This is a genomic window from Streptosporangium sp. NPDC000239, assembly GCF_040300765.1.
Classification (GTDB): domain Bacteria; phylum Actinomycetota; class Actinomycetes; order Streptosporangiales; family Streptosporangiaceae; genus Streptosporangium.
Map to the genome: position 1 here is coordinate 111,088 of NZ_JBEPEI010000014.1, position 44,984 is coordinate 156,071.

At 70.0% G+C, this 44,984-nt stretch carries 47 protein-coding genes (1 of these 47 running past the window's edge); 20 read left to right on the top strand and 27 right to left on the bottom strand.

What is annotated here, in order from left to right:
• The 9 genes from ABT340_RS29170 to ABT340_RS29210 form a co-directional block, all read right to left on the bottom strand.
• A protein-coding gene (locus ABT340_RS29170) for an ABC transporter ATP-binding protein (protein ID WP_352014047.1) crosses the window boundary here: on the bottom strand, positions 1–1,279 show its 5' portion. Its footprint begins 494 nt before the window's first position; 1,279 of the gene's 1,773 nt are visible here — the first part of the coding sequence; it begins with the start codon at positions 1,277–1,279; the stop codon falls past the left edge of the window.
• Positions 1,276–4,032 (bottom strand): ABC transporter ATP-binding protein/permease, encoded by a 2,757-nt coding sequence (locus ABT340_RS29175; protein ID WP_352014048.1) that lies wholly within the window; start codon positions 4,030–4,032, stop codon positions 1,276–1,278. The genes ABT340_RS29170 and ABT340_RS29175 overlap by 4 nt, the downstream gene beginning before the upstream one ends.
• A 458-nt stretch (positions 4,033–4,490) precedes the next feature.
• The gene (locus ABT340_RS29180) at positions 4,491–4,955 is read right to left on the bottom strand and encodes a tetratricopeptide repeat protein (RefSeq protein ID WP_352014049.1); all 465 of its coding nucleotides are present in this window, start codon (positions 4,953–4,955) and stop codon (positions 4,491–4,493) included.
• An 89-nt stretch (positions 4,956–5,044) separates the two neighbouring features.
• Entirely contained in the window at positions 5,045–5,392 is a 348-nt protein-coding gene (locus ABT340_RS29185; RefSeq protein ID WP_352014050.1) for a DoxX family protein, read from the bottom strand.
• Positions 5,393–5,730: 338 nt separating this feature from the next.
• Positions 5,731–6,294 (bottom strand): GNAT family N-acetyltransferase, encoded by a 564-nt coding sequence (locus tag ABT340_RS29190; protein ID WP_352014051.1) that lies wholly within the window; start codon positions 6,292–6,294, stop codon positions 5,731–5,733.
• 249 nt (positions 6,295–6,543) lie between these two features.
• Positions 6,544–7,221, bottom strand: a complete 678-nt coding sequence (locus tag ABT340_RS29195; RefSeq protein ID WP_352014052.1) for a GntR family transcriptional regulator — start codon at positions 7,219–7,221, stop codon at positions 6,544–6,546.
• 61 nt (positions 7,222–7,282) lie between these two features.
• The gene (locus tag ABT340_RS29200) at positions 7,283–8,026 is read right to left on the bottom strand and encodes an alpha/beta fold hydrolase (protein ID WP_352014053.1); all 744 of its coding nucleotides are present in this window, start codon (positions 8,024–8,026) and stop codon (positions 7,283–7,285) included.
• A 94-nt stretch (positions 8,027–8,120) separates the two neighbouring features.
• Positions 8,121–8,978 carry a 3,4-dihydroxyphenylacetate 2,3-dioxygenase gene (gene hpaD, locus ABT340_RS29205; protein ID WP_352014054.1) on the bottom strand — a complete coding sequence of 286 codons (858 nt, stop codon included), beginning with the start codon at positions 8,976–8,978 and terminating at the stop codon, positions 8,121–8,123.
• Positions 8,978–9,385 carry a hypothetical protein gene (locus ABT340_RS29210; protein WP_352014055.1) on the bottom strand — a complete coding sequence of 136 codons (408 nt, stop codon included), beginning with the start codon at positions 9,383–9,385 and terminating at the stop codon, positions 8,978–8,980. Before ABT340_RS29210 ends, hpaD begins: the two co-directional genes overlap by 1 nt.
• Before the next feature lie 170 nt (positions 9,386–9,555).
• On the opposite strand from ABT340_RS29210, the gene ABT340_RS29215 reads away from it, so the two are divergent.
• From ABT340_RS29215 to hpaE, 3 genes are read left to right on the top strand one after another with little or no spacing between them, the layout of a single operon-like run.
• Positions 9,556–10,977 carry a fumarylacetoacetate hydrolase family protein gene (locus tag ABT340_RS29215; protein ID WP_352014056.1) on the top strand — a complete coding sequence of 474 codons (1,422 nt, stop codon included), beginning with the start codon at positions 9,556–9,558 and terminating at the stop codon, positions 10,975–10,977.
• Between the two features lie 48 nt (positions 10,978–11,025).
• Positions 11,026–11,937 carry a 4-hydroxy-tetrahydrodipicolinate synthase gene (dapA, locus tag ABT340_RS29220; protein WP_352014057.1) on the top strand — a complete coding sequence of 304 codons (912 nt, stop codon included), beginning with the start codon at positions 11,026–11,028 and terminating at the stop codon, positions 11,935–11,937.
• On the top strand, positions 11,937–13,403 hold the full coding sequence (gene hpaE, locus ABT340_RS29225) for a 5-carboxymethyl-2-hydroxymuconate semialdehyde dehydrogenase (RefSeq protein ID WP_352014058.1): 1,467 nt from the start codon (positions 11,937–11,939) through the stop codon (positions 13,401–13,403). The genes dapA and hpaE overlap by 1 nt, the downstream gene beginning before the upstream one ends.
• Before the next feature lie 120 nt (positions 13,404–13,523).
• On the opposite strand, the gene ABT340_RS29230 is transcribed toward hpaE, so the two are convergent.
• Positions 13,524–14,381 carry a helix-turn-helix transcriptional regulator gene (locus ABT340_RS29230; protein ID WP_352014059.1) on the bottom strand — a complete coding sequence of 286 codons (858 nt, stop codon included), beginning with the start codon at positions 14,379–14,381 and terminating at the stop codon, positions 13,524–13,526.
• Positions 14,382–14,546: 165 nt separating this feature from the next.
• On the opposite strand from ABT340_RS29230, the gene ABT340_RS29235 reads away from it, so the two are divergent.
• Positions 14,547–15,968, top strand: a complete 1,422-nt coding sequence (locus ABT340_RS29235; protein WP_352014060.1) for an MFS transporter — start codon at positions 14,547–14,549, stop codon at positions 15,966–15,968.
• Between the two features lie 50 nt (positions 15,969–16,018).
• Here the strand turns inward: ABT340_RS29235 and ABT340_RS29240 are convergent, their stop codons facing one another.
• Entirely contained in the window at positions 16,019–16,807 is a 789-nt protein-coding gene (locus tag ABT340_RS29240; protein WP_352014061.1) for an SDR family NAD(P)-dependent oxidoreductase, read from the bottom strand.
• Positions 16,808–16,874: 67 nt separating this feature from the next.
• On the opposite strand from ABT340_RS29240, the gene ABT340_RS29245 reads away from it, so the two are divergent.
• The gene (locus ABT340_RS29245; RefSeq protein ID WP_352014062.1) at positions 16,875–17,654 is read left to right on the top strand and encodes a MoaF C-terminal domain-containing protein; all 780 of its coding nucleotides are present in this window, start codon (positions 16,875–16,877) and stop codon (positions 17,652–17,654) included.
• Positions 17,655–17,698: 44 nt separating this feature from the next.
• Positions 17,699–18,091, top strand: coding sequence for a nuclear transport factor 2 family protein (locus ABT340_RS29250; RefSeq protein ID WP_352014063.1), 393 nt, complete (start codon positions 17,699–17,701; stop codon positions 18,089–18,091).
• A gap of 189 nt (positions 18,092–18,280) precedes the next feature.
• Here ABT340_RS29250 and ABT340_RS29255 read toward each other — a convergent pair whose 3' ends face one another.
• Positions 18,281–18,985, bottom strand: a complete 705-nt coding sequence (locus ABT340_RS29255; protein ID WP_352014064.1) for an SIR2 family NAD-dependent protein deacylase — start codon at positions 18,983–18,985, stop codon at positions 18,281–18,283.
• 88 nt (positions 18,986–19,073) lie between these two features.
• Here ABT340_RS29255 and ABT340_RS29260 point away from each other — a divergent pair, with 88 nt between their 5' ends.
• From ABT340_RS29260 to ABT340_RS29270, 3 genes are read left to right on the top strand one after another with little or no spacing between them, the layout of a single operon-like run.
• Entirely contained in the window at positions 19,074–20,807 is a 1,734-nt protein-coding gene (locus ABT340_RS29260) for a pyruvate dehydrogenase (RefSeq protein ID WP_352014065.1), read from the top strand.
• A gap of 23 nt (positions 20,808–20,830) precedes the next feature.
• Positions 20,831–21,910 carry a DUF2293 domain-containing protein gene (locus ABT340_RS29265; protein WP_352014066.1) on the top strand — a complete coding sequence of 360 codons (1,080 nt, stop codon included), beginning with the start codon at positions 20,831–20,833 and terminating at the stop codon, positions 21,908–21,910.
• The gene (locus ABT340_RS29270) at positions 21,894–22,283 is read left to right on the top strand and encodes an MmcQ/YjbR family DNA-binding protein (RefSeq protein WP_352014067.1); all 390 of its coding nucleotides are present in this window, start codon (positions 21,894–21,896) and stop codon (positions 22,281–22,283) included. Before ABT340_RS29265 ends, ABT340_RS29270 begins: the two co-directional genes overlap by 17 nt.
• A gap of 8 nt (positions 22,284–22,291) precedes the next feature.
• On the opposite strand, the gene ABT340_RS29275 is transcribed toward ABT340_RS29270, so the two are convergent.
• On the bottom strand, positions 22,292–22,558 hold the full coding sequence (locus ABT340_RS29275; RefSeq protein ID WP_352014068.1) for a hypothetical protein: 267 nt from the start codon (positions 22,556–22,558) through the stop codon (positions 22,292–22,294).
• A 503-nt stretch (positions 22,559–23,061) separates the two neighbouring features.
• Between ABT340_RS29275 and ABT340_RS29280 the strand changes: the two genes are divergently transcribed.
• Positions 23,062–23,775: a hypothetical protein gene (locus ABT340_RS29280; RefSeq protein WP_352014069.1), complete on the top strand. Its 714-nt coding sequence runs from the start codon at positions 23,062–23,064 to the stop codon at positions 23,773–23,775.
• Between the two features lie 82 nt (positions 23,776–23,857).
• Here the strand turns inward: ABT340_RS29280 and ABT340_RS29285 are convergent, their stop codons facing one another.
• From ABT340_RS29285 to ABT340_RS29320, 8 genes are read right to left on the bottom strand one after another with little or no spacing between them, the layout of a single operon-like run.
• Positions 23,858–24,829, bottom strand: coding sequence for an amidohydrolase family protein (locus ABT340_RS29285; RefSeq protein ID WP_352014070.1), 972 nt, complete (start codon positions 24,827–24,829; stop codon positions 23,858–23,860).
• 3 nt (positions 24,830–24,832) lie between these two features.
• Positions 24,833–25,348: a 3-hydroxyanthranilate 3,4-dioxygenase gene (locus ABT340_RS29290; RefSeq protein ID WP_352014071.1), complete on the bottom strand. Its 516-nt coding sequence runs from the start codon at positions 25,346–25,348 to the stop codon at positions 24,833–24,835.
• Positions 25,345–25,764: a RidA family protein gene (locus ABT340_RS29295; protein ID WP_352014072.1), complete on the bottom strand. Its 420-nt coding sequence runs from the start codon at positions 25,762–25,764 to the stop codon at positions 25,345–25,347. Before ABT340_RS29295 ends, ABT340_RS29290 begins: the two co-directional genes overlap by 4 nt.
• On the bottom strand, positions 25,761–26,540 hold the full coding sequence (locus ABT340_RS29300; protein WP_352014073.1) for a 2-keto-4-pentenoate hydratase: 780 nt from the start codon (positions 26,538–26,540) through the stop codon (positions 25,761–25,763). Before ABT340_RS29300 ends, ABT340_RS29295 begins: the two co-directional genes overlap by 4 nt.
• Entirely contained in the window at positions 26,537–27,550 is a 1,014-nt protein-coding gene (gene dmpG, locus ABT340_RS29305) for a 4-hydroxy-2-oxovalerate aldolase (protein WP_352014074.1), read from the bottom strand. Before dmpG ends, ABT340_RS29300 begins: the two co-directional genes overlap by 4 nt.
• Entirely contained in the window at positions 27,547–28,479 is a 933-nt protein-coding gene (locus tag ABT340_RS29310; protein ID WP_352014075.1) for an acetaldehyde dehydrogenase (acetylating), read from the bottom strand. The genes dmpG and ABT340_RS29310 overlap by 4 nt, the downstream gene beginning before the upstream one ends.
• Positions 28,476–29,273 (bottom strand): 2-keto-4-pentenoate hydratase, encoded by a 798-nt coding sequence (locus ABT340_RS29315; protein WP_352014076.1) that lies wholly within the window; start codon positions 29,271–29,273, stop codon positions 28,476–28,478. Before ABT340_RS29315 ends, ABT340_RS29310 begins: the two co-directional genes overlap by 4 nt.
• The gene (locus ABT340_RS29320) at positions 29,266–30,720 is read right to left on the bottom strand and encodes a 2-hydroxymuconic semialdehyde dehydrogenase (protein WP_352014077.1); all 1,455 of its coding nucleotides are present in this window, start codon (positions 30,718–30,720) and stop codon (positions 29,266–29,268) included. Before ABT340_RS29320 ends, ABT340_RS29315 begins: the two co-directional genes overlap by 8 nt.
• Before the next feature lie 73 nt (positions 30,721–30,793).
• Here ABT340_RS29320 and ABT340_RS29325 point away from each other — a divergent pair, with 73 nt between their 5' ends.
• The 7 genes from ABT340_RS29325 (at position 30,794) to ABT340_RS29355 (ending at position 35,587) form a co-directional block, all read left to right on the top strand.
• Positions 30,794–31,552 carry an IclR family transcriptional regulator gene (locus ABT340_RS29325; RefSeq protein WP_352014078.1) on the top strand — a complete coding sequence of 253 codons (759 nt, stop codon included), beginning with the start codon at positions 30,794–30,796 and terminating at the stop codon, positions 31,550–31,552.
• A 161-nt stretch (positions 31,553–31,713) separates the two neighbouring features.
• Entirely contained in the window at positions 31,714–32,568 is an 855-nt protein-coding gene (locus ABT340_RS29330; RefSeq protein ID WP_352014079.1) for a hypothetical protein, read from the top strand.
• Positions 32,565–32,966, top strand: a complete 402-nt coding sequence (locus ABT340_RS29335) for a type II toxin-antitoxin system VapC family toxin (protein ID WP_352014080.1) — start codon at positions 32,565–32,567, stop codon at positions 32,964–32,966. Before ABT340_RS29330 ends, ABT340_RS29335 begins: the two co-directional genes overlap by 4 nt.
• A gap of 59 nt (positions 32,967–33,025) precedes the next feature.
• On the top strand, positions 33,026–33,736 hold the full coding sequence (locus tag ABT340_RS29340) for a dienelactone hydrolase family protein (RefSeq protein WP_352014081.1): 711 nt from the start codon (positions 33,026–33,028) through the stop codon (positions 33,734–33,736).
• 50 nt (positions 33,737–33,786) lie between these two features.
• On the top strand, positions 33,787–34,329 hold the full coding sequence (locus ABT340_RS29345; protein ID WP_352014082.1) for a VanZ family protein: 543 nt from the start codon (positions 33,787–33,789) through the stop codon (positions 34,327–34,329).
• A gap of 149 nt (positions 34,330–34,478) precedes the next feature.
• Positions 34,479–35,231 (top strand): GntR family transcriptional regulator, encoded by a 753-nt coding sequence (locus tag ABT340_RS29350; RefSeq protein WP_352014083.1) that lies wholly within the window; start codon positions 34,479–34,481, stop codon positions 35,229–35,231.
• A 122-nt stretch (positions 35,232–35,353) separates the two neighbouring features.
• Positions 35,354–35,587: a hypothetical protein gene (locus tag ABT340_RS29355; RefSeq protein ID WP_352014084.1), complete on the top strand. Its 234-nt coding sequence runs from the start codon at positions 35,354–35,356 to the stop codon at positions 35,585–35,587.
• Positions 35,588–35,817: 230 nt separating this feature from the next.
• Here ABT340_RS29355 and ABT340_RS29360 read toward each other — a convergent pair whose 3' ends face one another.
• Positions 35,818–36,912 carry a hypothetical protein gene (locus ABT340_RS29360; RefSeq protein ID WP_352014085.1) on the bottom strand — a complete coding sequence of 365 codons (1,095 nt, stop codon included), beginning with the start codon at positions 36,910–36,912 and terminating at the stop codon, positions 35,818–35,820.
• A 171-nt stretch (positions 36,913–37,083) separates the two neighbouring features.
• On the opposite strand from ABT340_RS29360, the gene ABT340_RS29365 reads away from it, so the two are divergent.
• From ABT340_RS29365 to ABT340_RS29375, 3 genes are all read left to right on the top strand, one after another.
• Positions 37,084–37,626 carry a gamma carbonic anhydrase family protein gene (locus ABT340_RS29365; RefSeq protein WP_352014086.1) on the top strand — a complete coding sequence of 181 codons (543 nt, stop codon included), beginning with the start codon at positions 37,084–37,086 and terminating at the stop codon, positions 37,624–37,626.
• A 47-nt stretch (positions 37,627–37,673) separates the two neighbouring features.
• Complete coding sequence (locus tag ABT340_RS29370) at positions 37,674–39,017, top strand: hypothetical protein (protein ID WP_352014087.1); 1,344 nt, start codon at positions 37,674–37,676, stop codon at positions 39,015–39,017.
• A 206-nt stretch (positions 39,018–39,223) separates the two neighbouring features.
• The gene (locus ABT340_RS29375; protein ID WP_352014157.1) at positions 39,224–39,412 is read left to right on the top strand and encodes a hypothetical protein; all 189 of its coding nucleotides are present in this window, start codon (positions 39,224–39,226) and stop codon (positions 39,410–39,412) included.
• Positions 39,413–39,500: 88 nt separating this feature from the next.
• Here ABT340_RS29375 and ABT340_RS29380 read toward each other — a convergent pair whose 3' ends face one another.
• The 5 genes from ABT340_RS29380 to ABT340_RS29400 all read right to left on the bottom strand — a co-directional run.
• Positions 39,501–39,782 carry a metal-sensitive transcriptional regulator gene (locus ABT340_RS29380; protein WP_352014088.1) on the bottom strand — a complete coding sequence of 94 codons (282 nt, stop codon included), beginning with the start codon at positions 39,780–39,782 and terminating at the stop codon, positions 39,501–39,503.
• Between the two features lie 73 nt (positions 39,783–39,855).
• On the bottom strand, positions 39,856–40,935 hold the full coding sequence (locus tag ABT340_RS29385) for a glycosyltransferase (protein ID WP_352014089.1): 1,080 nt from the start codon (positions 40,933–40,935) through the stop codon (positions 39,856–39,858).
• Positions 40,932–41,735: a hypothetical protein gene (locus tag ABT340_RS29390; RefSeq protein ID WP_352014090.1), complete on the bottom strand. Its 804-nt coding sequence runs from the start codon at positions 41,733–41,735 to the stop codon at positions 40,932–40,934. Before ABT340_RS29390 ends, ABT340_RS29385 begins: the two co-directional genes overlap by 4 nt.
• Positions 41,736–41,908: 173 nt before the next feature.
• Complete coding sequence (locus tag ABT340_RS29395) at positions 41,909–44,041, bottom strand: heterodisulfide reductase-related iron-sulfur binding cluster (protein ID WP_352014091.1); 2,133 nt, start codon at positions 44,039–44,041, stop codon at positions 41,909–41,911.
• Between the two features lie 174 nt (positions 44,042–44,215).
• The coding region (locus ABT340_RS29400) for a TetR/AcrR family transcriptional regulator (protein ID WP_352014092.1) at positions 44,216–44,984 on the bottom strand (769 nt) is incomplete at its 5' end.

Genomic DNA, 44,984 nt, shown 5'->3' on the forward strand with positions numbered 1-44,984 from the left:
CGAGGACGTTGTCGCGGATGGTCCCGCCGAACAGGTACGGATGCTGGAAGACCATGCTGGACAGCCGCTGCCTGGTGGCCGGGTCGAGCCCGGAGACGTCCTGGCCGTCGATGAGGACGCGCCCCCGCGAGGCCTCGTGGAAGCCCGCGACGAGCGACAGGATCGTGCTCTTCCCCGAGCCGGAGGGGCCGACGACGGCCGTGGTCGTCCCCGGTTCGAGGCTGAAGGACAGGTCCCTGAGCACCTCGTCGTCGCCGTAGCCGAAGCCCACCCCCTGGAACTCGACGCGCGGCGCGTCCCGGCCGGGGGCCGAAGCGGCGGCTGAAACAGAGGGTGCCGGGGCGTCGAGGATGGCGCGCAGGGTGTCGAGGGTGCCCCGGACGGACTCGATCGCGGGTGCCAGCTCGCTGATCACGGTGAAGGGTTCGAGGAACCGTACGGCCACCACGACGAGCGCCACGGCCTGCGGCGCTCCGAGGCTCCCGTCGAGGTGGAGCAGGGTGACGGCTCCGGCGAGCGCGACCAGCGCCACCTGACCGGCCAGGCCGAACAGCAGTTGCCCGGGGATCTGCAGCAGCACCAGGCGCAGCGCCGTACCGCGCTGCGCGACGGCGGCGGCTCCCGCGCCGTTACGGGCCGGTTCGACCCTGCGGGCGGCGCGCAGTGCCTGCTGGGTGCGGGCGAACTCCAGGACGCGCTCGGTCAGCGCGCTGTGCGCGGCCGTGTCGGCGGCGTCGGCCGCGCGGGTGATCCTGGTGGTCGCCCACAGCGCGGCCAGCAGTCCCACGACGGCGACCCAGGCGGCGGCCCCGAGCTGCCAGGCGAAGCCCGTCAGGCCGATCGCGATCACGACGGGAAGCAGGACGGCGCTCAGCAACGGGGTGAGCAGATTGGCGACGAGCCCGACCAGTTCGGGGCCGCAGGCGGCGACGGCCTGCCTGGCGGTCGCCGTGCGTTCGGCGGTGAACCAGCCGAGCGGGATGCGGGTGAGCCGGTCGGTGAGGTCGCGTTGCACGGTGCCGAGCAGCGTGAACCCGATGTCGAAGCCGATGCGGGACACGGCCGTGTCCACGGCCCACACGAGCACGACGCTCACGGTGAGCGCGCCCAGCCACGGCAGCGCGTCGGCCGGAACCGTGGAGAACAACGCGCCGAGCAGGGGGACGAGCAGCAGGCAGCCGACTCCCCGCAGGATCGCGGAGACCACGGTGAGCAGGGCGTACCCGACCACCTTGCCCCGATCGGTCGCGGGGACGAGCCGGACGAGGGTACGGATCATCGGGACACCTCCGCCTTGGCGGGTACGCTTCCCCGGCTGTCCCACAGCCTGCGGTAACGGCCGCCGGACGCGATCAGCTCGGTGTGGGTGCCGGCCTCGGCGACGCGGCCGTGGTCGAGGACGACGATCTGGTCGGCGTCGACGACGGTGTGCAGGCGGTGCGCGACGACGAGCACCGTACGGCCTCGGGTGAGCCGGGTCAGGGCCTGCTGCACGAGGTGTTCGGACTCGGGGTCGGCGAACGCCGTCGCCTCGTCGAGGACCAGCACGGGGGTGTCGGCGAGCAGGGCACGCGCGATGGTGAGGCGCTGCCGTTCCCCGCCGGAGAGTCCGCCGTCGCCGTCCAGCACGGTCCCGTAGCCGTCGGGCAGCCGCAGGATCCGCTCGTGGATCCGCGCGTCCCGCGCCGCCGTCTCGATCTCGGCCGTGGTCGCCTCCGGCCTGGCCAGGGCGATGTTCTCCCGTACGGTTCCGTGCACGAGCTGCGCGTCCTGGAAGACGAACCCGACACGGGTGTAGAGGTCGTCACCGGACATCGCGCGGATGTCGCGTCCCCCGACGGTGACGGCGCCGGAGTCCACGTCGTGGAAGCGGGCCAGCAGTCCGGCGAGCGTCGACTTGCCCGACCCCGAGGGACCGACGAGCGCGGTGACCGTACCCGGCCGCAGGGTCAGCGAGACGTCGTGGATGACGGGTTTGCCGGGCCGGTAGCCGAAGCTCACCCCCGCGAAGCGGACAACCCCTCGCTCCCCCTCCGGTTCCACCGTCCCAGGCCGGACGGCCAGTTCCTTCTCGCCGAGGACGACGGCGATACGGCGGGCCGCCAGGACGCCCGCGCGGACGCCGCCCATCCCGAGGCCGATGCCCAGCAGCCGCGCGCCGAAGGTGGTGCCGAGCAGCAGGAACGGCAGCAGCGTCGCCGCCTCCATGGCTCCGGAGACGACCATGGGCGTGCCGACGACCATGATCAACCACAGGAAGGTCATCGGGCGGGTGACCAGGTCGATGAACGTCTTCTTGCCGATGAACGGCCGCTGCCAGCCGTCCAGGAAGCCGATGTAGGACTCAAGCTCACGCCGGAAGGAGGAGGCCGCGACGCCGCCGAACATCCGGATCACCGGCTGTCCCGCGAAGAAGGCGGCCGACTCGTTGCCCATCCGCTCCGCCCACCGGGACGCCTCGGCGATCTTCGGGCCGCTCTGGAACATCATCGCGGCGAAGGCGAAGAGATACACGATGATCGGGACGAACAGGACGAGCGCCAGCCGCCAGTCGGTCGCGAACAGGTAGACCAGCACCGCGACCGGGGCGACGACGGCCGCGACCCCGTCGGGGATGGCGTGCGTGACCAGACCGTGCAGCTCCAGCGTGTCGTCCTGCACGAGCTTCTTGACCGCCCCGGAGCCACGCCGGGTGAACCAGCCGAGCGGCAGCCGTACGAGCTTGCCGAGCAGCCGGTGACGGACCCGCGCGCCGAACCGCGCGTCCACGACGTGCAGCCACACCATCAGCGCACCGCCCAGCAGCGCTCCGGCGCCGAAGACGACCAGGAAGGCCACGGCGGTGCCCCACAACCGGTCTTCGTCGGCCCCCGCGAGCAGCAGCCGCGCCAGCTCCGCCAGCAGCACGAACGGCGCGAGCTGCACCAGCGTGACGACCCCCTGCACCACCCCGGCGACGATCATCGCGGTCTTCACCGGCGCGAGCAGCTCCTTGGCCGCCTGCGACCGCCACCGCCCAGGAACCCGCCCGTCCTGCGCCACGGAAGCCGACCCGCCGGACCGCACATCCCCCTGCCCGGTTCGCCCGTCCTGTGCCGCGGGAACCGCCCCGCCAGGCTCGGCCGACTCCGGTACCCCGTTCCCCTGCCCGGTTCGCGCATCCTGTACGGAGGAAGCCGGCCCGGCAGGCCGTACGGCCTCCCGCCCGGCGGAGCCCTGCCCGGTGGCCTCCCCCTCAGCAGGCCGTACGGCGGGTGCCTGCCCGGTCGCCTTCTCCTCGTCGGTACGGCGCAGCGAACCCATGGCCCTGCCGTACGTCCAGTAGGCCTGGGCGTAGGTGTCGGCCTTGGGGAAGCCGAACCTGTCACGCAGGGTCTTGCGCAGGTGTTTGAGGGAGCCCGCCTCGGTCGCCGCCCAGGCGTACCAGTTGGACCAGTCACGCTCGTCGATCGCGGCGGCCAGCGAGGTCTCGCCGTCCCTGGGCACCCACCGCACCCGCAGCCCCGGGTGGGAGGCGAGCGGGATCAGCTCGTCCTCCTCGTGCTGTTTCTCCAGGTAGAGCGCGATCTCGGCGTCGTCGGGCAGCGCGGCGACGATGCCGTTGATCGCGGGCACCGAGGCGGGGTCGCCGACCAGCAGATATCCCGCAGGCGGCTCGTCCGGTACGGCGAAGCGCGAGGAGCCGAACGACATCACCTGGACCTCGTCGCCGGGCTCGGCCCTCCTCGCCCACACGGTCGCCGGCCCCGCGGGCTCGTGCAGCACCACGTCCACGGCGAACTCGCCGGTCTCCGGCTCGCACGAGACAAGGGTGTAGGCGCGCTGATGCTCCCTGTCGGACCCGGTGGGATCGGGGAACCAGAACCGCAGCCACGCGGTGGGGCCGACGGTGACGTTCTCGAACAGGGTCGGCGCCGACATGTGGATCCGCACCATGTGCGGTGTGACCATGGACGTCCGCACCACGGTCGCCACATGGTCACGAGCCCCGAAGCCGCGCATGACGGCTCCCTGGAAACCCCGCGCGGCCATCACCGCGCCCCCTCCGTAGCCCTCATGGCCTTCAGGCCCTCGGCAGCCCGAGGCATCGGGTTCGCCGTGACCGTCGGTCTCGCCGTGCTCTCGACGACCGTCCCACGGACCACCGCCGTCATGCCCGGCTCGCGTCCCCGACGCGACGGCGAGGTGATCCCCCCTCCGACCCCGGTCTTCTCGATGTCGCGCACGGTGGTCCGTCCGGGACGCCCGACAACACGCCGTTGCGACACCACCGCGCCCCCTAAGGTAAGGCTAACCTTCGTTAGGGGCATAACCTAACAGCAGCAGGACCTCCCAACCACCCCCAAACCGGAGAATCCACCACTTACATCCAGCTTTCCGGCTAATCCCTCCACAAGTCGAAGGTGACGTCGTGACACACGCACCAGCGCGGAGGGCACCTCACCACCGGCGACAAGGTGTGCTCTGAAATCTCGGCTTCAGCCGCGCGGTCAGGTGGTCTCGCCCAACTGTTCGGCCAACCGCTCCAGGCCACCTCTGATGAGCCGCCCGTACCCGTCGTCGTCGAGCGCGCCGACCCTCGCCCGCGCCTGCTGGAGATGCTCACGAGCGCGGTCGAAATCGCCCAGCTTGCGGTAGCACTCGCTCAGGTTCAGATGCAACGACGGATACAGACCGGCCACAGAAAGGGGTGACCCGGCCTGGGCCACCCGCTCGTCGGTGAGGAGATCGGCGGCGGCGAGCGCCCGCAGATCCCACATCAGTTCCTGCCGCACGTCGTCCTGGACGTCGGCCATCGAGTGGGCGAGGACGCAGACATGCAGCGGGTCGCCCTGCTCACCGCCGATGTCATCCCAGATCCGCGCGAACACGTCACGAGCGGCTTCGCGTTGGCCCTGGTGGTGGTGCAGTTCCACTCCCTGGCCGATCCGGGTCATCGTCGGGTCTGTGGTCACAGTGGCTCCTTCACCGTAGCGGGACGACCGCGGTCAGCCTACTTCCGCCCTTTCCGCTCCCCTGAGGGCCGATCGGACACGTGCCGCTGTCAGGCGAGGTGTCCCAGCGCCAGGGCCGCGATCACCGGGCCCATGTACAGCAGGGGAAAGACCACGGTCGAGTACGAACGCGCCCTGAGCACGGTGACGACGGCCCCGGCGAAGTACAGCACCAGGCCGATCCCGGCCGCCACGCCGACGACCGGCACGAACAGGCCGGCCAACAGACCCGCGGCCCCGGCGGCCTTGGCCGCGCCGAGCCAGGTCCACCACGAGCGGGGGACACCGTAGTCCATCAGCGGCTTCACAACCCATTCGGCGCGGCGCAGGAGGGAGAAGGCGGAGAAACCCACCCAGAGGGCGGCCAGGACGGTGACGACGGTGGCGGTGGTGGACATGGGGACACTCCCTGTTCGGTGCTTCTTGTGGCACCGATCCTGTGGGCCCCGGTTGATGATTCCGCGATGCGCCGACGATGCACAGCCTCCCGACCGGCCCGGCTCAAGCGACGCCCCGTTCCGCCCAAGAGCCGAAACCCACTCAACGAGCGCCCCGCCCCACGCTCTCGCACCGCCACGAACCCCTCAGGGTGATGAGGGACCCGCCGCCCCAGACCACCCGGGCCGGATCGTGCTCACCCGGTTGCGGACCCTTCAGGGTGATGAGCAGGTCCGTCACGGCCTTTACGGCCCGGCCAGCGGAGGCACGTCCGAAAGCCCCGCGCCCACAGCGGTGATCAGGCCCTGAACGTGGACAGGCGTGTGACGCAGAGGGCCTGTTCGGCGTCGAATTCCTCGAATGTGGTGGTGAGGTGGAAGCCGAGGCGTTCGGCGAGTTTCAGGGAGCGTTTGTTCGCGGTCTGGGTCACGAGGACGACCGGCTGGTCGGGGAACTCCTCGGCCGCCGCGCGCAACGCGGCCGTCGCCGCCTCGAACGCGTACCCCGCGCCCCACGCGCCGCGCCGCAGGACATAGCCGAGGACCAGTTCCTCGCCGTCCTCGGTGACCCGCCGCGGGTGGTCGGTCCACCAGCGGGCGAGCATCAACGTCCCGATGACCTGGTTCGTCGTGTTGTCCGCGATGACGTAGTTACCCGGCCTGGTCGTCGCCCCGGCGGCCATGACCTCGTCGAAGTGCCGCTCGACCTCCCCCAGAGGCCGGGGGCCACCGATGTACGCCTGGACCTCGGGATCGGTCGAGAGCTCGACAAGCCCTTCACGGTCCCCGTCGCGCAACGCCCTGCGAAGCAGGAGTCGCTCCGAGAAGACCTCCGCGACGGAAAGCGCAGGCAGCTGCTTCATGACCATGACCCTAGAACACGGCCCTTTTCCACAGCTTCCGCACTTGCCCACCCCAGAAGGCCGCCACGCCCTTACTCGCCCCCTCGGACGCCGCCTGTCGCCTCACCCTCTCCCGACGCCAAGTGTGAGGAGTGTCGGTTCGGGTGCGCCGGCGCTTGGACTGAGGAACGCAGGAGCGCAGCGACGGAGTGACGAGGGAAAGCGTCGGCTCGAAGCACCCGAACCCGCGGCGCCGAAGGCGCCGCAAAGCTACACAGCCGTCACATGGGCGTTGTGCAACGCCTCGGCCGTGGCGATCTTGTGGGCGCAGGCCACCCGTTCGATCTCCTCCGCCGGGGCGCCCATCGAGATCAGGTCGAGCATGTGCTCGTGCTCGACCACCGAACGCCGGGCCCGTCCAGGAACGTAGGTGAAGCTCGAACGCCGCATGTGGTCCAGCCGTGCCCACTCCGACTCAAGCAGGTTGGCCAGGTGGTCGTCCGGACAGTACTGGTAGATCGAGAAGTGGAACTGCCGGTTGAGGGCCGTGAAGGAGGTCGGGTCGAACTCCTCAAGGGCCTCGACCATGCGGGCGTTGATCTCCCGCGACTCCTCGATCTGCTCGGGCGACATGAGAGGGGCGGAGATCGCCGTGGCGTATCCCTCAAGCCGGGCCAGGACGTTGAGCGTGTGCTCGACCTGGGTCGAGTCGAAGACGGCCACACGTGCGCCGATGTTGCGCACGACCTCGACGAGTCCCTCCGACTGCAGTCGCCGTACGGCTTCGCGCAGCGGGATCGTGCTGACTCCGGTCTCCCTGGCGAGCTGGTCCATGACCAGCCGGTAGCCGGGGCCGTACGTTCCGTCGAGGATTCGTGAACGGAGCAGCCCGTAGCTGATCTCCGCCTTCGACTCCTTGGCCTTGGCGGTCTTCTTGACCACTCTCACCGGTGTCCCCTCATCTTTAACCCTGGGCCGCTGCCCTGGTGGGCGCCCGCCCCGTTGGTGATCACCGGCTCAGCGCCCTCACGACGATGCCACGGAACTCGGCACCCGTGAGCGCGCCGAAGTGGTCGCCCGGGACGGTGAGCAGCTCCGCTCCGTCTACCAGACCGACGATACGCTCGATTCCGTTCGTCATCATGTCGTCTTGGCCGACGACGAAGACCGGCGGGGTCTGGCCGGGCCATCCCTTCGGGTCGAACGGGCTCCCGGCCAGGCCTTCGACGACGAGCGCGAGACCCGGCGCCCGCTCGGGGCCACGGGAGCCGACCATCCCGGCGATCATCCCGGTGAAGGGGTCCTCGGGCTGCACGCCCTCGGCGACGGCCTTGTGGAGGGCGGCGATGTCCACCATGGTGAAGGGCTCGACGGGGCTGAGCCCGCCGAGTACGGCCCGGCGCACGCGCTCCGGAGCCGCCTCGGCGACCGCCCAGCTGAGCCTGGCGCCCAGCGAGTAGCCCGCGATGTCGAACGTCTCGACGCCCGCCTCGTCCAGCACGGCCAGGATGTCGCGTGCCTGCGCCGGGGCGCCCGCCTCCTCGGCGGAGTCGGAGGCGGGGCTGGCGCCGTGGGCGCGCAGGTCGACCACGACGGCGGTGCGCCCGGCGTCGTTCAGCGCGGCGACGGTGCCCGGCGCGACCCAGTCGGTCTCGCCGTCGGAGGCGATGCCGTGCAGGAGGAGCACGGGGGGCAGGTCGACGGGGTGGTCAGAGGGGAAAACACGGGAGGCCAAGCCCTGTCGGTCCTGCATTGGTCGCGTACTCCTCGAAGAGTCTTTCACATACGATTTCTTATCGTACTGCACGTCTCCGATCTCCGCCGGAAGACGTCCGTACCCCTGGGGATCAGGAGACCTCGGCGGGCAGGGGGAAGTCGACGACCACCTGGCCGGTGCCGCTGCTGCCGAAGTACGGACAGAGCTGCTCGCCGTTGCCGGTGTAATTCTCCCAGCCGAGCAGACCGAAGAGCATGGCCGTGTCGGCCATGGCACCCTCTCCCGTGCAGCGCTTGTTGTAGTCGGGCAGCATCTCCAGGAACTCGGCCGTACGGCCCTGCGTCCACATGTCGAGGACGCTGATGTCCACCTGCCGGTTGATCTCGCTGCTCACGTCGTCGAGCATCGACTCGGCGATCTCGTTGGCCGGGAAGGCGTGCGACAGCGAGCCACTGGCCAGGAAGGCCACTTTCCTGTCACTGCGGCGGATGGCCCGCATCAGCGCCTCGCCGATCCTGCGGTTCTCCTCGATCGTGGAGTACATGTTGCAGCCGATCGGCAGCACCCGGATCGAGGAGTCCTTGTTCATGAAGTACATCGGCACGAGAGTGGCGTACTCAAGGCCGAGGTCGTTGTAGTCGTGGACGCGTGCCTTCTGCCCGCCCGCGACGATCTCCTCACGGACCAGTTCGGCCAGCTCGGGGTCGCCCTGGTAGTCGTAGGCCAGGTCGTGGATGAAGTGCGGCAGCTCGTGGCTGACGTAGGTGGCCTGGTGGCGTTCCTTGCCGTTGAGGTGGAAGCCGATGCTGTTCAGCCAGTGGGTGTCGGCGACCAGGAAGGTGTCGGCCCCACGCTCGTGGGCCCGCCTGCCGATCTCCGTGAGTGCCAGCTCGGCGTTCCTCCGGATGCCGAAGTGCTTACCGGGCTGAATCGACAGCCAGATCGACGGCACATGCGTGATCTTGGCCGCCATGACGAGCTCTCCCATCACGACCCTCCCAGGTGTGTCCAGACGCCCTTGACTTCTGTATAGGCGACGATGGCGTACGGTCCCATCCCCCGGTCGTGGCCGCTGGTCGCGGCATCCGGGACATGGATCATGTCGGTGAGGACGGCTCCGGCCCTGTCCCCGGCCGTCGTGCGGTGGGGGGTGGACAGGTCCCTGGTTCGGACGAAGGCCGTGGCGAAGGTCGCGGGGCCGTACTCCGAGGTGCTGGCACGATCCACGATGTCGTGGGGGGCACCGGGGTCGTTCTCAGACAGTATCCGGACGATCGGCCGGTGTGTCCTCCGGGGCGTCACCGCCCGAACGCGGGCCGTACCCGCCGCGAAGAGGCCGTCGGCGGCCGTGCGGGACACGGGAACGCGCCCGTCTCCGCTGGCCAGGTCCGTCATCTGTCGATCTCCTCGGGTCCGTCCGGTGCTCGTGTTCCCCCGCGGTGGGTCTCACAAGCCCGAACACCTCCAAATCATGTACGAATTCAAATATCTTTGTCTATAGCCCGACGTGACCTCATCGCGTATCATGCATGATGTCGTATACGATTTAACTCAGGGAGGTGGCCGTGGATCACCCGCTCGGCCTGACGCCAGGAAAGATCATCGCGGTCCATCTCAACTACCGCAGCCGAGCGGCCGAGCGTGGGCGTACCCCGGCGGTCCCCTCCTACTTTCTCAAGCCCGCCTCCTCACTGTCCTGGTCGGGTCGGCCCGTCGTCCGGCCCGCGGGCTGTGAGCTGATGGCCTTCGAGGGTGAGATCGCCATCATCATCGGCACCCGGGCCCACCGGGTCTCCCCCGAGGAGGCGCTCGGCCACGTGGCCGGTTACGCCGCCGCCAACGACTTCGGGGTCTACGACTTCAAGCACGCCGACCTCGGCTCCAACCTCCGCGCCAAGGGCCAGGACGGCTACACGCCGATCGGCCCGGCCATCCTCAAGACGGACGACCCGTCGAAGCTGTGGCTGCGCACCTACGTCAACGGGGACCTGGTCCAGGAGGCGTGCGCCGACGAGCTGCTGTTCGGCTTCGACCTGCTGATCGCCGACCTGTCCCGGCTGATGACGCTCGAACCCGGTGACATCATCCTGGCCGGCACCCCCGCGGGATCGACCGTCGTACAGCCCGGCGACGTGGTCGAGGTCGAGCTTGAGGACACCGGCAGGCTCCGCAACGAGGTCGTCGCCGACGAGGGCCCCCTGCCCCCCTACGGCGTGCAGCCCAAGGTCACCGACCAGCTCAAGGCCGCCGCGTACGGCTCGACCCCCGTCCCCGGCGCCGAGAAGGCGGGCGTCCTCGACGAGGATCTCATCGCGGCCCTGAAGTCCGTCTCCACCGCGACGATCTCCTCCCAGCTGCGCAAGCGGGGCATCGACCACCACTTCATCGAGGGCGTCAAGCCCGCCAGGCCCGACCTGCGCATGGTGGGCGTCGCCAGGACGCTCCGCTACCTCCCGCTGCGTGAGGACGTCTTCGCCGAGATCGGCAACGGCATGAACGCGCAGAAGCGCACCGTCGAGGAGATCCAGCCGGGTGAGGTCCTGGTCATCAGCGCCAGGGGCAACCACGGCGCGGGCACGCTGGGCGACATCCTCGCGCTGCGCGCCCTGCGCCGCGGCGCCGTCGGCGTGATCACCGACGGCGGCCTGCGGGACAGCCCCTCCTTCTCCAGCCTGGACATGCCCTCCTACTACGGGGTCGCGCACGCGGCCGTGCTCGGGCGCAGGCACGTCCCGATGGACTCGCAGATCCCGGTGGACTGCGGCGGCGTGCTGGTCATGCCGGGTGACGTCCTGGTCGGCGACGCGGAGGGCGTTGTCGTGATCCCGCCCCGGCTGGTCGCCGAGGTCGCGCGCGACTCCGTCAAGCAGGAGAAGGAGGAGCGCTTCATCTACGAGCGAGTCGACGAGGGCGCCTCTGTCGACGGCCTCTACCCGATGAACAAGGCCTGGCGCCAGGTCTACGAGGAGCAGGCAAGCGCCGAGTGACCCTGACCCCCGCGAAGACCGACCTGTAGCAGCACAAGGAGTGATCACATGAAGTTCCGTTCGGATCCCGCGAGCATTCGCGGGTCCCTCGCCCCCGTGGTGACCCCGTTCACCGCGACGGGCGAGCTCGACCTCGACTCGCTGCGTGCCCTGGTCCGCTGGCAGCTCGACCAGGGCTCCCACGGCATCTCGATCGGCGGCTCGACCGGTGAGCCCGGCGCGCAGAGCGTCGACGAGCGGATCGCCGCGATGGCCGCCGTCGCCGAGGAGACCGCCGACCGCGTGCCGTTCCTGCCGGGCACCGGCTCCGCCAAGCTCGACGAGACCATGCGCCTGACCGCGGAGGCCGAGCGTCTCGGCGCCGACGCCGCCCTCGTCATCACCCCGTACTACGCGCGTCCCACCCAGGAGGCGCTCTACAGCTGGTACTCCACGGTCGCCAAGGAGTTCCCCAGCCTGCCGATCGTCATCTACAACGTCCCGTCGCGGACCGCGGTCGACATCGCCCCCGAGACGGTGGCCAGGCTCCGCCGCGACCACGACAACGTCGTGGGCATCAAGGAGACCACCAAGGACTTCGAGCACTTCTCCCAGGTGCTCCACAAGTGCGGCCGTGACTTCCTGATGTGGTCGGGCATCGAGCTGCTCTGCCTGCCGCTGCTCGCGATCGGCGGCGTCGGCTTCGTCAGCGCGGTCGCCAACCTGGCCCCGGCCTCCGTCGCGAAGATGTACACCGCCTATGTCGAGGGTGACCACAAGACCGCCCTCGACCTGCACTACGCCCTGCACCCCCTGGTCGAGCTGCTGTTCGTCGAAACGAACCCCGCCCCTGCCAAGTGGGTCCTGGAACAACGCGGTCTGATCGCCTCCGGTCATGTCCGCCCGCCTCTGATCACGCCCACCGACGCGGGGATCAAGCGGATCAACGAACTGCTGGCCCAGAGTGAGGGAGTGGCTTGATGAACCTGCAGCACTACATCGGCGGGGAACACGTCCCCAGCGTCTCCGGCGCGACGTTCACCGCCCTTGAGCCCGCGACCAACGAGGAGTACCTGACGGTCTCCGCCGGTCAGGCCGAGGACATCGAGGCCGCGGTCGCCGCGGCCCGCAAGGCCTTCACCGAGGGCCCGTGGCCGAAGATGCCGGCCCAGCAGCGCGCCGGCGTCCTGCGCAAGATCGCCGACGCGATCGAGAAGCGGGACGACGAGATCGCCTCCCTGGAGTGCCGGGACACCGGTCTGCCGATCACCCAGGCCCGTGGCCAGGCCCACCGCGCCGCGCAGAACTTCCGGTTCTTCGCCGACGTCATCACCACCCTGGGTGAGGACGTCTACCGCGTCGCCTCCGCCCAGCTGAACTACGTGATCCGCAAGCCCATCGGCGTCGCGGGCCTGATCACCCCGTGGAACACCCCGTTCATGCTGGAGACCTGGAAGCTGGCGCCCGCGCTCGCGGCCGGCTGCCCGGTCATCCTGAAGCCCGCCGAGTGGTCCCCGCTGTCGGCCAGCCTCCTTCCGGCCATCATGGAGGAGGCGGGCGTGCCCGCCGGTGTGTTCAACATCGTGCACGGCATCGGCGAGGAGGCGGGCGCCGCCCTGGTCGCCCACCCCGACGTGCCGATCATCTCCTTCACCGGTGAGACCACCACCGGCCAGATCATCATGCGCAACGCCGCGGACAACCTGAAGACGCTGTCGATGGAGCTCGGCGGCAAGTCCCCGCTGATCGTGTTCGACGACGCCGACCTCGACCGCGCGCTCGACGCCGCCGTCTTCGGTGTCTTCTCCCTGAACGGCGAGCGCTGCACGGCCAGCTCCCGCGTTCTGGTCCAGGACACCGTCTACGAGGAGTTCGTCCAGCGCTTCGCCGAGCGCGCCTCCCGCGTGAAGGTCGGCGCCCCGGACGACCCGGCGACCGAGCTGGGCGCGCTGGTCCACCCCGAGCACTACGCCCGGGTCATGGAGTACGTCCAGATCGGCATCGACGAGGGCGCCCGTCTGGTCGCCGGTGGCTCGCGCCCCGACAGCCTGCCGGTCGGCAACTTCCTGTCGGCCACGGTGTTCGCGGACGTCTCGCCGAAGATGCGGATCTTCCAGGAGGAGATCTTCGGCCCGGTCGTGTGCGTCACGCCGTTCTCCACCGAGGAGGAGGCGCTGGAGCTGGCCAACGACACCCGGTACGGCCTGGCCGCCTACCTGTGGACGAACAACCTGCGCCGCACGCACAGGCTCGCCCAGCAGATCGAGTCGGGCATGCTCTGGGTCAACTCCCAGAACGTCCGTGACCTGCGCACCCCGTTCGGCGGCGTCAAGGCCAGTGGCCTCGGCCGTGAGGGCGGCAAGCACAGCATCGACGTCTACACCGAGTCGCACATCGTGCACGTGGCGACCGAGGACCTGCCGATCTCCCGGTTCGGCGTCTCCTGACCCTTCTCCGGTCCGGCGCCCCTGGCCCGGACCGTTCCCGCCGGGCCGTACCCGGTCCGGCGGGTCGTGGTCCTTCCGGCCTCCTGCCGGCCGGGAGGGCCACGGCCGGTTCCTCCGGCGTCAGAAACCGACGGAGTTCACCATGCTCCGCAGGAGTTTCAGTCCGGCCTCCGAGGAGCCGCCGGGCTTGGCGCTGTACATCAGCACGCGGTGGCCCGAGTCGTCCGGCAGGTGCAGGACCTCGAACTCCAGGGTGAGGTCGCCGACCTCCGGATGCTGGAAGCGCTTGGTGCCGGAGGCGCAGGTCGCCACCGGATGCCGGGACCACGTGGCGGCGAACTCCGGGCTCTTCATGGACAGCTCGCCGATCAGCTCCGCCAGCTCGCGGTCGTCCTGGTAACGGCCGGCCACGACTCTGAGCGAGGCCACCGCGCGGATCGCCTCCTCCTCCCAGTGGACGTGGAGGTTGCGGTGGTGCGGGTCGAGGAAGAGCATCCGGGCCAGGTTCGGCCGGTCCGCGATCCGGTCGGGGGCGTCGAAGGCGTGGTGCCCGGCGAGAAGCAGGTGTCCGAGCCTGTTCCAGGCGAGCACCTCGTTGCGCCGCCCCAGCACCACGGCGGGAACCTCACCCATGGCGTCGATGAGCTGGCGGGTGCCGGGCCGTACCATGGCGGGCCTGGCGGGTCTGCGGCGTTTCGCGGGGACGGGCCTGGCGAGGTCGTGCAGGTGGGCGCGTTCGTCCTCGTTCAGGTCGAGCGCGCGGGCCAGGGAGTCGATGACGGCCTCCGAGGCGTTGGCGCTCTGCCCCTGCTCCAGCCGGGTGTAGTAGGTGGCGCTGACACCGGCGAGCTGGGCCAGCTCCTCCCGGCGAAGGCCCGGCACGCGGCGCCTGCCGTAGGAGGCGACGCCCACGTCCTCGGGCTTGAGCCTGCTTCGTCTCGTGCGGAGAAACTCCCCGAGTGCCGTGATGTCCTGCATGAAGTCCATGGTGCCCGGTTTCTCCGGGTCGTGCCTGTCCCTGCCGGTGCCAGGCAACCGGTGGGTAGGAGGTCCTGAGGCCTGGTTGCCGATCCCGGTCCGATCGATGGTGGTGAACCGACAGCGGAAAGCCACCAGCGAGAACGGACCCTCGACGTGTCAAGCGTGGATCAACGGACCCGGCCCAGGATGACGACCAAGCAGCGGCTCACTCTGGTCCTGCTGCTGAGCGCGAGCTTCACCCTCGCGGTCGACTTCTCGATTCTCAACGTCGCCCTGCCGGAGATCGGGGAGAGCGTCGGTTTCTCCCTGCGGAACCTGCAGTGGATCGCCACCGCCTTCGCGCTCTGCGCCGCGGGGTTCACCTTGCTGTTCGGGCGCTTCGCCGACCTCTTCGGACGGCGCAGGCTCTTCCTGTCCGGCATGGCGCTGCTCGGCGTCGCGTCCCTGGCCGGTGGCCTGGCGACCTCTCCCGAACCGCTGCTGATCGCCCGTGTCGCCCAGGGTCTGGCCACCGCAGCCGTCACTCCGGCGGCGCTCTCCCTGCTGACGACCGCCTTCCCCGAAGGGCCGCTGCGGGAGCGGGCGCTCGGCCTGAACGGGGCTCTCATGGCCGCGGGCTTCACCACCGGGGCGATCCTGGGCGGCGTCCTCACCGACCTGCTCAGCTGGCGGTGGGCGTTCTTCGTCAACGTGCCGGTCGCGGTCGTCGTGCTCGTCCTGGCTCCGTCCACGCTCACCGAGACCCGGCCCGCCGAGCGGCCCAAACTCGACCCGCTGGGGGCCGTCGCGGTCACCTCGGGCCTGCTGGCCCTGATCTACGGACTCACCACGGCGGGCGAGCGTTCCTGGAGCGACCCGGCCGTGCTGGGCGCCCTGGGCGCCGGCGTGCTGCTCCTGGCCGCCTTCTGGGTGATCGAGAAGCGTGTCGCCGCGCCGCTGGTGCCGGTCGCGATCCTGAAGCGGCGCAGTGTCGGCCTGGGCAACGTCGCCGGGCTGCTGGCCTTCGCGACGGAGACCTCCCTGGTCTTCCTGCTCACCCTCTACCTGCAGAAGGTCCTCGGCTACTCCCCGCTGGGCGCCGGTCTGGCCTTCGCCGTCCTCGGTGTGGGCACCGTACTGGGCGGGATCGTCGGCCCGAAGGTCATCGGCAGGATCGGCAGCGCCAGGGCGGTCGTCGTGGGACTCGTCGTCCAGGCGGCCTCGACCCTTCCGCTCGCCCTGCTCGGGCCGGAGCCCGGCTGGATCGCCCTGCTTCTCGTGGCGACCTTCGCCGGTGGGGTGGCCAACCTGGTCGCGATCGTCGGGTTCATGGTCACCGCGACCTCCGGGCTTCCCGACGGGGAGCAGGGGCTGGCGACAGGTCTGGCCACGATGAGCCAGCAGGTCGGCATCACCATGGGCATCCCGGTCATGAGCGCCGTCGTCGCGGCCTACGTCCACGCCCAGGGTGGGGAGAGTGCCGGGAACGTGCTCGGCGGGGCGAGCGTCGCGATCGTCGTCAACGCCGTCCTCTGCCTGGTCACGGCGGTGGTGGTCGCCCTCTTCCTACGAGTTCCTACGAACCCGAGGCGGCCTGCCGTCTGACCCGTACGGTGCCCGGCGTTGGCCGCCGGGCACCGTACGGGCGTCGAGGATCAGCCGAACGCCAGGGTCGGCAGGTCGACGGCCATGGCGCCGCCGTCGGCGACGATCACGGAACCGGTCATGATGGCCGACTCGGCGGAGCCGAGGAACAGGCAGATGTCGGCGATCTCCTCGGAGGTGGCCGGGCGGCGCAGCGGGACGTCCTTGGTGACCAGGTCGTAGGCCTCGTCACGGGTGATGGCGTCGCGGGCGGCGAGCTCGTCCATCTGGTGGTCGGCCATCGGGGTGCGCACCCAGCCGGGACACAGGCAGTTCACCCGCACGCCCTTGGGGCCGTAGTCGCGGGCCAGGGACTTGGTCAGCCCCACCAGCGCGTGCTTGGTCGTGACATATCCGCATACGTTGGGTCCGGCGGCCAGACCCGCGATCGAGGAGACGATCACGATGCTTCCCTGGCTCTCGATCAGCGCGGGCAGCGTCTCCCGGCAGGTCACGAAGCAGCTGTTGAGGTTGGCGTCGAGGCTGAGCCCCCACGACTCGTCGTCGGTGTCCGCGACCCCGGAACCCCCGTGTCCACCGGCGTTCGCGACGACGATGTCGAGCGAGCCGAAGCGCTCACGCGCCAGGTCCGCCGCCGCCCTCATCTGGGCGGCATCCGTCGCGTCGGCGGCGAAGGCCACGGCCGCGTCTCCGAGCGGAGTGGCGACCTCGGTAAGGAGCGCCTCTCTCCGACCGGTCAGAACGACTCTGGCGCCCTCTTCCACGTACCTTCGGGTGACAGCCGCGCCGATTCCCGTACCGGCCCCGGTGACCAGGGCGACCTTACCTTTTAGCCTCATCGGCCTACTCCTTTGCAGCTAGAAGCTATATGATTTCATAGATAACTTCGCGTAGGAAGGAGTCGTAGTGACCGCCGAAGTAGACCGGCCAGACGGCTGGAAGAACATGGACGACTTCGCCGCCGGGATCGACACCAACCGAATTCCGGTCTCCGACGTCCTCGCCGGCACCGAGGTGAGCCTGACGTTCGACGACGGGACCACGACCACCCTTTCCTTCAAGGACGCGCACAGCGTGAACGTCGACGGCGGTGCCGCCGACTGGTACGAGGCGATCGCCGTACGCGACGATCTCTTCTTCGTTCACTGGACCCAGGCCTCGCAGCCCCGTGAGGCGTACGTCGTCGTCCTGCACACCGCGACCGGGCGCGCCCTGCGCATCGTCTCCATCGTCGCTGAGGAGCGGACCCCCGGCGAGCCTCAGGTCTCCCAGACCTTCACCCCCGGAACCATCGACGGTCGTGAGGTCACGGGCGAGGCGCCCGCACCCACTCGTGACCTGATCGGCAGGCGGGCGCTGTACCGTTACAGCCCGAACCACCTCTACGAACACGTCTACCTCAGTTCCGAACGCTACGCCTGGCAGTGCCTCGTCGGCGAGCAGCGCGGCCACGGTGACGTGGACATGGCGAGCACCTGGAAGATCGCCGAGGACGTCTACGTCTTCACCTTCAGGGAGTTCCTCATCCCGGTGGCCGCGACCTGGCTGTACGACTGGGCCGCGCTGCGCTCGGTCGGCTCCTTCCTCGGCATCTCCGGCGAGGGTGACATCAGGAACTCCGGCGGCGGCGCCTACATCCAGCCGCTCGGCCAGGTGACCTACCCGGACGGCGGAGAGCCCGTCTGAGGACAAGCGCTGTTCAGCGAAGCGAAGTGAAGTAAGGAGAGGCAATGAGCAAGAACCTCGACGCGGTCCGCGCGTCATACGAGGCTTCGGCGGCGGGTGACGTCAACGGCATCCTGGGCCTGCTCGGCCCCGACGCCGCGTGGACCGAGATGGCCGGTTTCCCGTACGCGGGCACCTACATCGGCCCTGACGAGGTGCGCGACAAGGTCTTCGCCAGGCTCGGCGGCGAGTGGGACAACTACCAGGCGGTTCCCGAGGAGTACGTCGACGGCGGCGACACGATCGTCGTGATCGGCAACTACCGGGGCACCTACCTCGCCACCGGCAAGTACATGGACGTCCGCTTCACGCACGTGTGGCACGTCAAGGACGGCGTCGCCACGAAGTTCGAGCAGTTCACCGACACCGCGCTGGTCCAGGAGGCCCTGCGCCCGTGACACGGTGCCCATGACGCGGCGCCTGTGACAGGGCGCCCATGACGCGGCCGGTGACACACCTCGTGTCACCGGCCTTGTCACATGGCCCGCCGGGTTCGGGCCGACCGGTTACCGGCGCCGGTCGGCCCGAACCCGGCGGGCCCTGCCCATCAAGGCCCATCAAGGCCCGTCAAGGCCCGTCAAGGCCCGTCAGGCCGTGAGCGCGGCGCACAGCCGGGGTACGGCCACGCCGATCGGGTCGTGGACGACCTCGTCGGCCATGTGGTCGTAGGCCGTCGGCTCCCCGTTGACGATGACCACCCTGGCCCCCGCCTCCGCCGCGATCGAGACCAGGGTCGCCGCGGGCCGTACCTGCAGGGAGGTGCCCACGGCGACGAACACCTCGCAGTTCCCTGCCGCCTCGACCGCCCTGGACAGGACATCCTGGTCGAGGGACTGACCGAACATCACGGTCGCGGTCTTCAGGACGCCGCCGCACGCGCGGCAGGCCGGGTCGTCCTCCCCCGCCATGATCCGTTCGACCGCCTCACGCGTCGTCGAGTCCGCCCCGCACGAGGTGCACACCGCGCCGAACATGTTGCCGTGCAGTTCGAGCACCCGGTCCGGCGGCGACCCGGCGCGCCGGTGCAGGCCGTCGACGTTCTGCGTGATGATCCAGGCGTCCGGCAGCGTGGCCAGGGCGCGGTGGGCGGCGTTCGGCTCGGCGTCCCAGGCTGGACTGTCGCGGCGGAACAGCCATGACCGCCGTCTGATCTCGGCGCTGCCCATGTAGTGGTGGTAGGTGACGAGCTTCTCCTGCTCCGGGTCCGCGCGCCACAGGCCGTTCGGGCCTCGATAGTCGGGAATGCCGGATTCGGTGGAGATGCCCGCCCCCGTCAGTACGGTCACCGTCATCGCCCAATCGTAGTCAGCCCTACGCGGTCCGGAGTGATTCGGAAAAAACCGGTGAGGTACCCCATGACGCGAAACGAGGGGGAGCGCCATGGGGACCGTCGCCGAGCAGTTCGTCCAGGTGTTGCGGCAGGCCGGAGTCGAACGGATCTACGGGGTCGTGGGCGACAGCCTCAACCCGGTGGTCGACGCGGTGCGCAGAACCGGGGGCATCGACTGGGTCCAGGTACGCAACGAGGAGGCCGGGGCCTTCGCCGCCGCCGCCGAGGCGCAGGTCACCGGGCGGCTCGCGGTGTGCGCGGGCAGCTGCGGGCCCGGCAACACCCACCTGGTGCAGGGCCTGTACGACGCCCACCGCAACCGTGCCCCCGTGCTCGCGCTGGCCTCGCAGATCCCCAGCCCGCAGATCGGGACGGACTTCTTCCAGGAGACCCACCCGGAACGGCTGTTCACCGAGTGCGCCGGCTTCTGCGAGGTGATCGGCACGGCTGAGCAGATGCCCAGGGTGCTGCGCGTGGCCGTACAGCGGGCGATCGGCGGCCCGGGAGTCTCCGTGGTCGTCCTGCCCGGCGACGTGGCGCAGCTGCGGGTGTCCCAGGAGGCCGGGCCGCACGACTTCCTCACCCGGCCGGGCACCCTCCACCCTCCGGCCGACCAGGTCTCCGAGCTGGCCGTCGCGCTGAACGCCGCCGAGAAGGTGATGCTGTTCTGCGGCGCCGGGGTGCGCGGCGCGCACGAGGAGGTCATGTCGCTGGCCGCCCGCACGCTCGCCCCGGTCGGGCACGCGCTGCGGGGCAAGGAGTGGATCCAGTACGACAACCCCTACGACGTGGGGATGAGCGGCCTGCTCGGGTACGGCGCGTGCTACGAGGCCACACGGGAGGCCGACCTGCTGGTGCTGCTGGGCACGGACTTCCCCTACGACGAGTTCCTGCCCGGCGCGCGGACCGTCCAGGTGGACCACGACGCGGGCAGCCTGGGCCGCAGGACGCCGCTCGAACTGGCCGTACACGGCGACGTCGGGGAGACGCTGCGGGCCGTACTGCCCGACGTGCGCCAGAAGCAGGACCGGCGCTACCTGGACAGGATGCTCGAACGGCACCTGAAGGCCCTGGACAACGTGGTGGACGCCTACACCCGGGACATCGAGCACCATGTCCCGATCCATCCCGAGTACGTCGCCGACGTGCTGGACGAGCTGGCCGGCGACGACACGGTCTTCACCGTTGACACCGGGATGTGCAACGTCTGGGCCGCCCGCTACCTGACGCCGAACGGCCGCAGGCGTGTCATCGGCTCCTTCAGGCACGGGAGCATGGCCAACGCCCTGCCGCACGCCATCGGCGCCCAGTTCGCGGCCCCCGGCAGGCAGGTGGTCTCGCTGTCCGGCGACGGCGGGCTCGGCATGCTGCTCGGGGAGCTGCTCACCGTACGGGACCACGACCTTCCGGTGAAGATCGTGGTGTTCAACAACTCCTCGCTCGGCATGGTGAAGCTGGAGATGCTGGTCGACGGCCTCCCCGACTTCGGCACCGACTACCCCTTCACCGACTACGCGGCGATCGCCACGGCGATGGGCGTCGAGGCCGTGACCGTGCGCAGTCCCTCGGAGGTCCGCGAGGCGCTCGGCACGGCCCTGGAGGCCCCCGGCCCGTACCTGGTGGACGTCGTCACCGACCCGAACGTGCTGTCCATCCCGCCGCGCATCACCGGAGAGCAGGTCAAGGGGTTCGCCAAGGCCGCGAGCAAGGTGGTGCTGAGCGGCGGCGTCGGACGCATGATCGACATGGCGAGGGCGAACCTGCGCAACATTCCCCGTCCCTGATTCCCGTACGGCAGGCTGTCGGGGTGAGCAGACTGCAGCGGCGGATCACCGAGGCGGCCGAGGCCGCGCTCGCCCAGCGTGGGTTCGTCACCGTGATCGACGTGCTGACGGGCCTGCGCTGGCTGCGCGCCGGTCAGGTGGACACCTGGCGGCAGGGCGGGGCCGCCACGCTTGAGGAGCTGACCGCGGTCGACGGCGCCCGGATGACCGAGGCGGCTCTCCTGCTCAGGCGCTGGGCGCTCGAACGGGGGCTGACCGAGGGCGAGAGCGCCTACCTGTCGAGCGGCAGGGACCGGGGCGAGCTGCGTTTCCTGGCCGGGGGTGAGGAGTCGGTCTTCCGTGTCCACTGGGTCTCCCCCGACATGAGCGAGGCCAGGAGGAGGCGGCTGGCCGAACGGCAGGCCAAGGCCCCCGACCTGGTCGCGGTCGAGCCCCAGCGGGAGTGGAGGTGCGCGGGCTGTGGCGGGACGGGGCCGTACCTCATCATGGAGGGCACCGAGCCGTACTGCCTGACCTGTGCCGATCTGGACCACCTGGTCCTGCTGCCCGCGGGGAACGCGGCGCTGAGCCGCAGGGCGAAGAAGGAGAGCGGGCTGGCCGCCCTGGTGGTCAGGTTCAACCAACGGCGCAAGCGGTACGAACGCCTCGGCATCCTGGTCGAGGAGTCCGCGCTCGCGCTGGCCGAGGAGCAGTGCCTGGCCGACGAGGAGGTACGGCTGCGCCGTCGCGAACGCGACCGGGAACGGCGCGCGGGCGAGGACGTGGAGTTCCAGGCGCGGATGGCCGCGGAGATCGTCAGGCTGTTCCCCGGCTGTCCGCCCGAGCGGGCCGAGGAGATCGCCCGGCACGCCGGTCAGCGGGGCAGCGGCCGGGTCGGCCGTACCGCGGCGGCCAGGGTCCTCGACGAGAACGCCGTCACGCTGGCCGTGATCGCCTCGGTGCGGCACCTGGACACCGACTACGACCGGCTGCTGATGTCCGGGGTCCCCCGGGCCGAGGCCAGGGAGCGCATCAGGAGCGGCATCGACCGGGTGCTCGCCCGCTGGCGGAGCGAGATTGTCGGTGCCGCTGGTCACAATGGGCGCCATGGACAGCTGGCGTGAGGTGCGGGAGACGATGCGCGGGTTCGCGCTGAGCCTTCCCGAGGCGTACGAGGACCACCCCTGGGGTGAGAGCGTCGTCAAGGTCAACAAGAAGATCTTCGTCTTCCTCGGCGTCGAGGAGCCGACCGACAGGTGGAGTCCGCACGTGGGCGTCAAGCTCCCCGAGTCGAACGGCCACGCCCTGTCCCTCGACGGCGCCAAGCCCTCGGGCTACGGCCTCGGCAGGGCGGGGTGGGTGACGATCCCGCTGACGGGCCCACTGCCGGAGACCGAGGTGCTGCTCGACTGGGTCGAGGAGAGCTACCGGGCCGTGGCGCCCAAGCGGCTCGTCGCCACGCTGGACGCCTCGTCTCCCGGTGATGTGCCGAGCTGAGGGCTCCCTCAGTTGATGATGCCCCCGCTTCCTCTGCTGCCGCCCGGCGTCCTGTTGTCGCTGAGGTCGTCGTTGAGGATTCCGCCGGGGATGCGTTCCGGGTTCTGACGGTGGTGACGGTGGCGGTGACACTTGCCGTGTTTGCAGGGCTTCACGTTCTCTGTGACGCCCGGCGCGTCCACCTGGGCCGCCTGGGCCGGTGTCATGGCGGGCACGGCGAGGGCGCAGGCCCCCATCGCACCGGCCGCGAGAGCGTTCCTGATCCTGGTCATCATGGATGACTCCACGTGAATCTCAGACGGAACGCCGTGCCGCCACCGAGATGACGGCACGGCGTCGAACCGGAGACTTCCACGGTATGACCGCGAGGCCCCGGAGGCACCCCAGAGAGCCCCAAGGCCTCAGGCCCCTCGGATTACCATTCAGCCACTAAAAGCGATTACGCCAACACATTTAGCGACAGATCGTCTTTCATCCCCTGATTCCACCAAGTCCCACGGGTCAGGAGAATGTCCGCGAACCGCAATGGGCCGACCGCTTCGTGAGCAATGTGACCACTGACGGAAGAACGCCACCGCCACCTGCCTAGACGCCTTTCACCCGGCCTTTCCCTTTTAAAGAGACTTCGCGACGGCGTGGCGTCACACGACAACCATTGGCAACTGTAAGCATCCTTATCGTTACGTTGAGTCAACCAACGTAACGGGCACAGGCCGTATTTCGGTCAGATGGTTGGTCGCGGCCACGGGCCGCGTTCCGGAGAGAACGGTATCTTCCTATGTTCACGCCCATTCCCCGCACGGATGCCGTCGTAGCCCGCGCCAGGACCAGGTCCAGGGGGCTGACGACGGCGATTCTGGCCGGGTCCGCCTCCCTCGCGCTCGCTGCCTCCGTGTGCACGACCGTCACCGCGCCCGCCGCCCTCGGCAGCCAGGGTGACTCGGTCGCCGTCCCGAACCCGACGCCGACCATCCCCACGCTCAAGGAAGAGGCCCGCCGCAAGTGCAGGCCCCACAACTTCTTCAGGTTCCACCACTTCAAGCCGATCAACTTCTTCCTTCCCAGGACCCGCTTCATCGACGGCCCCGGCGGCACGATCACGGCGAGCGTCAGGCGGCAGTACCGCGTGTACTTCGAGGTGGAGATCGAGCGCGAGAAGCAGAGCGAGATCAAGCACGACATCGACCGCAACGCCCTGCACGAGGGGATCCTGCGCAGGCTGCGCAACAACGTCAACCCGCTGCTCGCCGAGGAGCACGTCGTCGAGGCGGGCCACCTGTACGCCAGGGACGTCACCCCCGGCAAGTACGGCAACCTCTGGTACCGCGTGTTCGGCTACCGGGTCGGCTGGTCGACCTGGAAGCAGCTTGAGGACTGCAGCGTCAACCACATCGCCACCGGCATCGCCAACGTTCCCGCCCGGGTCGAGGGCTGGCGCTACTGGGAGACCGACCACCCGATGTACCGCGGCCGCAAGCTGTCCGAGAAGTAGGACGCGGGCCGTACGGCGACGCCCGGGTGACCACCGTGCCAGGTCACCCGGGCGTCGCCGTACGGCCGTGAGGACAGAGGGGTCAGCGGCCGAGGAAGCGTACGGCGTTGCCGCCGAGCAGCCGCGCCCGCGCCTCCTCGGTCAGGAACCCGGCGCCCCTGATCAGCGAGCCGACCGGCGTCTCCCCCAGCGGGTAGGGGAAGTCGGAGCCGAGCATGACCCGCTCCTGCCCCATGGTGTCCACCAGCAGCCGCAGCGCCCGCTCGTCGAAGACCACCGAGTCGACGCTGAAGCGCTCCAGATAGGCCGAGGGCGGCAGCAGCGAGGTCCCGACCACGTCGTTGCGGCGGTGCCAGGCGTTCTCGAAGCGGCCGAGCCAGAAGGCGAACGAGCCGCCGCCGTGCGCGAAGCAGATCCGCAGGCTGTCGGGGACCCTGTCGAAGACGCCGCCCAGAATGAGGGCGAGCACCGACAGGTGGGTCTCCGCCGGCATGCCGACCAGCCACTGGGCCATCCAGCGCCGCAGCCGGGGGCTGTCGGCCATGTCCCACGGGTGGACGAAGACCGGCGCGCCGACGGCCGCGCAGTGCTGGAGGAACTGGACGATCCCCGCGTCGTCGAGGTCGAGGTCACCGACGTGGTTGCCGATCTCGACGCCCGCGTGCCCCGCCGCCAGGCACCGGTCCAGCTCCGCGCAGGCCAGGTCGGGGTCCTGCAGCGGCACCTGGCAGAACGGCACGAGCCGCTCGGAGTCGCAGATCTCCAGGGCCAGGTCGTTGAGGATCCGCGCCACCCCGGCCGCCTGCGCCGCCGGGCGCTCGTAGGAGAAGAAGACCGGCGTCGGAGAGACGACCTGGACGTCGATCCCGTCGGCGTCCATCCGGTCGAGACGGACCCGGGGGTTCCAGCAGTCGTCCTGGATCCTGCGGAACTCCCGGTCGCCGAGCAGGATCATGGCCTCCCGCTCCGACTCGACCCTGAGCCTGGGCGCCTGCGGCCAGCCCAGGTCGGGCCAGCCCCGGGGGACGTGGTGGGTGTGGACGTCGATGATCAACGGCTATCCCTTGCCCGGGTGGAGGGCGCCGCAGCCGCCGCAGGTACGGGCCTTCTCGTCGTCGTAGAACGCCTGGAAGATCGGCGGCAGGTCGGACACGATGTCACGGACCTGGAGCTCGACCTCGTGTACGACGGCGTTGCAGTCCTGGCAGTACCACCGGAACTTCTCCAGCACGCCCTCCGGCCTGATCCGCTCGACCAGGAAGCCGACCGACCCCTCCTCGGGGCGCTGCGGCGAGTGCGGCAGGTTCGGCGGGAGCAGCCACATCTGGCCCTCCTTGACGTGCACGGTCTCCGGCCCGTCCTCGGTCATGACGTTGATGTGCATGTTGCCGCGGACCTGGTAGAACAGCTCCTCGTACGGGTCGACGTGGAAGTCGGTCCGCGCGTTCGGGCCGCCGACGACCATGACGATGAGGTCGTTCGCCCCCTCGAAGATCACCTTGTTGCCCACCGGGGGCTTGAGCAGGTGGGCGTGCTCGTCGATCCACTTGGTGAAGTCGATGGGCGGAATCACTGGCTCTCCTCCTTGTAGGCGACTGCCTGGATCTCGATCAGAAGATGGGGGTGGGGCAGCTGGTGGACCGCGACCGTCGTCCTGGTCGGTCCGGTCTCGTCGAAGTACTCCGCGTAGACCGCGTTGTAGCCGCCGAAGTCGTTCATGTTCACCAGGTAGGCGGTCACCTGGACCAGGTCGGAGAGGTCGGCTCCCACGGCCTGGAGGATGTCACGGATGTTCTCGATCACCGCCCTGGTCTGCTCGGCGATGTCGAGGCTGACCGTGCCGAACTCGTCGGCCCGTGCCCCGGCGATCGTGTTGTCCGGCCTGCGGGAGCTGGTCCCGGACACGTAGATGAGGTCACCGGCCCGCTTGACGTGCGGGAACCTGCCACGCGGCGTGGCCTTCCCGCCGACGACCACACCCTCGCTCACGGCGCCTCCCCGTTCACGGCGCCCGCGGCGGTGAAGGAGACCGACCCCAGGTGCTGGGCCTGCACCCTGACGTGCGCGCCCGCCGGGAGCGGCTCGGCCGGGGTCGCGGCGCCCGCCAGCAGGATCCAGCCGGGCTCGATGACCACCCCGGCCTGTACGGCCAGCCGCGCGGCCTCGACCACGGCCCTGCGCGGGTCGCCGAGGATGGCTCCGGTCGATCCGGCCTGGACGACCCGGCCGTCGATCTCCAGCAGCATGCCGAGGTTCCACAGCGCCGGGTCGTACGGCCGCCACGGGCCGACGACGTAGCCCGCGGCCGAGGTGTTGTCGGCGATCACGTCGGGCAGCGAGAAGCGGAAGTTCTCGTAGCGGGAGTCGATGATCTCGATGCCGGGCGCCATGGCCACCACGGCACCGGGGGCGAGGGCGTCGGCGACGGTGGCGATGCGCCTGCCGACGAGGTAGACGACCTCCGGCTCGATACGTGGGTGGATATAGCCGGAAATATCAGCGTTTGAGCCGTCCAGGACCGCCGACGACTCCGGCACCCTGCCGAAGATCACGTCGTGCACGCCCATCTGGCGGCGCTTGCCCTCGCTGGTGAAGCCCAGCTTCACCCCGGCCAGCCGGTCGCCCCGGTCCAGGCGCAGCCGCAGCAACTCCTCCTGCACCCGGTAGGCGGTCGCCACGTCGTAGTCCTGCTCCGGCTGCCGTACGGCGCGAGCCGTACGGGCGGCCTCGTCGAGCACCGCGGCGAGCTTGTGGATGTCGGTCACGCGTTCTCCTTCGCGCGCGCCAGGTCCAGCGCGATGTCCACGATCATGTCCTCCTGGCCGCCGACCATCCGCCGCCTGCCCGCCTCCGTCAGGATGGCCCGGGTGTCGATCCCGTAGCGCTCGGAGGCCGCCTCCGCGTGACGCAGGAAGCTGGAGTAGACCCCGGCGTAGCCGAGCGTCAGCGTCTCCCTGTCCACCCGGACCGGCCGGTCCTGCAACGGCCTGATCAGGTCGTCGGCCGCGTCCATCAGGGCGTTGAGGTCACAGCCGTGCTCCCAGCCCATCAGGTCGGCCACCGCGACGAACACCTCGATCGGGCAGTTGCCCGCGCCCGCGCCCATCCCGGCCAGGGAGGCGTCGACCCGGAAGGTGCCGTTCTCCACGGCGACGACCGAGTTGGCCACGCCGAGGCCCAGGTTGTGGTGGGCGTGGACGCCGATCTCCGTCGCCTCGTCGAGCACCTCGCGGTAGGCCCTGACCCGGTCACGCACCCCGTCCATGGTCAGCCCGCCGCCGGAGTCGGTCACGTAGACGCAGTGCGCGCCGTACGACTCCATGAGCTTGGCCTGCCTGGCCAGCTCCTCCGGCGGCGCCATGTGGGACATCATCAGGAACCCGGCCACGTCCATGCCCAGTTCGCGGGCGGTGGCGATGTGCTGGGCGGAGATGTCGGCCTCGGTGCAGTGGGTGGCGATCCTGACCGAGGTCACGCCGAGCGCGTGGGCCCGCCTGAGGTCGTGGATGGTGCCGATCCCGGGCAGCAGCAGGGTCGTCAGCTTCGCCTGCCGTACGGCTCCCGCGACCGCCTCGATCCACTCGTCGTCGGTGTGCGCGCCCGCGCCGTAGTTGAAGCTGCCCCCGGCGAGGCCGTCGCCGTGGGCGACCTCGATGGCCGCGACGCCCGCGGCGTCCAGCGCGGCGGCGATCTGAGCCGCCTGCTCCGTGCTGTAACGGTGCCTGATGGCGTGCATGCCGTCCCGCAGCGTCACGTCCTGGACGTAGAGCCTCATGCGCCCACCTCCGCCAGCCGCTCGGCGGTGCGCAACGCGGCCGAGGTCATGATGTCCAGATTGCCCGCGTACGCGGGAAGGTAGTGGGCGGCCCCCTCGACTTCGAGGAAGACGCTCACCTTGACGCCGCCGGAGCGCTCCCCGGTCGGCAGCGGCTCACCCGCCGGGACGCGCTCGAACTGCACGTCCTGCTTGAGCCGGTAACCGGGCACATACCCGGCGACCCGCTCGACCATCTCCCGTACGGCCAGCTCGACCTCGGCCTCGTCACAGTCGTCGACGAGGCAGTAGACCGTGTCCCGCATGATCAACGGCGGTTCCGCCGGGTTGAGGATGATGATCGCCTTGCCCCGCGCGGCCCCGCCGACCTGCTCGATCGCCCGTGAGGTCGTCTCGGTGAACTCGTCGATGTTGGCGCGGGTGCCGGGGCCGGCCGACCTGGAGGAGATCGAGGCGACGATCTCGGCGTACCGCACCGGGACCCGCGAGGCCACCGCCGCCACGATCGGGATCGTCGCCTGGCCGCCGCAGGTCACCATGTTGAGGTTGCGCTCGCCGAGGTGGGCGTCCAGGTTCACCGGAGGCACCACGTACGGCCCGATCGCGGCCGGGGTCAGGTCGATGACCCGCTTGCCGTGCTCGCGCAGCACCCGGTCGTTGTGCACGTGCGCCCCGGCCGAGGTCGCGTCCAGGACGATGTCCACCTCGTCGAAACCGGGCAGCTTGACCAGGCCCTCGACACCCTCGTGGGTGGTGGCCACCCCGCGCCGCCTGGCGCGGGCCAGACCGTCGGAGTCGGGGTCGATGCCCGCCATCGCGACGACCTCCACCCGCCTGGACAGCAGCGCCTTGAACATCAGGTCGGTGCCGATGTTGCCCGACCCGATGATCGCGATCTTCACCGGCCCACCCGTGGTCACCGTCGTCATGAGAACACCGCCCTTACCGAACCGACGCCGTCGATGTGCGCCTCGAACACGTCCCCGGCCTCGACGGGCACCATCGGCCCGAGCGCGCCGGTCAGCACCACGTCCCCGGCCAGCAGCGGGAAGTCCTTGCCGCCGAGCGCGTCGGCCAGCCACACGGCCGCGTTGAGCGGGTGCCCCAGGCAGGCCGCGCCTGCGCCGGTCGAGGCCTCCTGGCCGTTCCTCGTCATGGTCATCCCGGCCAGCCTCAGGTCGAGACCGCGCAGGTCGACCGGGGTGTTGCCGAGCACGAACGCCCCGCTTGAGGCGTTGTCGGCGATGGTGTCCACCAGCGAGATGTCCCACCCGGCGATCCGGCTGTCCACGATCTCGATGGCCGGGAGCACGAAGTCGACCGCCCTGATGACGTCCGCGACCGTGAACGGCCCGCCGACCAGGTCGCTCTTGAGGACGACCGCGATCTCCGCCTCGGCCTTCGGCTGCAGGAACCGGGAGGCGGGCACGGGCAGCCCGTCCAGGCAGGCCATGTCGGCGAAGAGCATCCCGAAGTCGGGCTGGTCGACGCCCAGCTGCCGCTGGACCACGGTCGAGGTCAGGCCGATCTTCCGCCCGACCAGCCGCCGCCCCTCGTGCAGCGCCCTCCTGGTGTTGATCTCCTGTACGGCGTAGCCGACCTCGGCCGTCCCGCTCGGCAGCGTCTGCCGTACCGGGGGACACGGCTTGCCGTGGCGCGCCGCGTCGAGCAGCTGGTCGGCCGCCTCGGCGAGCGCGTCGGTCGCCTCGCTCCACTCACTCATGTTCCGGCTCCAGCTTGATCGTGATCGTGGTGGGTTCCGAGTAGAAGTCCAGGGAGTCGGTGCCGCCCTCCCTGCCGATGCCCGACAGCTTCACCCCGCCGAACGGGGTGCGCAGGTCGCGCAGGTACCAGGTGTTGACCCACACCAGGCCCGCCTCAAGGGACTGGGCGACCCGGTGCGCCCGGCTGAGCCGCGAGGTCCACACCGTCGCGGCCAGGCCGTACTCGCTGTCGTTGGCCAGTGCGATCGCCTCGGCCTCGGTGTCGAACGGCGTGACGTGACAGACGGGGCCGAAGATCTCCTCCCGGTTCACCCTGGAGGTCGGCGGCAGACCGGTCAGCACGGTCGGTTCGACGTAGTACCCCCCGTCCCGTTCGTCGCCGAAGCGCGGCACGCCGCCGCCCGCCCTGAACTCGGCGCCCTCCTTCTCGGCGAGCCGGTAGTAGGTCAGCACCTTGTCCCGGTGCTCGGCGGAGATCATCGGCATCATCGTGGTGTCCTCGTCCTCGGGACGCCCGAACCGCAGCTCCCCGGCCCGCTTGGCCAGGCGCGTGACGAACTCCTCGAAGATCGGCCGCTCGACGTAGAGCCGCTCGGTGCACAGGCAGACCTGCCCGCCGTTGGTGAACACCGAACGCACACTGCCCTCGACGGCCGCGTCCAGATCGACGTCCGCGAAGACCAGCCCGGCGTTCTTGCCGCCCAGCTCGAACGAGACCGGCTTGACCCGGTCCGCCACGCCCTTCATGATCGTCGACCCGGTACGGCTCTCGCCGGTGAAGGTGACCGCGTCCACCCCCGGGTGCTCCACGAGGAACTGGCCGGTCGAGCCACCGCCGAAGCCGTGCACCACGTTCAGGACACCCGGCGGCAGACCGACCTCGGCGGCGATGTCGGCGAGCACGGCCATCGAGCCCGGCGTGTGCTCCGACGGCTTGACCACGATGGTGTTGCCCGCGACGAGCGAGGGGCCGATCTTCCAGGTCGCCAGCAGGAACGGCAGGTTCCACGGCACGACCACCGCGACCACACCGAGCGGCCTGCGCACCGTGTAGCTCAGCACGTCCTTCAGATGGAAGGCCTCGTCGGGGCGCTGGGCGGCGATCTCGGCGAAGGAACGGAAGTTGGCCGCGCCACGCGGGATGTCCAGCGTACGGGTCTGTGTGATCGACTTACCGGTGTCCGCGATCTCCGCGGCGACGAGCTCCTCGAACCTGGCCTCGATCGCGTCGGCGAGGCGGCGCATCCATCCGGCCCGCTCCGCGATCGGCAGCGCCGCCCAGCCGGGCTGTGCCGCGCGGGCGGCGGCGACCGCCTTGTCGACGACGGCCCGGTCCGCCTCGTGGACCAGGCGGACCACCCCGCCGGTCACGGGGTCGTGCGTCTCGAACGTCGCCCCCTCGGCGACCTGTACCCCACCGATGAAGTGGGTCACCTGGTCAGACAAGTCTTCTCCTCACGAAAGGACCACACCTGGTCACTACGTACGGGTATAGGCGCGGGGACTCCGTTGAGCAAGAATGAGTTCCGTGAAACGGAACACCGACCGGCTCTCGATGCTGGAGAAGTCCTGGCTCGTGCTCGACGCGTTCCGCCCCACGGGAGGCCCGCTGCGGCTCACCGAGGTCGCGGCGCGCTGCCATCTCCCCAAGACCACCGCCTTCCGGCTGCTCACCGAGCTGACCGAGATCGGGGCGGTCACCCGCCGGGACGACGGCTACTACCTCGGCCGCCGGCTGTTCGAACTCGGTAGCATCGTGCCCCTCGAACGCGACCTGAGACACGCCGCGCTGCCCTTCATGCACGACCTGTACGAGGCCACCCACGAGACCGTGCACCTGGGGGTGCGCGACGGCCTCGACGTGGTCTACGTCGAGAAGATCCGCGGCCAGGAGTCCTTCGCCCTGCCCTCACGTGTCGGCGGCCGTCTCCCGCTGACCTGCACCGGCATCGGCAAGGCGCTGCTGGCCTACTCGGGGCCCGGCCTCATCGAGGAGGTTCTCGGCCGTCCTCTGCGCCGCCTGACCCCGCACTCGATCGTGGACCCCAAGCGGCTTGAGGAGGCACTCGGCCAGATCCAGGCGGCGGGCCTGGCCTACGAGCGTGAGGAGTCCCAGCTCGGCGGCGCCTGCATCGCGGCCCCGGTCTTCGGCGACGGCGTGGCGGTCGCCGCCCTGTCGGTCTCCGTCCCGCTGGCCCGCTTCCAGCCCACCCGCCTGGCCCCCGCCGTGAAAGCCGCCGCCCTCGGAATCTCCCGAGCCCTGACCCGGGGCATCTGAGGTGACTTTTCAGATATTTTCGATCACCGACAGTGAGGAAATGCCATAGGCTCCCCGCGACGCCGCTCGGCGCCGAAGGGAAGGCGGGGTTACCGTGAGACCGAGAGGGGGTGGGTGCGACCATGACGGCACGGCATGGCGATGCCTCGCCGGATTTCTCGATGAGCGTCCGGATCAGTGGACCCGCCTCCGAGGACGGACGGCTGCCGCTGGCAGAGCTCGCCCGCATCGCGGGCGGCCTGCAGATGACTCTGGAACGGCTGGCCCTGACAGGGCTCGGCACCTCCATCAGGCCTGGACGCAGGCCACGCGACGTGGTCGAGGCCGTACGGCTCGACTTCACCGGGTTCAGGCGAGGGTCTGCGATCCTCGATGTGACGCGCCCCCCACAGGCCGAGACGAACGACCTGCTCCAGCAGTCCCTGCGCATGCTCGACGAGGGCATCGAGCACGTCCGTCAGGGCCGGGGGCTCCCCTCCCACTTCACTCCTCCGGTGGTCAGCGGCCTTCGCCAGCTCGCCGGGGGAATCGGCTCAGGAGGAGTGAGCAGGATCGAACTGCTCCGCCCAGGAGGAGGCTTCGTGATCGACTCCGTCTTCCGTGAGGCACTGCGCGAAGCGCCCGCCCAGGCGACGGAAAGGGAGGTCACAGTGGTCGGCCGTCTCCACATGGGGGACTTCTCACCGGCCACCCTGCGCTGCCGGATAGACACCTACGCGGGGAGCATCCTGGCCGACTTCGACGGTGACCTGCGTGATCTCGTGCTCGACGCGATGGACCAGCTGGTCATGGCCGGCGGCAGAGCCGAGCTTCAGCCGGACGGCACCACCGTGCGGGTCATGCACCTGGAGACGGTCAGGCGCCTGACGAGCGCTCCCTCGTCTCCTCTCGGAACCCTCGCCCACGAGCAGGGTGTCTCCCCCGTAGGCGACGTCGAGGAGCTACAGGGCGAGGCCATCGACGACTTCGACGACTTCCTTGAGGCCATCAGTGCCGCGCGCAGAGGAGAGGGATGAGATACGTCTTCGTGGATACGGACGTGTTCTCGTACCTGTGGCAGGGGATCAACACCGACCAGTACAGACCACACCTCGAAGGCGCGGTTCCCGCGCTGAGTTTCGCCTCGGTCGGAGAGCTGTACTACGGAGCCGCCAAGAAGAACTGGGGGCCGAAGAAAGTCCAGGCGCTTGAGGAGGCCGTCCGCCGCTACCTCGTGGCTCCCTATCACGAGGATCTCGCGCGTCTCTGGGGCACTCTCAGGGCACAGGCCGTCGCCCAGGGCCATGCCCTCGGCGCCGCTCACCAGGTGAACGATCTGTGGGTGTGCGCCACGGCGATGTACCACGATGCTCCCCTGCTCACCGGGAACCGGCGCCACTTCACCGACTTCCCCGGACTGTCGCTCCTGGTGTGAGCCCTCAGGGGGAGATGCGGTTCACTGGGCTGAGGTGTCGGATGGCTCAGGAGGATCGTGTGGAGACCCGTGTTGAGAAGGTGGCCGTGGCGGACGGGTCCTTCGATCTGCATCTGTGGGTGCCCGAGGGCGGTCATGGCCCGGTCGTCCTGCTGATCCAGGAGATCTACGGGGTCGGGCCCTACATCAGGGGGGTCGCCGAGGAGCTCGCGGGGCTGGGGTACGTGGTCGGCGCGCCGGACCTGTTCTGGCGGATCCAGCCCGGCTGGGTCTCCGCCCACGACGAGGCCGGGACCGCGGAGTCGATACGGGTCGGCGCCCGGTTCGACGTCCCCCGGGGGGTCGCGGACGCGGCGGCGGCGCTGTCCCTGCTGCGCGAACTGCCCGAGGCGGACGGCCGTGCCGGGATCGTCGGGTTCTGCCTGGGCGGCTCGGTGGCCTACCTGCTGGCCGCCTCCCTGGAGGCGGACGCGCGGACGGACGCGGTGCTGTCGTTCTACGGCTCCGCCGTACCGGACGTGACGGGGTTGATGGAGCGGATCGCCTGCCCGTTGCTGCTCGTCTTCGGCGGCTCCGACCCCTACATCCCCCGTGACCGGGTCGCCCTGGTCGAACGGGCCGCGGCTGAGCGGCCGAACGTGGAGGTCCACGTGGCGGAACGGGCCGGGCACGCCTTCCTCAACCACGAGGCCCCGCAGTTCCACGATCCGCAGGAGGCACCCGCCGTCTGGGCGCTCGCCCTGGACTTCCTCGGCCGCCACCTGCGCTGAGTCGGGCCTTACCTGAAGGTCATCTTCCTGTACCCCGGCATCATTACCCCATGCGACAGGTCTGGGCTTTATGGGGAGATGTCATCGTCGTGAGCGCCCTGGCGGTCCCGCTCGCCCTGCTCGCCGTCCGCCTCCTGGCCCGCCGCCGCGCCCGTGACGGCCACCCCCACCCCACCCGTACGGCCGCCGCCGACGTCGCCATGGTGGCCGGGACCGTCCCCTGGATCTGGATGATCCTCACCCCGCGACCGGCCCCGAGCACCGTCAGCCTGGTCCCGCTCCGCGACCTCGCCGAGCTGTTCGGCAGCCCGGCCGTCACCGTGTTCGTGCAGGTCGGAGGCAATCTCCTGGTCTTCGCCGCACTCGGCGCCCTGCTGCCGACGCGCGTGGCGCGCCTGGCCTCCCTCGCCCGGATCGCCGCCGTGGCCGCCTGCGCGTCGTGCACGGTCGAACTCCTCCAGTACGGCCTGCGCCTGGGCCGGGTGAGTTCCGTCGACGACGTACTGGTCAACACGGCGGGCGCCGTACTGGCCGCGATGGTCACGCGGAGGTGGTGGGCGTCACGGACGGCGGCCGAGACGGGTGTCCGGTAACGGACCGGGTAATTCCCGTCATTCGTCACACGGGTACGATCCGCTCAAAAGAAGCACGGGACCATCGTCTGCATCTGTGCGATCGTGGACAAGACGGGGCAAGTTCTCTGGAGACGCCAAACCCGGTTGGTGACAGAGGGTGATATAACGTGCAGCAATCCCCGGTTCCTCCCGAGCCCCCGATCTACCGGCGCATCGCCGACGGGCTTCGCGAAGCGATCCTGTCCGGCGCGCTCAGAGACGGGGACCGGCTTCCGGGCGAGAACGCCCTGATGGCCGAGCACGGCATAGCCCGCGCGACCGCCAGACAGGCCCTGTCCGTGTTGATCAACGAGGGCCTGGCCGTACCGAAACGCGGTTCGGGAGTCTACGTGCGGCTGTTCCGGCCGATCAGACGGCACGGCTCACGCAGGCTCGCGCAGCGGCAGTGGGGACAGGGCCAGGCGATCTGGGACTCGGACACCTCGGGGCGCCCCTACGCCGTCGACGAGGTGGAGATCGGCAGGGAGGCCGCCGAGGAGGAGGTCGCACGTGTCCTGGGCAGCGCCGAGGTGTGGGTACGGCGCAGACGCTACTCGGTCGACGGCAGGCCCGTGCAGCTGTCGGTCTCCTGCTTCCCCGCGGCTCTCGTCGAGGGCACACCGATCACCCTGCGGGACACCGGCCCCGGCGGCGTCTACGCGCGCCTGGGCGACCTCGGCCACGCCCCCGCCCACTTCACCGAGGAGGTACGGGCCCGCATGCCCCACCCCCACGAGACCGTCCAGCTCGACCTGCCCGCGGGGACCCCGGTCATCGCGATCGGCCGTGTCGCCTACACGGCGGACGGGACAGCCGTCGAGGTCAACGAGATGGTGCTGGACGCCGCGTCCTATGTACTCCAGTACGACTTCGACGCATAGATCAAGGCGACTCGTCAAGCGATAGGTTGACCTGTCCCCCACGATCATTGATTTCTCTAGAGAAGTGCATCACCGTCGAGAGGTGGACGTCGCGAGGGCCTGGGCGCGGGGAAGGTGCATAGATGTCATTCGATCGGCATCTGGCGGAAATCGCCCGGGAGTTTCCCGCGTGGACGATCTGGCGGAGCGACGCGGGTCGGTGGTGGGCAACCCGCCACCACCCGCTGACCTCCGCCCAGCGTGACCTCGGATGCGCGATGACCATCGACGCGGACGACCCCGAGAAGCTGCGCGAGCAGCTCCATCGTCAGCAGGACCTCTCCGAGCGGCCGGACGGCCCGGACGAGGACTCCTGAGGAGCCGCCCGGTGCCTGGTTCAGCGGATCGCGCGGCCCCGGCACCGGGCCCCCAATCGCGAAAGGCCCACGACCCATCGGGGGCGGGGGCCTTTCGCTTGATCACACCAGCTTGAATTCGCGGCCCGCACACCGGTGGGATGTGACACCACACGGACCGGGCCATCCGCCGGACGTCTCCTCGCCCGTCATGGGGCGCCCCGGACACAGGACGCCCCGCAGCGGAAGGGCTACGAGCGGGCGACGTACTCGTCGTTCCCCGTCCGGCCGCGCCGTTCCCGGCCGTCCCCGTCGTCCTCGACGATCACGCGGACGGCCTCGACGTCCGACTCGACGACGAGCAGGGTCTCCTCGTCCTGCCCGTCCCTTACCTGGTCGGGGGTGAAGTCGGCCCTGGGGGTGAAGAAGTCCTGCCCGGAGAAGTCGCCCTCCGCGCCGTCCTGGCCGTCCTGAGCCTCGGCGGCGGCGAGCTCGGGAGCCCGCGGGGCGTCCGGGGCGGGCAGGGCCTGCTGCGCGGGCGCCGGGGGCAGCACGGAGGCCTCGTCGATCAGCGGGCCCGCCGCGCCCTCGCGGTGGATCAGGTCGCCGAGGACGGCACCCATCTCGTTGAGCCGGCGCATGACCTCGTGGTGGGTGTCGGTGAGATATGTCACCCGGCGCCCGGTCGTCTCGTCCAGGATCGTGGCGCGCTGCTGGGCCGCCGTCAGCGTGGCGTGGGCCTCGGCGTTGGCTGAGGTCACCGTGGACTCGGCCTCGGTGCGGGCGCTGTCGATCATCCGCTCGGCCTCGTGCCTGGCGGAGGTGAGGATGCGGTCGGCCTCCGCACGGGCCGAGCGCAGGGTCTCCTCGGACTCGGCGCGAGCCGCGTTGACGGTCTCCTCCGCCTCGTTGCCCGCCTGGGAGAGCATCTGCTCGGAGGCGCTCGTGGCCTCGGACACACGCCGCTCCGCCTCCTGCTGGGCGGCGTTCAGAATGCCCTCGGCCCGCTCCATGGCGGAGGTGACCATCCGCTCGGCCTCGGTGGCGGCGTCGTCGCGGAGCTTGGTCGCCTCGGCGTCGGCGACCTGCCGCTTGGCGGCGGCCTCCTCCTCGCCCAGCTTCAGGATCTGGCTGAGCCGCTCGCCGAGCTCGTCGTAGTCCTGGGGGGCGTCGGAAAGCCGCCGACGAGCGTCAGCCAGCTCCGCACGACTCTGTTCCACCTGGTCGATCGCCCGTGCGAGCCGTTCCTCCAGATCGCGGACCTGGTTGCGGGTGCGGCTCATGTAGTCGTGGACCTGGCGGCGGCTGTAGCCGCGCATGACGACCTCGAACGAGTCTTCATGCATCAGATCGGGAAAGCTCTCGTGCTGGTTTGTCATCGCGCTACCCGTGGAGGTTGTGTTACGGAAAAGGAGACGTCAGGAGACGACTTTCCTGCTTACTGCCCAAGACCGCAACCGGAACGCGCCACCGGCCGCCGAAATATCGGGCATCCGGCCCCCTCGTACCATCGATGCATGAACGCCTCCCCCTACGTCGCGGCCCTCGACGGCGACGCGACCCCCCTGATCCACCCCGAGGCCTACGTCGCCCCCGGAGCCGTGATCGTCGGCCGGGTACGGCTCGGCCGCGCCGCCAACGTCTGGTACGGCTCGGTCCTGCGCGGCGACGACGAACTCATCGAGGTCGGCGAGGAGTGCAACATCCAGGACCTGTGCTGCCTGCACGCCGATCCGCGTGAGCCCGCCGTGCTTGAGGACCGGGTCAGCCTCGGGCACAAGGCGATGGTGCACGGGGCGCACGTGGAGACGGGGGCGCTCATCGGCATCGGGGCGATCGTGCTCGGCGGGGCCAGGATCGGCGCGGGCTCGCTGGTGGCCGCCGGAGCGCTGGTCGGGCCGGGCAAGCGGATCCCGGCCGGGGTGCTCGTCGCCGGGGTCCCGGGCAGGGTAGTCCGCGAGCTGACCGACGAGGACCGCGCCTCCTTCGCCCGCACGCCGGACAACTACGTGGCCAAGGCCGCCAGGCATCGGGCCGCGGCCGTCGTCCAGCCCGTCTGAGCGGCCCGTGGCCGTTGTAGGGCGCCCGCCGGGGGTGGATGGGTAACATGACCGCCGTGCGGCACTGGGACGGGTTTGACGCCATCGAGAGGGATCTGCGTGCCCTCGTGGGCGATCCCCGGTGGGGGACGCTGCCCCCCGTCGCCCGCGCCGAGGCCGTCTCCTCACGCGTCCTGGCCACCCCGGACGGGGGGCGCTGGCTGTTCGGCGCGCGCGCCCGGTGGTACCGCCAGGACCCGGCCGACGGCCGCTGGCACCTGACGGCCCCGCCCGCCGATCCGGCCCTGCGCACGGGCGCCCAGGTGGTGCGGACGCCCTCGCTGGTCCCGCCGCAGCTGGTCCCCGGCATCCACGACCTCACCGCCGACCGTGGCTCGGTGCAGGGGTTCGTCGGCCCCGACGTGCCGTACGAGATCACCGAGCGGCTGCGCGACCTGGTCGTCTCCCAGCGGGGCAGGCGCGTCCAGGACTTCCCGCTCACCGGTCCCTTCACCGAGTTCTTCGCCGGGGAGGTCCCCAGCCCCGTCGCCGCGATCTGGGGCACGCTCATGTGGTGCGCCTACGCGCCCGCCTTCGACGGCAACGAGGTGCTGCTGTCGATGTTCGGCGAGTTCCTCGCCCGCCCGCTGCCCGGCGACGAGTGGGTGCGCTGGCTGCCTCCGGCCTCGCTGGCCGACCTGGCGGCCCTGTACGGCGAGCGGGTCAGGGCCGGTCACCCTGAGGCGGGTCTGCGGCTGGTGGCGTTGATGGCGGACACGGCCGCGACCATCAGGTACGACGCGCGCTTCCGGCCCAGGGCCGACGTCCTGCTGGCCATGATCGACCCGGTGCTGCGCCGTACCGGGCCTGACCCGTCGGTGGCGCACTACGGCGACGACGCGGTACGGCAGGCGTGGCTGGCGCGGTGCCCGCCGCACGTGACGTTGCCCGACGACTCCCCGGGGGAGCACTTCCAGCACGCGATCTACGACCTGGTGGGGACGCTGGGGTTCCTGGTGCCGAAGGGCGCCGAGCCGCGGGCGGTCGCGGCCTCGCTGCTGGCCGCCGACCTGTCGGCCTTCGGGCCCAGGGCGGCCGACCCGCTCTATCCGTGGCTCGATCCCGAGTTACGGCACATCCTCCACGTGGTGCTCTCCGACCCCTCGCATCCGTTACGGGGGTGCTGGCCCCGCTCGGGCAGACTGCCCTCCGCGCTCAACCCACCCGACAGGGCGGGGGCCGCGGCCTTCCTGGGGGCCGCCTACGCCATGGGGCTGGCGTGGTGCAACCTGACCGGAACACCGGTGCCCGAGCGGGGGTTCACCACGGCCGCCGCGGTCGTGCACCGTCTGACGCACGAACGTGACGATCCCGTCCCGGGCACCTCGGGAACCTTCCCGCGTCACTTCTGACACGGTTCAGCGCGATTAACTCACAGATTTAGTTATTTCACTCCCGTCACTGCTGTATCTCTTGGACCCCATATATATCTGGCAATTTGCCGAATTGTGATCTCAAAATCGGGAAACGATCCCGTTGGGGCTGTGGTGGTGTCGTGAGGAATGGTCCCGATGGGCCATGGGCACGAAAGTCCGCCCACCGTAACCTCGGAGAGGGTGTGGGCTGCGGAAGGAAGGACGACGCGGTGGGGCACGACGACCTGGACTCAAGGGTCCACGACCGTGTCGCGTTGGACGAGATCGCGCTCTACGCGGAGGTGCTGAGCGCCGTTGCCACCAGCGAACGGCCGCTCACCTTGGCGGAGCTCGACAACGCGCTCGGATTGAGCGCCTCGGCTGTTTGCTGAGGCCGATGAGAGAACCATCTGAACGACCTAGTCCCGGACTCCCCCTTCGGAGTCCGGGACGTAGTTCGTGAAGGGGTCCTGTGACTAGTTATGACCGGACGAGCCTGGCGATCGCCGCCGAGGCCTCTTTGATCTTCTCCTGGGCCTCGGGTCCGCCGGAGTTGACCGCGTCGGCGACGCAGTGCGAGATGTGGTCCTCCAGGAGGCCGAGCGCCACCGCCTGGAGCGCCCGCGTCGCGGCCGACACCTGGGTCAGCACGTCGATGCAGTAGGCATCCTCATCGACCATCCGCTGCAGGCCTCTGATCTGTCCCTCGACCCGCCGCAGCCTGGTCAGATAGGCCTGCTTGTCTCCGCTGTAGCCATGCATGTCCCAACGGTACCCGTGTCGCGCCCGACGGGAAGAGGCCGTGATCGAGCACTTGTCCCGCCGTGGACGGCCTTCAGGAAGAGGAGGAGGTCAGCAGCCTCTCCCACTGTTCGGCGACCACGGGCGCCGTGTGGACCGCGGCCGCCCCGAGCGCGCCGGCGGCGAGTTCCCTGCGCCGCCGTTCGTCGTCGATGAGCGCCAGCAGCGCGCCCGCGTAGGCCTCGATCTCGGCGCCCCCCTCGGCCACCAGGACCCCGCTGCGCCCCTCGACCACGAACTCGCCGGGCCCGCTCGGGCTGTCGAAACCGATCACCGGCACCCCGCTGGCCATCGCCTCGATCACCGTCATGCCGGGCGTCTGCGGCGTCTCGGCCCGCGAGGTCACCGCGACGATCGACGCCTTGGCGAACTCGCCGCTCAGGTCGGAGGTCGTGCCCATGAAGTAGACGTGGTTGTGCAGGTTCAGGTCCTGGACCAGGGAGCGCAGCCGCCGTTCCTCCGGGCCGCCGCCGTACAGGCGCAGGCGCCAGTCGGGGCGCTTGTCGGCGACGACGGCGAAGGCGCGGATCAGCCGGTCGTAGGCCTTGACCGGCACCCAGCGCCCACCCGCGGCCACGATGCGGTTGTCCATGCGGGAGCGCGGCCACGGCCCCGCGGGCAGCGCGTCGGGGATCAGCCTGACGTCGGCGCCGCCGTGCAGGAGGTGGTCCCAGTCCTGCCTGCCCCGCTCGGTCGCGGCGACGACGGCGTCGAGCCGGGGGTAGAACTTCGTGATCGGCCCCGGCGGGGAGGGACGTCCCCACTCGCGGGCGACGCGTACGGTCTCCCGGGGGACGTGCCGGGCGACCTGGACGCTCAGGCCGGGCCTGGTCGAGACGACCGCGTCGGTCCGCAGGGCGCGCAGCCGCCGCCACAGGGCGACCTCGGCGTGCACCTGTCCCCTGGGCAGCAGGTGCCGCACACCGGGCCGGTCGTCGACGACCCAGGACAGCCGCACCTTGGCGGAGATCGGGAAGAACGGCCTGTCGCGGTGGCGCCGTACGCTGAGGATCTCCACCTCGTGGCGCTCGGCCAGTTCACCGGCGAGGTTGACCACGGACCTGACGTCTCCGCGCATGCCACAGATCGAGGGCACCAGCAGGCAGATCCTCATCCACCGACCTCGATCGTGAGCTCGTCGTCGGCGGTGTAGCGGGGGCGGATCGGCACCCCGTCCACCCGGGTGGCCGGGTAGTGCAGGCGGCGGCGCTTGCCGTTCACGTCGTCGAGCCGGGAGGCCAGGCGCAGCGGGGCGGGCAGGCCGTCGATCTCCAGTGAGGGCGCCCAGGCCGTCGGCTGGGTGGGGTCTCCGGCCACCACGTCGCACAGGTCACACAGGGAGAGCGCGGCGTGGAAGCGCACTCCCTGGACGGTCGCGGCCGCGGTCAGCGCGGAGCCGGAGGCGTCGTGGCGCAGCGAAAGGCGCGCCTCGTGCCGGGACTCGTCGTCGTCGAGGCCGGTGAAGGCCAGCAAGCCGGTGACCTCGAAGCGGCCCTCACGGAACCAGACCGCGCGGACCTCGGCGACCGGCTCCGCCTCGTCGATCTTCAGGGCCAGGAAGCCGTTGCGGGTCCGGTAGGCCCGGTAGGACATCGTGCGCCTGCTCAGCGCGTAGGCGTCGATGTGGTCCAGGGAGAAGCCGGGGTCGACGCTGTGCAGCCTGGTCCGTGACCCGTCCTGGTTGAGGTAGGTGTCCCAGCGGCCGGGGCTGAGCGGCAGCGGGGCCAGGGAGAAGGCGAGCGTCGCGTCACGCGCCCCGGCTCCCGTCGCCCCCAGTGCCAGCGTGTGCTCGACGGCCGTGCCCCGCTGACGCAGGACCAGCTCACTGCCCTCACTGAGCGGTTCGTCGATGGCCAGGCGGAGGGACAGGACGTCGGCCAGGGTGACCTCGGCATCGGTTACGACGACATGCACCGTTAGCCCCCTCCCCGTCGAACGGCTGCCGCGACGTTGAGATTACCGTGATTTTTCTGTTATAGACAGGATAAGTTTCCGACCATCTGTCCTTTTCGCGCAATCTTGACCCCATGTCAGGTACGGCCCGCAAGTCGCAGGCCGTACCTGGACGGCGAAACCGGGGTTCCGGCCTACCCCTTGATGGACTTGATCAGCAGCTGGGAGACGTCGACGACCTCAAGCGTCTCCTTGGCCTCGCCGGCGTTCTTCTTCTCGTTGATCGAGTCGCCCAGCATGACCAGGCAGAACGGGCAGGCGGTCGAGATGGTGTCCGGGTCGGTGGTCAGCGCCTCGTCGACCCGCTCGGTGTTGATGCGCTTGCCGATCCGCTCCTCCATCCACATCCGCGCGCCGCCCGCGCCGCAGCAGAAGCCCCGCTCCTTGTGCCGGTGCATCTCCTGCGCCTTGACGCCGGGGACCTTGGCCATGATGTCGCGCGGCTGGGAGTACACCTTGTTGTGGCGTCCGAGGAAGCAGGGGTCGTGGTAGGTGATCTTCTCCTCGATCGGCGTGACCGGGACCAGCTTGCCCTCGTCGACCAGCTTGGCCAGCAGCTGGGTGTGGTGCACGACCTCGTAGGTGCCGCCGAGCTGCGGATACTCGTTGGCGAGGGTGTTGAAGCAGTGCGGGCAGGTCGCGACGATCTTCTTGACCCCGGCCTCGTTGAGCGTCTCGATGTTCTGCTTGGCCAGCATGTCGAAGAGGTACTCCATGCCCAGGCGGCGGGCCGGGTCTCCGGTGCAGGCCTCCATCGGGCCGAGCACCGCGAACTTCACCCCCGCGATGTGCAGCAGCTCGGCGACCGCCTTGGTGGTCTTCCTCGCCCTGTCCTCAAGGGCTCCGGCGCAGCCGACCCAGAAGAGGTACTCGGTGTCCTCGGGCATCTTCTCGTCGACGAGCTGGATCTCGATGGGGTCGTCCTCGCGCCCGGCCAGCTCCTCGATCCAGTCGGCCCGCTTCATCTCGGACATCCCCCACGGGTTGCCCTTGTTCTCCAGGTTCCTGACCATGACGCCGGCCTCGGACGGGAAGTTCGACTCCACCATCGCCTGGTAGCGGCGCATGTCCAGGATGTGGTCGATGTGCTCGATGTCCACCGGGCACTGCTCGACGCAGGCGCCACAGTTGGTGCAGGACCACAGCACGTCGGGGTGGATGACGCCATCCTCACCGACCAGCGGCTTGTCCAGCAGGGCCAGCACGTCCTCGTGCAGGTCGGCCCGCTGCTCCTGGGTCGCCGACAGGTACGGCGCGATCTTGAAGGCGTGGTCGCGCTGGTCGATGATGAGCATCTTCGGCGACAGCGGCTTGTCGGTGTTCCACGCCGGGCACTGCGACTGGCAGCGTCCGCACTCGGTGCAGGTGTAGAAGTCGAGGAAGCCCTTCCAGGTGGTGTCCTCGACCTTGCCCCGGCCGAGCCGGTCACCGTCGAGGTCCTCGTCCTCGAAGTCGACGACCTTGCCGTCGATCCGCAGCGGCTGGGCGGGGCCGTTGCCGTCGGGGCGGCGGGAGAACAGCACGTTCAGCGGCGCGGTGAAGATGTGCAGGTGCTTGGAGTTCACCACGATGATCAGGAAGACCAGCATGACGCCGATGTGCAGCAGCAGTCCGACGCCTTCGAGGACCTCGTTGGCCGTCTCACCCAGCGGGTGCAGCAGCGCCGCGGTGGCCTCGGAGGCGAACGCGCCCGAGGCGTAGGGCAGGTTGCCGGTGTTGTGGGCGGCCCCCCTGAACAGGAACATCGTCCAGATCACGTTGAAGATCATGAAGAGGACGAGCCAGGCTCCGCCGAGGTGCGAACCGGAGAAGCGGGACTTGCGGCCCAGCTTCTTCGGCGAGTTCCTCACCCTGATGACCGCGAAGACGACCAGGCCGACCAGGGCCGCGACCGCGATGAAGTCCTGCAGGAAGCCGAGCACCGGCCAGGTCCCGATGATCGGGATGTGGAAGTCGGGCGTCCCGGTGATCGCGCCCTGGATCAGCGTGCCGTACGCCTCCAGGTAGACGGTCGCCAGGATGAAGAAGGCCCACATGACGAAGAAGTGGGCGGTGCCCGAGGTGGTCCACTTCAGCAGTTTCCGCTGACCGAAGACCTCGACGAGCTGCGCCTTGATCTCGGTGCCGACGTTGTCCCTGGCGTACTCGATCCGCTCGGGGGCCGGTGCCCCCACGGTGGCGAGTTTGTAGAGGAACAACACACGACGCGCGGCGAGCGCGAGCGCGACGGCGGTCATGATCAGCCCGATGATCGCTACCCAGAGCACGGGTCCTCCCACAGACGGCGGTGGCTGTCAGGCGTACGACCGCGGCCCGTCCACGGTTGCGACGGATCGTCCCGCGCCGCCGCGATGCCGTGCGACGGACGGCGACACACGACGACCATGGCCACCATACGGTCAACCTGTCCTGTAGAACAATAATCTGTCCACCGGACCGCATCAGGACACGGGGTCGAGATACCTCTGGATCGTGGGCGCGAGCAGCCCGACCAGTTCCTTGACGTCGACCGAGGCGATCGGCTCCAGCCTGAGCACGTAACGGGCCAGCACCACGCCGAACATCTGGGCGAAGGCCAGCTCCATCCTGATCGGGGGGATGCCCAGCGCCTGCGCCACCCTGTCGACCAGGGCGTGCGTCATGAACTCACGGATCAGGGTGGCCATCTGCTCGTTGGTCATCGCCGTGCGGACCAGCGCGAGCAACGGCTGACGCGCCTGGGCGTGCGAGGTCATCGTCAGCACGAACTCGGCCAGCCGCTCCCCCATCTCCTCGCGCGGTCCGGCCAGCAGCATGGGGACCACGTCCTCGGGGTCGATCGGCAGCTCCATCGCCGCGACGAACATGCCCTCCTTGCTGGTGAAGTAGTGGTGGACCAGCGCCGGATCGACCTCGGCCCGCCGGGCGATGCCCCGCACCGTCGCCTTGTCGAAGCCCTTCTCCGCGAAGGTCTCACGGGCCGCCGCGAGGATCTGCCCACGCGTGTCGGCCGACCCCGGCCTGCGCCCGAGGCGCCGCCCGCCCGCCGTACGGCCCGCGCCCCGCCCGGTGTCCTGTTCCGTGCCCCGCTCGGCGCCCTGCCTGACGCTCCGCCCCGCGTCCCGCCCTGCGGGAGCCGTACGGCCCGCGCCCCGCCCGGTGTCCTGTTCCGTGCCCCGCTCGGCGCCCTGCCTGACGCTCCGCCCCGCGTCCCGCCCTGCGGGAGCCGTA

Bases quoted from the DNA above. Each gene is read 5' to 3' on its own strand.
- ABT340_RS29175 (WP_352014048.1), bottom strand. From the start codon at position 4,032: ATGGCCGCGCGGGGTTTCCAGGGAGCCGTCATGCGCGGCTTCGGGGCT.
- ABT340_RS29185 (WP_352014050.1), bottom strand. From the start codon at position 5,392: ATGTCCACCACCGCCACCGTCGTCACCGTCCTGGCCGCCCTCTGGGTG.
- ABT340_RS29190 (WP_352014051.1), bottom strand. From the start codon at position 6,294: ATGAAGCAGCTGCCTGCGCTTTCCGTCGCGGAGGTCTTCTCGGAGCGA.
- ABT340_RS29200 (WP_352014053.1), bottom strand. From the start codon at position 8,026: ATGCAGGACCGACAGGGCTTGGCCTCCCGTGTTTTCCCCTCTGACCAC.
- hpaD (WP_352014054.1), bottom strand. From the start codon at position 8,978: ATGGGAGAGCTCGTCATGGCGGCCAAGATCACGCATGTGCCGTCGATC.
- ABT340_RS29210 (WP_352014055.1), bottom strand. From the start codon at position 9,385: ATGACGGACCTGGCCAGCGGAGACGGGCGCGTTCCCGTGTCCCGCACG.
- dapA (WP_352014057.1), top strand. From the start codon at position 11,026: ATGAAGTTCCGTTCGGATCCCGCGAGCATTCGCGGGTCCCTCGCCCCC.
- hpaE (WP_352014058.1), top strand. From the start codon at position 11,937: ATGAACCTGCAGCACTACATCGGCGGGGAACACGTCCCCAGCGTCTCC.
- ABT340_RS29230 (WP_352014059.1), bottom strand. From the start codon at position 14,381: ATGCAGGACATCACGGCACTCGGGGAGTTTCTCCGCACGAGACGAAGC.
- ABT340_RS29240 (WP_352014061.1), bottom strand. From the start codon at position 16,807: ATGAGGCTAAAAGGTAAGGTCGCCCTGGTCACCGGGGCCGGTACGGGA.
- ABT340_RS29250 (WP_352014063.1), top strand. From the start codon at position 17,699: ATGAGCAAGAACCTCGACGCGGTCCGCGCGTCATACGAGGCTTCGGCG.
- ABT340_RS29255 (WP_352014064.1), bottom strand. From the start codon at position 18,985: ATGACGGTGACCGTACTGACGGGGGCGGGCATCTCCACCGAATCCGGC.
- ABT340_RS29260 (WP_352014065.1), top strand. From the start codon at position 19,074: ATGGGGACCGTCGCCGAGCAGTTCGTCCAGGTGTTGCGGCAGGCCGGA.
- ABT340_RS29270 (WP_352014067.1), top strand. From the start codon at position 21,894: ATGGACAGCTGGCGTGAGGTGCGGGAGACGATGCGCGGGTTCGCGCTG.
- ABT340_RS29275 (WP_352014068.1), bottom strand. From the start codon at position 22,558: ATGATGACCAGGATCAGGAACGCTCTCGCGGCCGGTGCGATGGGGGCC.
- ABT340_RS29280 (WP_352014069.1), top strand. From the start codon at position 23,062: ATGTTCACGCCCATTCCCCGCACGGATGCCGTCGTAGCCCGCGCCAGG.
- dmpG (WP_352014074.1), bottom strand. From the start codon at position 27,550: ATGAGGCTCTACGTCCAGGACGTGACGCTGCGGGACGGCATGCACGCC.
- ABT340_RS29310 (WP_352014075.1), bottom strand. From the start codon at position 28,479: ATGACGACGGTGACCACGGGTGGGCCGGTGAAGATCGCGATCATCGGG.
- ABT340_RS29315 (WP_352014076.1), bottom strand. From the start codon at position 29,273: ATGAGTGAGTGGAGCGAGGCGACCGACGCGCTCGCCGAGGCGGCCGAC.
- ABT340_RS29325 (WP_352014078.1), top strand. From the start codon at position 30,794: ATGAGTTCCGTGAAACGGAACACCGACCGGCTCTCGATGCTGGAGAAG.
- ABT340_RS29330 (WP_352014079.1), top strand. From the start codon at position 31,714: ATGAGCGTCCGGATCAGTGGACCCGCCTCCGAGGACGGACGGCTGCCG.
- ABT340_RS29335 (WP_352014080.1), top strand. From the start codon at position 32,565: ATGAGATACGTCTTCGTGGATACGGACGTGTTCTCGTACCTGTGGCAG.
- ABT340_RS29345 (WP_352014082.1), top strand. From the start codon at position 33,787: ATGCGACAGGTCTGGGCTTTATGGGGAGATGTCATCGTCGTGAGCGCC.
- ABT340_RS29355 (WP_352014084.1), top strand. From the start codon at position 35,354: ATGTCATTCGATCGGCATCTGGCGGAAATCGCCCGGGAGTTTCCCGCG.
- ABT340_RS29360 (WP_352014085.1), bottom strand. From the start codon at position 36,912: ATGCATGAAGACTCGTTCGAGGTCGTCATGCGCGGCTACAGCCGCCGC.
- ABT340_RS29365 (WP_352014086.1), top strand. From the start codon at position 37,084: ATGAACGCCTCCCCCTACGTCGCGGCCCTCGACGGCGACGCGACCCCC.
- ABT340_RS29370 (WP_352014087.1), top strand. From the start codon at position 37,674: ATGACCGCCGTGCGGCACTGGGACGGGTTTGACGCCATCGAGAGGGAT.
- ABT340_RS29380 (WP_352014088.1), bottom strand. From the start codon at position 39,782: ATGCATGGCTACAGCGGAGACAAGCAGGCCTATCTGACCAGGCTGCGG.
- ABT340_RS29385 (WP_352014089.1), bottom strand. From the start codon at position 40,935: ATGAGGATCTGCCTGCTGGTGCCCTCGATCTGTGGCATGCGCGGAGAC.